The following is a 56359-nucleotide window of genomic DNA, read 5'->3' on the forward strand; positions in this document are numbered from 1 at the left end:
CAATCCCTCAGCGCGCCCGCCTAAAACTCAACCTCAGATGCCCCCAGTCTATCCTGAGCGTCCCCGCCGCCTCAGCAGCGCCCCAGCGCCTCAGCAGCGCCGGTGAAGGGGGTTCTAAGGTTTACCCCACAAAGCCGCAAGCGGAAAAAGCAAAAAAGTGGAGAAAAATTCAGACGCCACATTTTATCGTACAAAAACATAAGCTTAATGAAGTCGAGTACCGCGCAAACACCCTCAATCTCCGCCCCGACCATCCGGAATCACTGCCACCAGATCATTGTCCACACAGTTACCCACAGACTCGGTCAAAACTTACGCGGAATCGGCCTGCCTCAGCCGGGTCAGCAGGCCCGGTATCGGCAGACGCGCTAGCAGCAGCCCTATGATCGCGGCGAGATAGAGAAGCGGCTCTAGCTGGAATCCCTTCGCCAGCATCACATAATGGATACCGCCAAGCAGAACGGCCGGATAGACCAGTTTGTGCAACGTGCGCCAGCGCGGGCCAAGTTTGCGTACCGACCAGTTGTTCGATGTCACCGCCAAAGGTAGCAACAGAACGTACCCCGCCATGCCGACAGTGATATAGGGTCGCTTGAGGATATCAGCCCAAATCTGGCCAAGCAGCTGAAGGTCCAGCACCAGCCAGACCAGCAGGTGCAGCGCAACATAGGCAAAAGCCAGCACGCCGATCGCCCGGCGGAACTTCACGAGGTTCAAGCCAAGATGCTGGCGCAGAGGAGTCACTGCCAGGCCAAGAATTAGGAGCTGCAGGGCCAGTTCCCCCAGCTTATGTTCGAGCGCTGTGATCGGCTCGACCCCGAGCCCCCCTGTGAGCGCAAGATACAGGAACCAAGGGGCCGGAAGGGCCCCAGCCAGATAGACAGCCCAAATGGGGATCTTGCGTATGGCCTGGTTCACCGCCTGCATGGCTCAATAGTATTCCTTGAGGTTCATACCTTCATACAGGCTGGCGACCTCTTGTTCATAGCCATTGAACATGAGCGTCGGGATACGCTTGGCAAACAGACCGCCGCCGATCTGGCGCTCGGACGCCTGCGACCAGCGCGGATGGTCCACATTCGGGTTCACGTTACTATAGAAGCCATACTCACGGGGCGCAGACATGTTCCAACTGGTGGGCGGCTCATCCTCGGTCAGAGTGATCTTTACGATCGACTTGATCGACTTGAACCCGTATTTCCACGGCACCACCAACCGCAGCGGAGCGCCGTTCTGGTTCGGGATCGGACGGTCATAGATGCCTGTCGCCATGATGGTCAGCGGGTGCATCGCCTCATCCAGACGCAGACCCTCGCGGTAGGGCCATTCCAGAATCGGGAAGCGCGTGCCGGGCATCTCATCGGGACGGTAGGCGGTTTCAAAGGCCACGTATTTAGCGCCCTCTCGTACACCCGCCATATTCAACAGGTCGGCCAGTTCGAACCCATTCCACGGAATCACCATCGACCAGGCCTCGACACAGCGGAAGCGGTAGATGCGTTCTTCGACTGTCATCTCGGACATGATGTCCTTGAAGTCATAGGTGCCGGGGCGATCCACCAGACCGTCGATCTCAATGCTCCAGGGTTCGGTCACAAGTGTATGGGCATATTTGGCCGGGTCGTCCTTGCCGGTGCCGAACTCGTAGAAGTTATTGTAGCTGGTGATCTCTTCCCAGGTGTTCGGCTCCAGCGCTTCTTGCGCAGCAGCGGGGCGGGCCATCGCGGTCAGCCCGACACCTGCCAGCCCGGCCATAACCTGCCGCCGGTTCAAAAACGCCGCCCTTGGGGTGACGTCGGCATGTGTCAAAGTGTTGGTCCAGCGATGCGCCATTTGGGTCTCCGTAGTGAATCCGCCTCAGAGTGAGGTAGTCCGCTGATAGCACAGAGCCAAGGAAACAGGCGTCACGATTGAGCGAACAAACTGTAACGCAACTGCGTCAGCCCGCGACTAATGCGTTTTGGGCGGCTGGTTCTAACAGTCTCAATTAGGTATGCGGGAATCATCCAATAGTTGATCAGAGTTGATCCCGTGCTCGTATTTCAGGCCTTTCCTTTTTCGCTGTCCGTTTTGTGGCGCTATATCATTGTCTTTCCCGTCCTGCTGGTCGCGCTTGTCGTCTACGGGTTGATAGGAGGGATACTGAGCGCGCTGATCGGGCTGCTCATTCCGGGACTGTCGGTTTTGATTTCGTTTTTTGTAGGAGCATCCTCAGGCGTCATCCCGATGCTGGTCGGCAGCCGTTTGGGCCTGCAGGCCTGCGAGGTTTCTCCGAGTAACAGTTACCGCAAGTTTGTCTTTCCAGCGGTTATCTACGGCGCCGTCGAAGCCATTGGGATCAGTGTGGCCGCCGCCCTGATCGCCGCGCTCTCCATCGGTGCCGTCAGCGTAGGGGGCGGCGTTCCCGAGGATCCGGCCGCGTTCTTCGCGACCCTGACGACCGTGCATATCATGATGTTCTCGGGTGTTGTGATCCTGCTCTTTGCCGCGATCTGCGCGCTAAGGGCCGGGTTTCTGGTGCCGATTGCGGCGGCCTCGATCGGGCGGGACCCCAATGGCCGCCCTTATACGCCATTCAACCATTTCGGTGCTTTCTTCCTGCAGCTGTTTGCCGTGGTAGCGATCAGCTTTGTCGGTGCTATCTTTTTCTTTGCTCTGTTTATCGTTGGACTTACCGCAATCTACGGTCCGAGCACTCTGGTCGACGACATTCAATTGATCGGCGAGATGACGACCGGAGCGGCCCCGTTTTCAGTCACTGCGCCGATGATTGCAACGGTCGTGGCCTATGTCCTTTTGGCTAGCTGGGCCTTCAGCTATCAATGCGCCGGTGGGGTTCTGGCCTATCTGCGCCTCAGCGGTGATGCCGCGCGCGAGACCCCAAGCACTGAGACATTGATTCAACCTGCACAGCAGCCCACGACCAGCTCAGGTCCCAAAATGAGTTCGGAAGAGCTGCGTGCCCTGCGCAAAAGCCGTGAGTTCCGCTAGGACGCCCAGCGCGTCTTAACAGATAGTACCCTTTACACAGAAGGGGTCAGCGCGGCACTCTGCCTGACAGGTGGTACGGTCCGCGACACCGGTCGCCCGACCCTGCCACCCATAAGGGAGGATACCGAATGTGTGATATCTGCGTAATGAATGCCGTCAAAGACAAGATGCTGTCCCGGCGAAGCTTCTTCAAAGCCGCCGCAGCCACTGGCGTGGCAGCCGCCGCAACGGGCGCAAGCGCTCCGGCGGCATTGGCCGCAGGACATGGCGGGGTCGAGGATATGACCCACACCCTCAGCCCCGAGTTTCCGACATGGGGAGGAGAACCCGGCGTCTCCGCCGAACAGGCGTTCAACTTTGCGGATCACGGGTTCAACCTGTTCAACCTGTCGATCAACGAACATACCGGCACCCATATCGATGCGCCCCTGCATTTCTCGGCCGACGGAACCTCAGTCGATGAGATCCCTGTGACCGATCTGGTTGCACCGCTCTGCGTCGTGGATATCGCCGCCCGCGCCGCCGAAGACGCCGATACGCGCGTGACGCCTGATGACCTCAAGGCGTGGATCGCGGCGAACGGAGACATCCCCGACGGCGCCTGCGTCGCCATGCATTCCGGCTGGGGCGGAAAAACTGCGACCGACGAGTTTCGCAATTTCGACGGAGAAGCGCAGCACTATCCCGGATTCCACGTCGAGGCCGCCCAGATGCTGATGGAGGAAACCGGCGCGCGATCCTTGGCGGTCGACACGCTGTCGCTGGATCACGGCATGTCCGCCGATTTCGCCACCCACTACGCCTGGCTGCCCACCGGCCGGTTCGGGATCGAGTGTCTGGCCAATCTCGACCGCGTCCCAGCCGCAGGGGCCACCCTGGTGATAGGAGCGCCCAAACACAAAGGCGGCACCGGAGGCCCGGCGCGGATATTTGCGTTGATATAAAGAACGACCCGCCAAATTGGCGGGTCTTAATTTTTGTCGAGCCCGAATTTAACGAAAGCAACCGCGACGAGGCCGAAGTGTTTTACGTTCCGCAAAGCGCAATTCCCGGTTTAAGTCGAACCGCCCTTGGCGTTTGTGCTTTTTGCGCTCTTGTGAATCGCAACCCTACATACCGACACGTATTTTATGATCCTTTTGCCGAACAACTATTTCGTGACGGAGCTGTCGAAGGCGCCGAAGTCCTGGAACAGGCGACCGATTGGAATGCCGTTCTCAAGTTTGCAGATGATCGCGGCGTCGCTCGGCGGCTAGTCGCGTCGGTTCTGTGGCGCAAGACTTTCATGCAAAGCCGGACCCTTTCAGCAATCGCACATGGCGCACGGCAAATCGTCATTCTTGGCGCGGGGCTCGATACGCTGGGCCTTAGACTGTCCAACAGCCATCGCCACATACCAGTGTTTGAAGTCGACCGCCCCGAGACCATCGAAGCCAAGCGATATTTGGTTTGTTCCAATTTCGGTACACCGCCCAACATCCACTACACAGCGGTGGATTTTGCACGTGAGACAACGCTCGATAAGTTGCGATCCCTTGGCTATGACCACGAACAAGGCACGATCTTTGTCGCCGAGGTATCGCTGGAATACGTCCCGCCGCCAGAGGTTGCTGATGTTTATGCGATGATCCGCTCTAGCGGCGCAAAAGAAACACGTTTTTTGACGACATACGCCTCAACCGCGGCAGCCTCGCAGGCGCAACAGCAGGTCGACAGCATCGGTAATGCTGTAGCCGGGGTTGGTGAACCCTTTCGCTTCAACATTGCTCCTGATGAGGTTGATGCCTACGCGGCCGATCAAGGGTTTTCTGTACTGGAGCACATTTTTGGGCGCGCAGGGATCGAAGTTTATTTGGCTGAATTGGGGTTGGGTCCAGAGACAATGGATTTTCCATTGGACTCTCTAGACGGCTCCTCGTTTTCCCTCGTTCAATTGCAGCCCATCTAAAGGATTGTGGCCTCACAAGAAAAAAGGCCCGCAGCAAAGCGGGACTTTGTTTTCGCATCAATGCACTACGGCATCATCCGGGCGGGGCCGGTCGGAGGTGCCCAGCCTGTCGCCGATGATCAGGCCCTCAGCACCAGCGGTGACGGGGACGGTCTCGCCATCCTTGATCTCACCGGCCAGCAGTGCCTCGGCCAAGGGGTTCTGCAACGCGCGCTGGATCACGCGCTTCAGCGGGCGCGCACCGAAGACCGGATCATAGCCTTCGTCGGCAAGCCACTGTTTTGCGCCCTCGTCCAGAACCAGCTCGATCTTGCGAGCGGCCAGACGTTTTTGCAGACGCGCCATCTGGATATCGACGATGCCATCCATATCGGCCCGCTTGAGCCTGTCAAAGATGATCGTCTCGTCGAGGCGGTTCAGGAATTCCGGTCGGAAATGTGCCCGGACCGCATCCATCACATCCCGCCGCGCCTGCGCGCTGTCGGCCCCTTCGGGCAGTTGGCTGAGCGCCTGAGACCCAAGGTTTGACGTCAGGATGATCAACGTCTGCTTGAAATCAACAGTGCGGCCCTGACCATCGGTCAGCACGCCATCATCGAGGACCTGCAGCAACACGTTGAACACATCCGGGTGCGCCTTTTCGACCTCGTCAAATAGCACGACCTGATAGGGTCTGCGCCGCACGGCTTCGGTCAGCACACCGCCTTCGTCATACCCAACATAGCCCGGAGGGGCACCAATCAGACGCGCAACCGCGTGTTTCTCCATGAACTCGGACATGTCGATGCGCACCATCGCATTGTCGTCGTCGAACAGGAAGTTCGCTACGGCTTTGGTCAGTTCGGTTTTACCTACGCCGGTGGGCCCGAGGAACAAGAACGAGCCCAGCGGGCGGTTCTCGTCATTCAGGCCCGCGCGCGCGCGGCGCACGGCGTTGGACACGGCGGTCACGGCGGCATCCTGGCCGATCACACGGGAGTGCAGATCGTCTTCCATCCGCAGCAGTTTCTCGCGTTCCCCTTCCAGCATCTTGGCAGTCGGGATACCAGTCCAGCGTTCGACCACGGATGCGATCTGTTCCGGGCGCACCGTTTCCTCGGCCATCATGGCGTTGCTTTCGGCGTTTTCGGCCTCGGTCAGCTTTTTCTCAAGCTCGGGGATGATGCCGTAGGACAGCTCACCTGCCTTTGCCAGATTGCCTTCGCGTTTGGCGATTTCCAGATCAGCGCGCGCCTTGTCGAGCTGTTCTTTCAGATCACGCGCACCCGCGAGCTTGTCACGTTCGGCCTGCCACTGGGCGGTCATCTCAGCCGATTGCTCCTGCAGATCGGCCAGATCCTTTTGCAGGGTTTCCAGACGATCCTTCGAGGCCGCGTCATCCTCAAGCTTCAGCGCTTCTTCCTCGATCTGCATCTGCAGGATCTGGCGATCCAACTGATCGAGCTCTTCCGGCTTGGAGTCCACCTCCATCCGCAACCGCGATGCCGCCTCATCAACAAGGTCGATAGCTTTGTCGGGCAAGAAGCGGTCAGTGATATAGCGATGCGAGAGCGTCGCAGCCGAGACCAGCGCCGAGTCGGAAATGCGCACGCCATGGTGTAGCTCATACTTTTCCTTAATGCCGCGCAGAATGCTGATCGTATCCTCGACCGTCGGTTCGGTGACCATCACAGGCTGGAACCGGCGCGCAAGGGCCGCGTCTTTTTCGACGTATTTACGATACTCATCCAGCGTGGTCGCACCGATGCAATGCAGCTCACCCCGGGCCAGCGCAGGCTTGATCAGGTTGGCGGCATCCATTGCGCCGTCGGATTTGCCCGCGCCAACCAGTGTGTGCATCTCATCGATGAACAGGATGATCTCACCAGCGGCCTCGGTCACCTCGGTCAGAACCGCCTTGAGGCGTTCTTCGAATTCACCGCGGTATTTCGCACCGGCGATCAACGCACCCATGTCGAGCGCGAGCAGCTTCTTGTCCTTCAGCGATTCCGGCACGTCACCGTTGATGATGCGCAGGGCCATGCCCTCGGCAATTGCGGTCTTACCGACGCCGGGTTCCCCGATCAGAACCGGGTTGTTCTTGGTGCGGCGCGACAGAACCTGCATCGAGCGGCGAATTTCCTCATCCCGTCCGATGATCGGGTCAATCTTACCCTCAGCCGCGGCCTCGGTCAGATCGCGCGCGTATTTCTTCAGCGCGTCATAGCCCTCTTCCGCCGAAGCGGTGTCCGCGGTGCGGCCCTTACGGATATCATTGATGGCTTCGTTCAGTTTCTGAGCAGAAACGGCCCCGGCCTCCAAAGCCTCTTTGGCTTTGGATTTCACCATGCACAGTGCCATCAACACCCGTTCAACCGGCACAAAGCTGTCGCCCGCCTTGGTGGCGATCTTGGCGGCTTCGTCCAGAACCTTGGCGGTCTGGCCATCCATGTAAATCTGGCTTGCGTCGCCGCTAACCTTCGGGATTTTCCCCATCGCGGCATCAAGCGCCTCAACCACGCGGTTCGGCGCTCCGCCCGCGCGGGTTATCAGGTTGCTCGCCAGCCCCTGATCATCGTCCATCAATGCCTTAAGTATATGTGTGGGCTCGAGCCTCTGGTGCCCCTCGCGCATCGCAATGGTCTGCGCGGCCTGCACGAATCCACGTGCCCGCTCGGTGAACTTGTTCAAGTCCATAGCATTCTCCTTTTCTCAAGCGCCCCGTTTTGATGCGCCCGCTTGGCGGCACGCGTCGATTGAGGCCTCACATTCAATTTGGGTAATGTCGGCGTGTATTCAAGATTGTCTTGGCAGAATAACATGATGCATGCTGGGAACCTGAATGATCTCGGTCAATTGCGAAAAAAACCGTCTTAGGAGCGCGCCTCTATGATCTCAGCCACTGCGTTGCGCAGCTGCATTGCAGAACAATGGTCGCCCACTATTGGCGACCCAAGCGTGATCGGTTGGCTCACGGTTGCCGCATACGGTACTGCCGCGCTCCTGTGCCTGCGCGCAAGGCGCAATTCCCACGTCCGGTGGTTTTGGCTGATCCTTGCGCTGCTACTGTTTGCGCTGATGGTAAATAAACAGCTGGATCTGCAGTCCGCGCTTACGGCCAGCGCCCGCTGCCTATCGCAGATGCAAGGTTGGTACGAGGATCGCAGGTCGGTCCAGATCGGCTTTATCATTGTGGTCGTGTTCAGCGGCGTCTGGGTCTCACTTGTCAGCCTCTGGTTCCTTCGTAAAAACTTGCGAGAGGTCGGCATCGCCCTGATCGGCTTTGTCACCCTGATCTGCTTTGTGCTGATCCGCGCCGCCGGGTTTCACAACTTCGATGCCTTTCTGGGTGCCGAGATCATGTCGATCCGAATGAACTGGCTTCTGGAACTGTCCGGAATCGCCCTGATTGCGGCGAATGCAGCATGGGTGGGCAGACGCCGTCAGCCACGCGGAATGGAGTATACCGAATAGCCGCCGGTTTGCGCCACCGGCTCTAGCGTATATGTCTCGACCAAGGATTTTTCAGCGCTGCTGCCGGTCGGGCACGAGACAAGATCGGCGGTGTGATCCAGAAATTCGACGGTAAAGGCGTTCTCACCTGTAAGCTGGCACCAATCATCCTCGGATCGGTAGCCCCGGACCAGAGGAAGGTTGTCATTGGTCGGCGCGGGCGCCGCGCCTGTGTCAGATGTGCCTGAGGCGGGTTCATCGCAGGCACCCATCATCAGCGCAACTCCGAGCAAGGCAAGCTTTCTCATCTTCTGTCCCTTCATATGAGCTATTGGTCGATTTGAGCTACTGTAACACAGATCATCCTCTTTCGATTGGACGGACCTGCATGGACAGTTGCGCCCGAACCCGCTAGGAGGCAGTCGTTTGCCAGCAAGGAGACCCAACATGTCCGATGACCGCCTGATCGTAGCCCTTGACGTTCCTAACGCTCTGCAAGGTTTGGCGATGGCCGAACGGTTGGGTGATGCGGTGTCGTTCTACAAGATCGGGCTGGGAATGCTGACGGGCGGTGGTCTGGCTCTGGCCAATGAGCTGAAACAGGACCATGGCAAGCGCATCTTTTTGGACATGAAGCTGTTCGACATTGGCAACACGGTAGAAAACTCCGTGCGTGGTCTGGCGCAGTTCGATCTGGATTTCCTGACCGTCCATGGCGACCCGCATGTGGTGCGAGCGGCAAAAGAAGGCGCATCCGGCAAGGACCTGAAAATCCTTGCAGTCACCATCCTGACCTCGCTCAACCGCGATGATTTGGATGCCAGCCTGTTGAAGGCAGGCGACGTGCAGGATCTGGTGGTTGAGCGCGCGGCCAAAGCGCTGGAGGCCGGGGCCGATGGCGTGATCGCAAGCCCGCAAGAGGCCGCGCTGATCCGCGCCCTGCCCCAGGCCGAGGGTCGCTTGATCGTGACACCGGGCGTGCGCCCTGCCGGGGCTGCTCTGGGCGATCAAAAGCGCGTCGCAACGCCGGCCAGTGCGATCGGAGATGGGGCGGATCATATTGTTGTCGGGCGTCCTATCTATCAGGCGGAGGACCCGAAAGCCGCAGCCGAGGCCGTTCTGGCCGAGTTAAAATCATTGACACGCCACTGATCGCGGACGGGGATTCAGCGTCTCAGACGTCCGAAACAGCAGTGATTTCTTTACCTTAGGTCAACGGTGGGAATATTCCCCTGATTTCCCCCTGTGCCCGAAAGCACACAAACCCGGCACAAGTTTTAGGGAATAGCGCGGCCACCTATCTAAATATAGCGTTTTGAGCGATTCTGGAGCGGAGTTACTCCCCAACGAACTACCTCTTCCTGTGGTTCGTTACCTTCCCCCCGCCCCAAGCGGGGGGTTTTCTTGACAGTCCAACTCTCTGCTCAAACCGCCAGATTTCTGAAGACTGTCGAAGCCTCTGTTGCGTTCTCACGAAAGCCGATAGACACTATAGCTTCGAACACCCGGAGCCACCCTTTTCGGGTCGGGAAAAATAGCCATGCCCACGATCTGCCGCGAATGCCTGACCAGTTTCCCGGACGCGCCGCGATGCCCGTCCTGCGGTAGCCCGCGGCTGAAATCGCACCCTGAGCTGTTTGATCTGTCGATTGCACATATGGATTGTGACGCGTTCTATGCCTCGGTTGAAAAGCGCGACAATCCTGAATTGGCGGACAAGGCAGTGATTGTGGGGGGCGGGAGACGCGGGGTCGTTTCAACCGCTTGCTACGTGGCGCGCATCCGGGGCGTGCGCTCGGCCATGCCGATGTTCAAGGCGCTGCAACTGTGTCCGGACGCCGTGGTGATCAAACCGCGCATGTCGGTCTACGCCGAGGTATCCCGACAGATCCGCGCGATGATGGATGAGCTGACGCCCAAGGTCGAACCCCTGTCGCTGGACGAGGCTTTCCTTGATCTGTCCGGCACCGAACGCCTGCATGGCGCGCCGCCTGCGGTGATGCTGGCGCGTCTGGTCAAGCGCATGAAGGATGAGCTGGGGCTGACCGGCTCCATCGGTTTAAGCCACAACAAGTTTCTGGCCAAGGTCGCCTCGGACCTGGACAAGCCGCGTGGGTTTTCCGTGATCGGGAAGGCCGAGACGGCTGACTTCCTGCACGACAAACCCGTCAGACTGATCTGGGGTATCGGCCCGGCAGCGCAGGAATCGCTGGAGCGTGCCGGGATCCGTACCTTCTCGGACCTGCTGCGCTGGGATCAGGAGGCGCTGACCGCCCGGTTCGGATCGATGGGGTATCGCCTATGGCATCTGGCGCGCGGTCAGGACAAACGCCGGGTCTCGACCCATGAACCGATGAAGTCGATCAGCAACGAAACCACGTTTTTCGAAGACACCTCAAACCTCGAGATTCTGGATGGGCATCTGTGGCGCATGGCGCTGAAGGTCTCGGACCGGGCCAAGGCCAAGGATCTGGCGGGTCGGGTAGTGACGGTGAAGCTGAAAAAGGCCAATCACAAGATCATCACCCGCCGCGTTTCGCTGCGCGATGCCACTCAGATCGCGGATCGCATCTACAGAACCGCGCGCGGGCTGTTCGATCAGGTCGGAGATCAGGGTCCCTATCGCCTGTTGGGATGCGGGTTGTCCGATCTGTGCCCGGCGGAGCAGGCAGATATCTCGGGCGACTTGCTGGACCCCAATGCGACGCGCAGGTCTCAGGCCGAGCGCGCCACGGATGAGATTCGCAAACGGTTTGGAACCGATGCAATCGTGAAAGGCCGCGCGCTACGGTAACGCCTATTCCGCCGCCAGCCGCTGGGGTTCGGAACCGATCTCGGCAATCTCGGCGATCACTTGCCGCAGTATCTTGGAGAACGCCATGAAATTGGCATTGGGCGAGATCGTGTCTTCGTTCATGTAGATCGAGCGGTCGATCTCAACCTGAATCGCGTGTTGTTGACGACCGGGGCGGCCGTAGGTTTGGGTCACATAAGCCCCAGCAAAGGGCGCATTCCGCGCGACGACCAATCCGGCCGTGGAAAAGGCAGCCTCAATTCGGTCCACGATCTCGGTTGATGCCGATGCACCGAAACGATCGCCCAGCACGATCTCGGGGCGTGTGTTGCGCGCGGTGCTGGCCATGGCCACCGCCTCATGTGGCATCGAATGGCAATCGACCAGAATCGCCTGCCCGAATTTCGCATGTGACTCCGCCAGCAAAGCCTTGAGGCGGCTGTGATAGGGGCGCCAATAGGTGTCGATGCGCAGGCGCGCCTCATCCATGGTCAGTTTGCCACGATAAATCGCCCGCCCATTTGCCACCACGCGGGGAATCACCCCCAGCCCCGAGGCCACGCGCGGATTGTGCCCTTGCCGTTTGGCCCCCTGAATTAAGGCCGGGTCCAGCTCATCCGCGCTGCGGTTAAGGTCCAGATAAGCCCGTGGCATCGCCGCCTTGATCAACGGCGCCCCGAAATCCGAGGCCGAGGCAAAGAGCTGATCCACAAAGGCATCTTCCGAGGATCGAATCACATCAGACCCCAAAACCGAGCGCTTCAGAAACGCCTCTGGATAGTCACGGCCACTATGCGGCGATGAAAAAACAACGCATGAACTGCGGTTTTCGGGCATATCCAGAAAATAGGAAGGGTTCTTCATGGTCTCTCCGTGTTCAGGATTAACATAGACTGGAAAATAGTTCTTCCAAACCCCTTGAACCCCTTTGCGACTCCTTTTATAGACCCCGCTACCGGCGCGGGTATCCGCGCCCCATTTCGTTATGGGGCAGGACACGCAAAGGGACGTGGGCGGTTAGCTCAGCGGTAGAGCACTTCGTTGACATCGAAGGGGTCACAAGTTCGATCCTTGTACCGCCCACCATCTATTCACTGCCTCGGCTTGCCGGGGCACCCGACAAACCCAGGCGCTGGCCACGTCTTTGATGAAGGCGCCGCAGATTGGAGACAGACCCATGAAGGTCAAGAACTCGCTCCGCTCGCTCAAGAACCGGCACCGTGATTGCCGTATTGTGCGTCGCAAAGGCCGCGTCTACGTGATCAACAAGACGCAGCGCAAGTTCAAAGCTCGCCAGGGCTAAGTACTGCACATATCTCTTCGAAAGAACCGCGCCTTTGTGTGCGGTTTTTTTGTGCCTGTTGGCTTCGTTTAGCGTCGCTAACCAAAGCGCCCCATATGTCGCACGATTTTTGTCGGGTTTTGCTTGCAAACCAAATCCAATGCGTTAATTGAGTGTTTAACTCGGGTTTACCCCGGTGGAATACTCAATGTTGGGAGCAATCATGTTTAAATCCACGACCTGTATCGCGGCTGGCCTTGCGGCCATGGTCGCCACGTCCGCAGCAGCAGAAGGCGAGTTGAACATCTATTCGTCGCGCCACTACGACACCGACGAGCGCCTCTATTCGGATTTCGAAGATGCAACCGGCATCACCATCAACCGAATCGAAGGCAAGGCAGACGAGCTGATCGCGCGCATGGAAGCCGAGGGCGTGAACTCCCCTGCTGATATTCTGCTGACCGTCGACACCTCGCGGCTTGCGCGCGCGAAGAACGCGGGCGTACTGCAGACAATTGACAGCGCCGTATTGGAAGAGCGTATCCCGTCGAACCTTCAGGACAGCGACAACCAGTGGTTCGGTTTCTCGCAGCGGGCGCGCATCATTTTCTACAACAAAAACGCAGTCTCCGAGCCGCCGCAGACCTATGCTGATCTGGCAGACCCCAAATACAAGGGCCAGCTGTGCATCCGCTCGAGCACCAATGTCTACAACCAGACCCTGCTGGCCTCGATCATAGAAAACGCCGGATCCGAAGCCGCCAAAACCTGGGCCGAAGGCGTCGTGGCCAACATGGCGCGTGACCCGCAAGGAGGAGACACCGACCAGCTGCGCGGCGTCGTCTCGGGTGAGTGTGACCTTGCCGTATCCAACACCTACTACTTTGCCCGTGCGATCCGGAAAGACGTCGATGGCGTCTCGGCCGAGCGTGACGTGATCGGCTGGGTGTTCCCGGATCAGGACGGCAATGGCGCGCATGTGAACCTGTCGGGTGGCGGTGTTGCCGCAAATGCGCCGCACAAGGAAAACGCCATCAAGTTCCTGGAATACCTGGCAAGCGATCAGGCGCAGCAGTATTTCTCGGCCGGAAACGACGAATACCCAACGGTTGAGGGCGTCGCCGTTTCCGAGTCCGTGGCCGAACTGGGCGATTTCAAAGCAGACGATGTCGATCTGTCTGCCGTTGCCAAGAACCTGCCCGAAGCGCAGAAAACCTTTAACGAGGTTGGCTGGAAGTAAGACGCCTCCATACTTAGGAAGTATAAGGGGCGCGGTAAATTCCGCGCCCTTTTTCCTTTTGCAATATTATATTTTAAAGCTACTATTCTCACATGCGGAAATTTCTCTCATAATTGATCAATGCTGGATTCCCTCGCAAACCGCCTTGCCATTCGCCTGAAAGAGCTGCGCCAAAGCCGCGGCTGGTCATTGGATCAGCTGGCGGACAGTAGCGGTGTCAGCCGGGCAACCCTGTCGCGTATGGAAAAGGCTGGGGTCAGCCCGACGGCAGAAACACTCGGCCGACTTTGCGCCGCTTACGGTTTGCCAATGTCGCGTCTGCTGATGATGGTCGAGGACAGTTTCGACCCCAAGGTCCCGTTTGAACGACAACCCGAATGGAGAGATCCGGAAACAGGATTCACGCGCCGATCCGTCTCGCCCCCTTCAACCGGGTTGAGCGGTGAGGTGCTGGAATGTCACCTGCCGCCGGATACCGTGGTTCGGTACGAAACGCCTCCTAAGCCGGGGCAGGAACACCACCTGATCGTTCTGGATGGAAGCCTGACGCTCACCGTGGACGGCACGGCACACGCGCTCGGTGGAGGAGACTGCCTGCGATACCACCTATCCGGCCCGACACAATTTGAAACCGGCGCCACCCGAGGCGCGCGCTACATGCTGGTGCTGATATGATCACAAGACTGACCGATTCCACCTTCGACGCGGCACTGAATGACCTGACCGACATCCTGCATGGTTGCGTGCATGCGGGCGCGAGTATCGGGTTCATCTTGCCGTTCCACCACGCAGACGCCCAGCGCTATTGGGAGACTCGCGTTCGCCCTGAATTGCAAGCAGGGGCGTTGGACCTGTTTGTTGCAGAAAGCGGAGGACGTATCCTTGGGACGGTGCAATTGGTTCCGGCCTCCATGCCCAATCAACCGCACCGCGCCGATGTCGCCAAGCTTTTGGTCCATCCCGACGCCCGACGCCAGGGTCTGGGGCGCAGTTTGATGAACGCACTCTTTGCCCGCTCATCTGAGCTGGGCAGAACAATATTGGTGCTCGACACACGCAGCACCGACCCATCGCGGATTCTCTACCAAGGCCTTGGCTTTCAAACCGCAGGAGAGATTCCGAACTACTGCCGCAACCCGTTCGAACCCGCGCTGGAGCCGACAACCTTCATGTTCAAAGACCTCAACCAAGCGCCAAAGCCATAGACCGGAGACGCACTTTGAGTTGATCTGTCCAGGTCGTCAGGTTTTCGGACGGAAAGCAGGCGACCCTCGCGACGGATCAAACGGGACTATTTGAACAGAGGCCATGGGTGCCTCGTATCAAGGAATGAGCGAACCGTGCTTGTGTGACGCAATCACCCCGCAGTTCACTTTTCGATCTTGGTGATCTTAGTACCCTGAAGACCGGCGCCTGCCATAAGCCCTTCTTGCCCAAAGATGATTGGCACTATGTCGCCCTGCAGATCGTTTGTTCCCATCGACGCCGACCAGCCTTCGTCACCGCCAACGAGCGTGGGGCCACTGCCGACCTCCCACCCATCATTGTTCTGCATATAGGCAAGGGCGTCGGAGTTGAGGAAAAACAGAGCGTAAGAGAAATGCTGAATGCCCGCCTGAAAACCATAGGACGCACCGGCAATATTGTAGTACCCGGTCGTGACGCCGTTTTCACGCATCGCGCCTTCTCCAAACTGACCTCCAACCATCAGGCCGCCTTTGGTGATCCTGGGAAAAACCAAAATAGCGACTGCTTTGTTGGACAAATCCGCCGCCTCAGGGGAACTCGCGAGAAGTTGCGCCAGTGCTGTATCTACACTGGCGTCGATCTCAGACGCAGTCGCACCGTCCGCCGCATGTAGTACGGTCTCGCCTGCCGATTCAGCGACATCCCCAACCTTTTTGGCCGCATCAGAAACCCCTTCTGTCACTTTGTCCAAAAAGTTCTGTGCGTTTGCGGGCGAACTGCTTGAAAAGTGGAAAAAAACCACCATCGCGATGAAAGCCAAAGGCATAAAGCGCAGCATTTCTTCCTCCTCTCGATTGTTTCAGAACCGTAGCTGAGACCCTTCGAGGTGAAAACCCATTGGCTGGTAAGTAGTACGATCGCTGGCTTAAAACGGCTTTGATATTCGAATCCGCCAGCCTTCGACCGATTGTTTTCACAAGTGAATTTTCGCGGCCAGCCTAGTTCAGATACCGGTTGCGGAGGGTTTCAAAATCTGCGTCCGTCAGCCCAAGGCCCTCACGCAGGTAGTCGTCGACCGAGCCATAGCTAGCCTCAACGCTCTTGTAGAACTCATCAAGATAGGCCTCTCGCACCCCCAGCGATGGCCAGACTGCCTCCGGCGTCATATTTGTCCCTTCGGCCGCATTGACCTCGGCCGCGATCTGTTGGGCCTTGTTGTCCGCGTCCTTGAGCGTATTGCTCATCATGAAATCCGATTGGATCTCGTCTTTGGAAACACCAAGCGCTGTCAGGACGAGCGCGGTCGCGACACCGGTACGATCCTTGCCGCCCGAACAATGATACAGAACCGCCTCACCCTCGGGCTGGTCCAGCAACACGTCGAACAGATCTCGATACTCTTCGGTGTAGTCAATTGCGATATAGCCAAAAGCCCCTAAGAACAAACCATCTGTTTCTGCTTCGGTTGCCGTGCCGGTCTTGATGCTGGCCCGCATATCATCAATCATCTGGCTTTCATTCTCCATCACCGGGAAATTGTGGCGCGCGGGCCCCTCTCCTTCGGGCCATTGCGCGGGATGCGCCGTTGCCTCGGACGTTGTTCGCAAATCAACGATTGCGCTAACGCCCATGTCGTCCAGGAGCTGCATGCTGGGTGCGCTGATCTGATCGATCTCACCGGATCTGATGAGCTGTCCAGCCCGTACGGTGCGACCGTCCTGCGTTGTCAGGCCACCCAGTTCGCGTGTATTCAAGACACCCTCTAGTGGTATGGCACGATCTTCGGCCGCGAGAACAGGATGAAAGGTACCGGCGACAAACAGCAGGGTCGCAGCACCGATAGATCTGAAAAGACTCATGTCTCTCTCCATTGCTGTATCGAGCGGGACTGTGATCGACGCGCCCAGAAGAGCGCGCCGTTGAAGGCTATTCTTGCCAGCTCATGAACACCTCGCGGGCCTCTTGGCTTTCAGGGCGCAGGTTTTCGATGCCGCCATAGGGGATATCCTTGCCGATCTCGGAGTTTGGATATTTAGCGATCATTTTCTGATGGCGCTTGATCATATCTTGGAACGAGGCACCGGCCCAAAGAGAGTATCCAACCAGCGGGTGTTCTTCGCGGGGGTCGCGATAGACGTTATAGGTCGGCGCTGCAGCCCCGGGGGCGCCGGGCGCGGGCAGATGCATCTTGAACTCTTGCTTAACGACCGAACGCAGAACCGGCCCCTCATAAACATACACGTAGTCGCGGCGGCCATTGCCCTCACCCTCAAGAAGCAGGGCGGTCTGGTCGATACCGTCAATCACCCGGTCGCGCGGGATGAAATCCGTTGCACCTGCGATGCGGGCCATCGTCGTGTAGATATCCGAGACGTGAAAGATGTCACCGGCAGCACTGTCGGCTTCAATCACTCCGGGCCAGCGAATGAAGCCATCTGTGCGGACGCCGCCCTCAAGATGCTGGGTCTTGCCGCCGCGATAGATCAACTGGTTCAGGCCCGACGTCCCCTCGTAATGATACATCAACCCGTTATCCGCCATGATCATGACGATGGTGTTGTCGGCCTCGCCGGTCTCATCCAGTTTGGCCAGCACCTCTCCGATCCAGCCGTCGAGCAGTTGCAGCTTGTCGGCATGGAAGCCGCCGTTCCGCGACAGCGCCTGATCCGGGTAGGCGAAGTTCAGCGGGTAAAGCGGCCAGTATTGCAGAAAAAACGGCTCATCCTGCGCGGCGACTTGTTCAATCTGCTCCAATGCCTGCGCCTGATAGCGTTCGTTCATCTGTTCGTACTTGGCCTGCGTCCATTCTTCGCCCGCTTCCATGTCAACTTCGCGCGCGGTGCCGCCTGCCTGTGCCTCGACACCGGTGACCAGACCATAGGGCTTGAACCGTTCATCCAGCAGAAACTGGTTGTTCTGCCCCGAGGAGTGATATCCCAGCATGTTGTTGGCCTCCATGGCCTCGCGGGTCATCAGGCTGAGTTGAACCTGCTGGTGCAGCGGAAAAACCGCGTAGTCAAAGCCCTGATTGTGCGGATAGGCTTCTTCGATATCGCCCTGATGCCACTTCCCTACATGCGACGTGTTGTAACCGGCCTGTTTCAGGATCTCCGGCAGGGTAACCTCGCTTGCGGGCAGTCCCTCGCCGACCAGGGCAACCTTAACCTCTTCCACTCCGGCCCGGATCGGGTGCCGACCGGTCAGCATGGCCGTGCGTGTTGGCGTGCAGGAGGGCTCCGTATACATGCGCATCAGCGACATGCCTTCACTGGCGAAGTCGTTGATATTGGGGGTCTCGATCCCCATCACATAGTTCATCTTGCGCTCGCCCATCTGGCCGAAGCTGATGTCGTCGATAAGAATATACAGAAAGTTCGGAGGCTTGCCGTCATTGGCCTCGCGGATCTCGGCCAACCTGGCCTCAATCTCAGCATCCTGCGCGTCCCATTGATCCCCGAACTGGGCCCGCAGGAATTCGAACTCACCATCATGAACGATCGCCTCTTGCTGCGCGCTTGCAGGCATGACGCCCAGCATGGCAAACAAACAGGCTGCGACACTCGTCTTACGTAAGGCTCTAGTCACTCTCGGACCTCCTTTTGACACTCGTAGATTCCAACGCCTGAACGATCAGTTCGTGGCATTTCGCGGAAAGGGATTGATTTGACCGTTTTGCCAGCTCTGAAAGCTGGCAATGTTCTGAAGGCGTCAGGAACGTCACCACACGTTCGGATCGGGCATCCCCCTTCGGTAGCCGAGGGCGGCCCATTATCGTATCGCTTGAAGACTCCGGCTTCACTTGACATTCCACCTATCGAATTCGTTACATTACCGGTAAACTGTCAGGATTTGGGGGTGGACCACATCAAGAATTCGCCAAATATGCGAAACGCAGCACCGTCCGGTTGGGGCGGAGCGTCACCGGCGATGGCCCTATCTCTTGATCATCCAAACAGAATCGGAGAGCTCACGCCTTGGGAGATCGACTTTCGGCAGCTCGATCCCGGTCGGTTGTCCACAGCGATAACCGTGCGTTCAGGACAGGCTGTTTCTGCCCTCAACATCGCGATGAACCAGCGTGTCCACCAGCGTGGTGTCTCGCCTGACGGATGGAAGACGTTTGGAATCCCCACGCGCGGTGCAATCGAAAAGTGGCAGGCAAAAGACGTCACGGACAGCGCCTTTCTGGTCTTCGGTGATCGGGATGGCTTTGATGGCATCACGACCGCAGGGTTTTCAGGAAGCGTTGTTTCGTTTGCAACCGAAAGGCTAGAAAAGCTGGCCGAAACCTGCGGGTTTTACATCGAGAGCAACGAACCGGAAGCCCGCAAATTGGGCACCAATGCGGGGTTGGCCAGCATGGCGCGACTGCAGGGGGCTGTCGTCCGGTTGCTGAACGACGCAACTGCCATCTGGTATCAGGACACTGAAGAGGCGCTGATGCTTGAGGCCCTCAAGATCTTGACCGATACGAGCGCGTATTTTGAGAAAAGCCAAGCCGAAACCAGGCGGCGCGCCCTGAGCCGCGCAATTGATCTGATGCTTGCCAATCTGGAGGACCCGATCTCAATCGAAGAGATCTGCAAAGAATGCGCGGCCTCGTGGCGCACATTGGACCGCGCCTTCAAGGAACAATTCGGCCTTGGCCCGAAGTCTTATTACATGCGGCTCCGGCTAAACCGGGTTCGCGAGGACCTGCTGAACAGATCCTTCGATGGCTCAATAGCGGATGCTGCCAACCGCCACGGGTTTTGGCATATGGGCCAGTTTGCGAAAGACTACCGGCTATTCTTTGGTGAGTTGCCTTCGGATACAAAGTGAGGTGTCGGCTTTAGGATGGCATCAATTGCATTGATCATACCTGTAGTCCCCGTATTCCAGCCAGTTTGCCGAGCCTTCGCTAAAAATCAGAAACTCGGATCTGTCTTCCCCAAGCAGGGCAACGACAAATCCGGCGGGCGGCTCATAGTTTCCGAAGTAGCTATAGGCCGTCATGGCTCTGATCGACTCCCCATTGACCGTTACTCGCGCGTCCCATTCTCCCTCCGGGTTGTCCAAAATTACGGGTTCGATAACTCGCTCTACCGCTCCGCCACCACAATAGACGATACCTTCTGGGGGTTCGTAGGAGGCCCCCTGGCTAGCACCTGAATCGCAGGCGGAACGAAGGGAACGAATTGCCGCGCTGGAACCTTTCAAGTCAAAGATTCCGTAGCTGACATCTTGATCGATTATCGACAGACTAACTGAAGCATTGGCCGCAAGTTGGTCCAGTACAAATCCATAGTCCTGTTGACTATTGAAAATGACCTCGACGGGATAATTGTCGACGATCTGCACGTCCGCGTTTTCTGCGCCAACCTGAAATGCGCCAACTTCGGTGGTGCCGTTCTTCAAAAATCGAATGGAGAGCCCCTGCTTATCCACAATGTCCTGGCTGTCCTCATATCCGGCCGGAGCAAAGCGGATACGATTACACTGAAGTTCCAGCGTCATGTTACCGGTCTGAATAAAAGCATTTGGGTTGGGCCCGGAACTGAACGACCACTCCGCTGATGCTGTGGTCGCCATACCCATCAGTAGCATTCCAATGGAAATCGTTTTGAAACTCATTTTCTCTCTCCATGGTGTTGTGGTTCGTATTGTCATTCAGCCAGAGTTTCCGGCCCGTTACCCGGGCAACAAGGTTAGGAAACAGGTGCGCCGTATTCGTTTGCGCCTTCTTGGGAAGGTCGCGTCAGCCACCAGATCATCAGGATGGACAGAACCAATTGAAGAATTGAGACAACAACAATACCGGTAACGCCCAGGACGGCCGCAGGTCCTCGCAATGCATCGGGGTTTTCGGTCCCTTGCTCCAATACCGAGAAGAACGCCACCCCACCCAGCATAACAAAAAGCGTTGTAATGCTGAGCGCCATCGGCAATAGCAAGTACCAGCCAGGTCGACCTGTATCATGCAACCTCCGCCAACCGGCGGCCAGCATTGGTATGAGAACGGCCAGTTGGAAAACCGAGGACAAAACCCGAGATCCCTGCCCCGTTTCGGGGTCGGTCCCGAATAGGATCGTGTCCAGCACAGCCAAAGCAGCACTCACGAGAACCACAAACAAGAAGAACCACCAGTATTCTGAGCGTATAGCCCGACCGGAGAACTGGAAGTATTTCGAGAAACACGTTTTGACGGCTTCACCAAATCCCATTTTTCAATCCTTTCTTCGTTTCTGCGCGGCCTCAGAACGCCTCGCGGACCCAAAAGCACACCTTCGCCCTTCTGGGTTTTCCCGCCTTCTATTTTTGTTTGAACGCCAAAAACCTATCTTTCAAAAAGGTAGCGAAATTTACGCGCGGAAAAAATGTTGATTTATGAAAAATAAGATTCAAACATGCGAATTCGACTAAGCTTTATTTGACCCCCGTTGTTATCGGCCCCGGCAATCAACTCAATATCGTTCTCCCGACCAATCCGTTGGCGACAAGTCTTTGGGATAGGTAAGCACCGGATCGAGCTGTGCTCAATTGGCTGAATAGAAGCGGGCGCTTCAAAAAGGAGCATCCAATTTCACTAGATTCGATGGACCCTGATGGAGAAGAAAATGACCAAAAAGACAGTGATGATTGCAGGCACAACTTTGTTCGCGTTGCTTGCGGCATGTGACGAAACGAGTACGTCCAGCGCGTCTGCCGAACCCACACCCGCTCAGCAGGCATGTTTGCGAGATGTGGCCAAAACCACGAACAATTCGCAAGTCGTTGTGCTCTCATCCGCGTTTAGCGAAGCTGGAACACAAGTCACTGTCGGCGTTGGTGAGGATCGTGCTCCTTGGAATTGTATTGCTTACACGGATGGAGCGACAGCTGGTATCGAGTTCCTGGGCGACGAAGGCGCATTGTAGTCTGTTCGCTGTGTATCTCGAAAGCACCAGTCGAGATCAAAATTGAACGACGGTTAGCTCAGACATTCAAACCTCGTAATAGGATTGGGTTCTAACATGCTCAATCATGCTAAGGTTGTGGAAAATGCCCGTATCAAACTCGGTTGTATTTGCGATCATCTGCACTTTTGTGGCTATTGTATCGATCCCAAAATACAGCATGGCCCAAACTTGGGACATAGCATCCCAGCACTCTGTCAGTGGAGTAACGGTGTATGATACGGATGAGCTGTTAACGTTTGCAGGTCAGTTGGCATTTGATCGGTCAGGGCGCATCACAGCGGTGGATGTCGCATCAACGATCACGCAGATCTACCGAGAAGACGGTTACTTCTTGGCTGAGGCCTGGCCTGGTCCCGATGGGCAGAGCATTGTTGTTGATGAAGGGCGTATTCAAACCATCGAAATTGAAGGTGTAGATACGCGCACGTTCCAAACCTTGGAAAAGATCTTTCGCCCCCTCACCACCGCATATCCAATAACTCTCAAACGATTTGAGCGGGCGGTTATGCTGGCCGAGGACATACCCGACTTGGACGTGTCGACCGAACTTGATTACCCGGATCAGGGCGGTGCGCGGCTGAGGGTATTGGGAGAGCCCCTGCGCAAACAAGCCGGCAGTGCGACACTCGACAACCCTCCGCGAGAGCTTGGAGAGGCGCTCAGTTTTTATGTCGTACAAGAGTTTTATTCGACGCTGACCGTCGGGGATTTGCTTCGATTTGAGGGGTCAGGCAACTACAATTGGGACAAAGACGACGAACACTCATTGTGGGGCGCTGTTACCTATCGCACGCCGCTGAACAGCAATGGTCTGTACGGTGAGATTTTCTACGGAAACATAAACGCAAAACGTGACCTCTCGGGGGATTTTGCAAGAACAGATGTTGATGGCGAGAACTTCACCGTCGCGTTGGGGTATCCCGTGATCCGCGATGTGGCCCGCTATGGGTACCTTCTGCTGGATTATCGCATTTCCGAAGCGGACTCAGTCAGTGGTGGCGTTCCACTGTCCAGTGACGCAAGTGTCGTTGGCCTGACATATCTCTACGGCCAAAACTATCCAAAAGGACAAGCTCTGGAAGCGGGGCTAACCTTGTCTTTTGGTGACAATGACAACGACACGACAGACGCGAATTTTGACGACGGAGACTCTTCGTTCTGGCATCTGCGGGGCGGCATTGGATACGAAAGCCCGCTAACGAGCTTGTCGCCCAACACAGCTTGGCGCACTGAGATTTGGGGGCAGTACACCACCGACCGGCTGCCCTCGGTCGAGGAGTACTTTCTTGGTGATCGTTATGCTTTGCGTGGATATCGGTTCGACGAAGTGGATGGTGATTCCGGGATTTCCGCGATTTTCGAAGTGTCTCACTCCTACTTTCCAAGTTCCCAAAGCATTCATCGCTTAACGCCTTTTGTCTTTTTCGACGTGGGCTACATCTCGAACAATGACCCAGCGAGTTTTGAAGTTAATAATGCTACACTGGCCTCAACAGGTCTGGGTTTGGACATTGAGTTTAAGCAAAACCTATTCCTGTCCGGATATGTCGGTGTCCCTTTGAGAGACGGTCCCTTGACCGACTCTGGCGATCCTGGCGCGTATCTTGCTCTGACAACAAGTTGGTGAGGATGTTATGAAACGGAACCACATTGCTTTACTTTCCGCAGCTTGTTTGGTCGCGGAGCTGGTCGCCACGCAGGTCGTCGCCCGCGGCAATCATTACGGGTGGTGCCGTGGCGTAGGGAACCCACACCAATCGAGCCAAGGATGCGGGCAGGCCGGCGGGCAAGGGGCAGGCAATCAAATTTCCGGTCCAACGCAGCCGGTGGCAAATCAGTTGCCACCTCAGGGAACGCCGCAAACGCCCACCTCCGTTGCTGTGCCGGTCCTTGCGCCGGGCGCGGTCCCGAATGCAATTCCCGGTCGGGTTCCTATCGCGACGCCAATAGCGATTCCCGGTCAAGTTCCAACGCCGATCGTAGCGCCGACGCTCGCTCCGCCCTTGGTGCCAAATCCAACACCAAACCAGGTTCCGACAGCCGTTCCCAATCAGGTTCCACCATTGGCTAATGTGCCGCCGCAAGTTCCGACTGCGACTCCTAATCAAGTTCCGATAGCTGTCCCTGGTCAGGTTCCGCCTCAACCTAATGTGCCGCCCCTTGTGCCAACAGCGACACCCAACCAAATACCTGTCGCAGTTCCTGGTCAGATCCCGCCTCAGCCTACCGGTCAAACTGCTGTGCCACCGCTTGTCCCAACCGCGACTCCTAATCAGGTTCCCATTGCGGTTCCTGGCCAGGTTCCACAGTTGACGCCAAGACCCACGGCAACTCATGTAGCCGTCCCAGGACATCAGAATCCACAAGGTGTCGTGACAATCATGCGCCCAAGGCCAAGGCCAACAACCGGTACTGCTCAGCAACCTGGCGCAACACAAGTGACCCACCATTTAACCCATCAAAGCAATTCAAAGAAACACGATCACGTCGCAGCAACACCAGGACGGCATGACCCGCACGACCTACCAAGATTCCGCAACGCGGCGGCCAAGGAAAACTGGGAATGCGTTGCCAGCGGATTTGGACAGCGTCGTCATGATGCTGGGCGAGGCGTTTTGTTGAACAGCGGGGCGTTGCGGCATCTCGGAAACGTGGACGCCATGGCACGCGATGTACCAGCGCGGCATCCAAAACACTCTGGCTGCATTATTTCGGTCAAACGAAAGCAGCGTTGACCCGGTTTGGTGGGTTTTAGTGCGCTTGTAGCACTTGGCGCATCTTTAAGGTCATGTAGGTGCGGGCACAACGCTGCGCCTCTGAAACTGATTGCATTCAGACAATAAAGGAGCCCGCGCTTTTGCCCGGAGATACGGAAACTGAGATTCCAGGGAATTCGTTTCCGGCCATTGCCTTGGCGCATCCGTTCTCAGCGTCACTACCAACGGGCACAGCTGGATGATCTGCGGCGACCATCACATTGGTCACGCCACGACAGCCACGCTGACGGATCATGCGATCAACCTGCCCATGCACAGCAAAGGCATCCGCGACGACACGCTGAACCGTTCCTGGAGTGCTTGGGTACCGGAACGCATTGTCTGCATCACACTGTCCAGATCCCTCGGGAATTGCCGCGACCGGGCTTTTGCGCTGTTGGGAAAAAGCGGGCAAGCGACCGCGACTGAATGAACAGGCCCGTGACCGCAATCGTCCTCTCTGGCGCGCGCCGTGCACCAGATCATGGCCCATCGGTTGTGCAGACGGTCTTTCTGGAAGATACCCTCAAAACGCTCCGGCTCAAAGAGCTTGGTCAGATGCGCGAGCGGGTCGCCCTGGTACGCCAATGGATTGCGGTTACCAAATGCTCCGAATTTGGCGCTGACCAGCTTCCATTTTTTCGAAGCAATTCGGCATGTTTTCCCTCTCCCCCTAACAGAAGCGCGAGAAGCCGCTCCTACACGTGATCACGGCATCCATGTTGTTAAAGACGGTCGCGTAAAAGTTGCTCTGATTGGGAGCGGATGACATCACGAATCTGATCGGAGCGGTTTTTGAACCAGCGCTCCGCTGCGCTGCAGATTTCACAAAGCGGTCCTTCGGCAAGCCCTGCCCTATGCCCCATCTTCATAGCGCTTTCGTTCTGCATCCGTTGCATAGCGCCACTCCGCGCGAAGTAGGTCCATTCGCCGAGGAATACTGTCTTCAAGGACCTCCGCCTCAATGATCCGCTCTGTCCGAAAGTAACGAAAACCTTCTCGCATCTCGCACCATGCGGCGATGATGCGGCTGGTGTCTCGGTAACCCAGCAGTATGGGCCATATCACACGATGGGTCTTTTGGCCTGAGTGGTCTGAATATTTTAAGGCTATCTTTTTACGACACCGAATGGCCAGACGAATGGCCGCCGCGCCGAGTACTTCATCCGGCTGAGTGACGGGCGCGACGCTGACCGCCGGCTGAAGAAACGACGTCCGGTACTTGTCAGGTGCGACAGCTTCAAGCTTGGTGATCAGCTTCTCAGCCGCTAGCGCAAGCTCGGGTTCGCCTCGGGTCTGGACCCACAGCACACCAAGCGTAACGGCCTCGATCTCATCCGGGGTGAGCATCAGCGGTGGCATATGAAAGCCGGGCTCCAACACATAGCCGACCCCGGCCTCGCCATTTATTGGCACGCCCTGCCCCATCAGCGCAGCAATATCGCGATACACCGTGCGTTTGGTCACGCCCAGTTCCTCACCAATGGACTGGGCTGAGATCGGGCCTTTGGCGCGCCTCAGAATCTCGATGACTTCAAATAGCCTGTCGCCGCGCCTCATGTGATCTCCTTTCTAAGAAACAGATCATACTGACACCATGCTGACAACACGCTGTCAGCATAGGCGCGGTAAAAGCAGGAAAGGCTTCAACCAAGGAGATCAGAATATGAGACGTTTCATTGCCTTAACCCTCGCCGCTGTTCTGCCAACCACACTCGCAGCGGAGTCTTCCGAGCGGCGGGGAATTGCGACGATCATGGCCATGGGCGCCTATGTGCCGACCGACAACATGGAGGAATCGGAGGCCTTCTACCGCGCCCTGTTCGACAGTGAACCGACAATCGGGCTACCAGAATTTGTGGCGTTTGACGTGGCTGATGGCTGGTTCGCGATCGTGTCACGGGATAAGTACGCACCGGGGGCCGAGGCAGGTTCGGGCGCGGTTCCCTACCTGCAATCCGCCGATCTGGAAGTCTTGCACGCCCGTGCCATTGCCGCCGGAGCGACCACCCCGGAGATCATTGAAGAGCCGGGGATCCACCTGCTCAAGATCACCGATCCGAACGGCCAACTGATCGAGTTCTTCAGACTGACCCATCAGTGACGCTCTTAACACTCCGCACTATCTCAACGGACATCGCATCATGCAAATGAACTACTTCGTCGTCGGTGCCAACGACATGGCCGCCGCAACGCACTTTTATGACCAGCTTTTTGGTCAAACGGGTGTGGAGCGTGTCTCGCCCACCGACAGAATGACATACTGGCTCGGACCTGGCTTTGCCTTTGCAGTCGCCATCCCGTTCGACGAAAACCCGGCCACCTATGGAAACGGAACCATGGTCGGCTTCAGCGTCGGGTCGGCTGAAGAGGTCGAAAGGCTGTACGCATTGGCCTTCGAGCTTGGTGGCACAAGCGAAGGCGAACCGAACCAACGTGGACCGCGCTTTTCGGCCTATGTCAGGGATCTGGACAGCAACAAGATTTGCCTCTCCGCCTGAGCGCAGGTCGCAAGTGCAGTTTCCGATCGAAAGGAGAAGGTTTTTAAGCTCGTTCTTTTGGGCGCGAATGGGCGGACAGGTAAGCTTGCCCTCGATGCTGCGCTCGCAAAGAATTTAGTCGTTACAGCGATCATTCGTTCTGCAGACAAGGCACCCGATCTCAAGAAAGACTGCACGTGGATGTCGGTGAACCCTGTGACCCTATGTTCCTCGCACCAGTGTTTCGCGACCATGGCGCCGTTACTTCGACCTTGGGCGGTCAGCTGCCTTCGAAAGGCGCGACATCGGTGTATTAACGATCTGCGGTCGCCATCGTAGAAGCTGCGTCTCGGGTTAGCCGTTTGACCCGTATGGCCAGACTAGGTTTAGAATTAAGATTGCCACAAATAGGGTGACAAGCTTAAGCACTGTTGCTTTTCGTTTCGGCATGTTCGCAAAAAGTGGCGTCTGTTCGAGGCCCCAGAGGACAGCAAAGCAGATTGCTACGGTGACAATCATATGTGGTATGTCAAGGCTCACAGCGTTCCTTTCAAATAACTGAAATGATGTCTATTGGCGTCGTTTTGTGCGACGGCAAAGCAACGTTAGGATTACAAGATTGAGCGCCGGAGCCAGACTCGCAAGCCACGGGCGCCAAGTCTCCGGAAAACCATCTGTCAAAAGAACCCATGGCAATCCTATGGGCAGCAGGAAGATACCGGACAAAGGGTCTCGCTGCTGACCAAAAAGCCCGAAGGTGCCGACCAGAAACAGCGCGAGTGCAATGAGGTACAAGACCCCAACGGTTCGAACAACCCAACGACAGGCATTTGCCGATCCTGACACTGCTTAATCTCTTCGGTATGTGTAAGTGAAATTCACCGCGTGCCGCTGTCAGATTAGTTGCACGCCGGATAGTTCGCGCGATCCGCTTCCGACACGTCCACGGGGCATTCGGTGTTCCGGTTTGCTTCGGAAATATCCGCTTCCGTGGTGAAGGATTTCTCTTCTACACATCCTGCCAAAACGACGAGCAGTGTTGCGGCTGCAAGCATGTATTTCATGGAACTCCCTTTTAATCAGACAAAGTGTTCAGCCACGACCTAGAGCATTAGCAATCTGCGGCGGGCAGCATAGTGACATCCGAATAACGGCCATCGGCAGTCGCGATGCGTGCGCAGGCACCCGTGCTGCGGTTAAACCAGAAGGCAGTTAGACCGTCTGTCCGGATCAACTCATAGCCGAGGTTTTGTATGCCCATCTCGGCCTGACCGGCCCGCGCACCTTCAAATGCGGAAAGATCGGTGGAGCTTCCCACGGACGGTTGGTCAGTTGAAGGTGCCGTGGGGCTTGAAGTCTCAACGCAACCCGCCACTGCGCAGAGTGTCGCAAATGCACAAACCAGCATAAGCGGATTCTTCATGGATGCTCCAATTTGATACGGAGACTCTTCCGTAGTCATGTCATTCGATGCCAAAGATCACGTTGTAGGACTGTGCACCGTTGGAAGTGTTGTAGACCTCGATCACGTGATCTCCCGACTGCCAGAGCTGCCCACGATACTCTTGCGCCGCGTCCGTTTCATCGAGCAGCACAGACCCGTCCGGATTATAGATTACATAGGTCATTCCGGGTCCGTTCGCGGCGAGACGGAAATAAAGGAACTGACCGTCGCGCGCACCCAGGATATACCGCCGGCTCTCTTGTGGCAGGAGAGAGCCGGTCAGCTCCGCACCGGAAGTGCCACTTGCGAACTGCACGCGCTCCGTGCTTGGCGCGCCTGTGCCAGAAGAGCCCGCTATCGCACCACCGCCGTCATCTGCGGCTTGTGCAACGCTCAATTCGGCAACCTGACCATCGTTTGAGACAAGGCATCGCCAGGTTGTTTCGCCTCTATCTTGCAACATGACAAGCGAGTTTGCTTCAGAAAACTCGGTAGAGAGCACCGTACCACCTTGTCCATCTGGCCCACCTACAACGCGCAATTGATCGATACAGCCGTCAATTGCTTCCTGCCCAACATCCGCGGCAGCCGCAAGCGTTGGCAAAGCACAAATACATACAGTCAAAAACGTCAATCGCATTAGATAAAACTCCCAATGGAACCGCAGAAAAATTATAAATACTAAAGCAATGCAAACTGTCGCACGCAATAATGCAATAATAATGTGAACACCGCTCCTGACTCAAAGCAGACAAACAACTCACAAGTCACTCAGCGAATTTTGCGATTGTTCGTTGGTGTTGTGGGCGTCAAAAAAGATCGTTTTTGGCGCGCTTCCCGAATGCAGACGTTCTTGCGCAGTGCAGCACCCGGCAAAGTGGGCTCACAACCGACTTCAGAGTCAGCGCAGCATCTGTAGTGGTGTGTCGGGTTGGCTCATCTTGGGCGGCACAAAGCTGCCCTACGTAGCTGAGTCTGTATGCCGCGTCGCGGCCCATCAAAGGAGACGTTCACTGCGCTAATGTGGCCTAACGCTGCGTGCATTCGCACATCGCGGTCACAGGTCTCTTCAAAGACAAATCATCAAATACGTGCAGCTAATTGGCAAGTTGCGCAATTCTAGAATGCTGGGGCAAGAACCGACCTAGTCGGTTGGTCTGAATGTAAAGATATTCTGTCGCCTTTCATTAAAGATCATCCCGTTTTGAATGCGTATTCTTGATTAGTGATGCGTATCCCAGCATGATCCAAAGATGTCGGTCGAAATTGTAAAGTGGTTGAAAGATCTCGAACTGAGCCAGTACGCAGATGTTTTTGCGGCAAATGATATCGATGCGCGTGTTTTGCCACTTCTGTCAGACGACGACTTAAAAGAGCTCGGGGTGAGCCTTGGCCACCGCAAGATCATCCTCGCCGCAGTGCAAGAGCTAGTCGGACAACAACGTGCGACCTCGTCCCCACACGCCTATCGTGAACACCCGCCGGAAAACGCAAATGCGGCCATCTCAAACCATTCACAAAGTGACGATCCGCTCAAAACCAAGCATAGTGAGCCAGCCACTGCTGAGAAGCGCCACGTAACCGTTTTGTTCGCCGATCTGGTCGGCTCGACGGAACTCACCAATCGTTTCGACCCCGAAGATATGCGGGGCTTACTACAGAACTACCAAGACGCCGTTGCGGGCGCTGTAAGTCGATATGGTGGCTATGTTGCAAAATACTTGGGCGACGGTCTTCTCGTGTTTTTTGGCTGGCCGAGGGCCTACGAAGATCACGCAATTCGGGCGATCAAAGCCGGTCTTGAGGCCGTTCATCGCGTCAGCGAACTCAAAACCCCGGACGGAGAGCGCTTGTCAGTAAGGCTGGGTATTGCGAGTGGTGATGTCGTCGTCGGCGATAACATCGGTGAAAACACATATGAAGAAGGGGCCATGACCGGCCCAGTTGTCAATCTTGCGGCGCGAATTCAAGAATTTGCGGAACCAAACTCGGTCGTGTTGTCGGCAGAGGAAACTGAGACAGCTTTGCATCGGATATTTGAATACAAATCTCTTGGGAAGAAAGAACTAAAGGGTTTTGCTGAGCCTCGTACTCTGCTGAAAGTGGTGTCGGAACGCAGTGCGGAAAGCCGGTTTCGGGCCGCACATCGCGATGATGTCGACAGTGTTATGATCGGCCGGGACTACGAAAAGGGTATTCTGCTGCAATCATGGCAACGTGCCCAGAATGGTCATGGAGAGGTTGTGCTGCTGTCCGGTGAAGCCGGGATTGGGAAATCGCGACTTACAGAGGAATTCCTCGCAGATATCACCGCGAATGACCAGGCTGATATCATAAGGCTGAATTGTTCTCCTTATCTCAGCAGTAGCCCCTTTCATCCGGTTGCCCAACGGATATCTCAGGACGCAGGTGTCGAACCGGACTTCGATGACAATCTGATCCTTGAACATGTCAGGAAGATGCTGGAAAGACGGCCGGGACTGGACTGGGAACAAGTTCTACCTGTCTTCGCAGCTTTGGTCGCACCTCGTAGTGCGCTGGCCCAAAAGGTGCTCGAGATGTCGCCGCAGGAGCAGCGCGACATCACAATCCAAACTTTGATTCACACAGTGCAGGTGCGATCAGACGTGTGCCCGGTTGTTCTGTGTGTCGAAGATGCGCATTGGATCGATCCTTCCACACAAGCCTTGTTGGAGCGCTTTAAGTCGATTTCCAGCGACCTTCCTCTGATGATCCTGATTACCCACAGGCCTGGGTGGGAATTGGCCCGAGACGATGGGGACACGCACGTTCAGTCTCTTGTACTGCGCCGGTTCGATTCTGCGCATGTTTCACACCTCGTCGAAAATATCACAGGGAAGAAACCGGACGATGCCCTGATTGCTAAAATCATTGAAAAGACCGACGGTGTACCTTTGTTCGTGGAGGAATTGACGCGAACGATTGTGGAAGCAGGTGAGCAAGGGCAAATCCATATACCCTCGTCTCTGAAAGGCGCGTTGATGGCGCGTCTTGATGCGGTTTCGCCTAAGGCAAAACAGGTCGCGCTTACAGGATCTGTTATTGGCAGAGAGTTTGAGCCTAGCATTTTGAATGCGGCGATGCGCGTTGCAGATTCTGATATCAAAACTTGCCTCGAAGAACTTTCGCGAACAGGCATAGTCTTCGAAAGCGGGCACAATCGCGGGCACTTTGTATTCCGTCATGCCCTTATCCGCGATACCGCCTATCAGTCCATGCTGAGCTCAACTCGAAAACAACAGCATGCGGATGTGGCGCGTGCGTTGATGCAGACAAGGTCCGCCGAGATCGAGCGTCGTCCCGAACTGGTCGCCCGACACCTTTCAGAAGCTGAGGATTGGAGGGCTGCGTTCGAAAAATGGCAAATTGCGACAGAGATGGCGTTGGCGCGATCTGCCAGCCAAGAGGCGATGACAAACGCCAGAGAAACGCTGCAAGCTGCTGAAAAACTTGGATCAGACTCCAAAACAGAATTGATCAAAGGCAAAATACTGGTTGGCCGCAGCCACGACAGCCTGGGCCAATTACCTGAAGGGATTGCAGTTCTGAAAGACGCCTCCAACGCGGCGCGGGCGGTGAACGATGTGGAATTGGCTGCTGACGCGGCCAACCACTTCGCCGACTCATGCATGATGTCCAGCGAAAGGCATAATGAAGCAATCGATCTCTGCGATAATGCGCTGAAAGAATTACCCGATGATGACGAAGTCCGTCGGTGCAGACTGATGAGCCAACTTGCGCGCGCCCACATGTTCGTCGGTCAGTTCTCCGAAGGTGCGCGTTTCGGCCAACAATCAATGGAGCTGGCCGCAAAACTGGGAGACTATAAATCCCAGTTCTCGGTAATGATGATGCATTTTGGGGCCCCGTTCGTTGCGCGGAAGGGAAGAGAAGCCCGTCATTGGCGCGAAAATCTGGAGGCCATGCACGGTGTGGTCGAGCATCTTGGAAGTATCGACCAAGGGCGGGACCGAACTCTGAGCTTATTTGTAGGCGCCGAGATGGCCGACCGTGAGTTAATGGACCATTCTTTGGGTTTGCTGACCGAAATTTCGGAAAAGGACAATCATCTGCAACTCTATTGGGTTCAGAAACACGCACGCGCCATGGTTGCAATTATGGACGGCGATTTTGACCAAGCTGAGAAACACGCAACCGAGGCGGTGAAAATTGGCCGAAAGACCCACGGCGAACATGTTGAGGGCGTCTTTGGAGTTCAAATGTTCACGATCCGCCGCGAACAAAACCGACTGCACGAGGTCGCGCCTGTAATCAAGCAACTGATGACAGACAGCCCCGAAGACATTTCATGGAAGCCCGGTTTTGGTCTTATCGCTGCAGAACTTGGGTACAAAGAACCTGCCGAACGAATACTGAACGAAATGGCTGCCAATGGCTTCGATCTTCCACCCGACGCTATGTATTCAACGACATTGTCCTATTTGGCCGACATATGTGTCGCCATTGAGCATCAGGAACACGCCGACATGCTCTATGAAATGCTTGCTCCTTACGAAGACCTGACGATCACCGCTGGGGCCACAACAGTATGCACTGGCGCAGCTGCCCGACGCCTTGGAAGTCTGAGTACGGTTCTGAAAGACTGGGAGGCCGCTGAGAAGATGTTTGAGAAGGCCATAGAAATTGACACGCGCATGAAATGCCCACCTTGGGTCGCGCACAGCAAGGCGGCATTTGCAACTGCATTAAGGCGACGAGGGCGCCCGAATGATGTGGAACAGGCGTTTCAACTGGAAGGGGAAGCGTTGGCAATTTCACAGAAATTGGGTATGGTTTCCCTAAGATCAAAGCTCGAAGGAGTAGCGAGTTAAGGTAATTAATCTGGTTTGGGGGACTTTATGCCAAGGTACATAATTGAAAGAAATTTCGCTGAGCAGCTCAACGTCACAGACGATGACAAAATTCATATCAAAGAGATCAATGACGAAGTTGGCGTCGAGTGGATTTTTTCGTTTCTCAGTGCAGATAAGCGCAAAACGTACTGCTTATACGAAGCCCCGGATGAGGAAAGCCTGAGAAAGGCGGCCGAACGCCTGAACATTCCCGCCGATGTCATAACGCCTGTGGATCGGATTGATCCGGCAATTTTCGCCTAATCCGCATCGTATTTTCCTAATTCAATGAAACGCCATCGCGAGACAACGCGACGGAAATATCAATTACTTGAGGCAACCCTGCAAGAAGCCCGACCTGACAATAGGGAGGCCAATGCATGTTTTACCTAAAAACACTTGATGGTAGTACGGCAACTGTAAACCAAGGCGCTTTAGACGCTCTTGATTTATCGCTTCGCGGCGGAGTCTACCATAAGGGCACTGCGGAATACGAAGATGCTAGGACCACGTGGAATAGCATGTTCGAACGTTACCCCGGTTTCGTGATCCGCGCCTTGGGTGCAAGCGATGTGCAGAAGGCCGTGAACTTCGTACGCGACAATGGCCTCATAATGTCCATTCGGTCAGGTGGGCACCAGATAGCAGGACATGCAGTCGCAGATGAAACGGTCATGCTTGATCTGTCCCAGATGCGGTCGGTTCACGTCGACCCTGTCAGCAAAACTGCTGAGGTTGCGCCGGGAGCACTGCTAGGAGATGTGGATCGCGAAACTCAGGCACATGCACTTGCCGTTCCCGTTGGCATCAATTCGACTACGGGCATCGCAGGCCTCACACTAGGCGGCGGCTTTGGATGGACCACTCGGAAATTTGGTATGACGATCGACAATTTGCTCTCAGCGGAAGTCGTGACCGCAGACGGAGCCATTGTAACCGCCTCGACCACAAGCCACCCGGAGCTTTTCTGGGCCATTCGAGGAGGGGGTGGAAACTTTGGTGTAGTGACTTCTTTCGAGTTTCAACTGCATGAGCTAGGACCCGACGTCCTTTCCGGCCTCATTGTTCATCCGATAGAAAAGGCGCCAGAGCTATTGGCCGAATTCGCCACCATTGCAGACAATTCCCCGGAGGAACTGACCGTCTGGAGCGTGATGCGGAAAGCGCCTCCTCTACCCTTTCTGCCAGCTGAGTGGCATGGACGAGAGGTGTTGATCTTCGCTGCCTGCTATAGCGGGTCCATGGACGAAGGTGAAAAAGCTATTGCGGCACTACGCGCGCTTGGCGAACCAATTGCCGACGTGATCTCTCCCCACAAGTTTGTAGACTGGCAGGCCGCTTTTGACCCGCTTCTAACACCAGGTGCTAGGAACTATTGGAAGAGCCATGATTTAGATGAACTTTCTTCGGACGCCATCTCAAGTTTACTGAAAGCGATTGCAAATCTTCCTGACCCGGCGTGCGAAGTTTTTATTGCCCATGTGGGCGGAGCGATGGCGCGCGTCGACGCCGGTTCAACGGCCTATCCCCAAAGATCTGCTCACTTCATCATGAATGTTCACACGCGTTGGGAGGATCCCGGCAAGGATGCCGAGTGTATTGATTGGGCGCGAAAACTTTACGTCCAGATGCAACCGCACGCGAGCGGAAGTGCGTATGTCAACTTCATGCCAGAAGACGAAGCAGACCACATGGCCGGGGCATATGGCGATAACGGTGGCAAGCTTTCTAGGATCAAGGGCACATATGACCCGGCCAATTTGTTCAGGGTAAACCACAATATCTTGCCCGCGTGATAGAATTCAAAACCGCATAAACTGGTCCAGATTAATGTTGAGCGTTGCGCCTTAACATCACGTGGCTATTCTCGTTGACGAATTGTCAGGTCAAGTGAAGCATCCAGTGGACAATCGAACTAGTGACCCCGCTCCTACCTGGTTGCGGATTCCGTCAATACGATCTTTAAATTCAAATCGTGTAAGCGTTATTTCTAAATCAAAGTTGCAGTTTGATTAGCAGAATTCAGCCTCAAAAAAATGGATGCAAGGCGACTAGCAACTATTTAGGACTAGTTCACCGATCTTCTTGCCGAGCATCAAGACCACTATTTGGTACAGTCTTGTTACAGGAACAGAAACCTCGATCAGCATTGGCACCGAGATGATCAGGCCCGTTCCTCCACCGTTTTCTTAAAGGCCGACGGCGACATCCCAGACCATTTTCGGAAGGCCCTCGAAAACGCGGTGGAGTCTGCGTAACCAAGCCGCAGTGCGGTCTCACCAACGGACTTCCCAACCGGACCCAGCAGCTTCCTTGCTTCTTCCAGTTTGACACCAGATATGACCTGAGATGCTGATAGCCCATAAGTGGCCAGCCGATTGTTCAAAGTCTCCCGGTGGAAACCGCATAGGCGCGCCAGTTCGTCTACACCAAATCCCTGCTCGCCAAGATGAATCCGGATCAGGCCCTGAAGCCCGGCTAAGAAATCTTGAGGCGCATGCTGATCGAGGTTAGCGCTTGTCAGGTCTGACGGGTTTGCCAATGTTTCCGTGAGCAACTTATGGCTCAGCCAGGGTGAGGGAAACCGGATCGAAAAACCCTGTGGGCCGCACTTGATGGCTTGAACACCATGAAAGTGCTTAGGTAGCACGTCAGGTTCGCTTACCCGTAAAATGATTTGGCTTGGGTCCCACCTGAAATCCAGAACTCGGTGCAGTAGTGATATCCAAATGCTCGCCAGAAATGCGTCGGTCTGTCCGGGCGAAACCGAAATGTTGAAATTCCGCTTGGCACTGAAATAAGCATGCTCGCCTTCCACAAGCAGCGATTGCGTGACCGCATTGGATTCTTTCGAGACGGCTTGAGTGTATCGCGTAAAGAAGTCGCCTAGCGTCAACGCCTCGGCCAACATGTCACCAAGGGGCAGAAACCGAACAAGGTCAATTGATTGACCAACTTGCGCGCAGAAGTCTGATGATGTTGCGTCAGCAGCGGCTTGATGGATTTTATAAATCGTCTCGTGTGGCACGAAATTCTGGCGATCCATCACCTGAGCTTCGCTCACGCCCAGAGGGTCCAGAACAAAAGCCGGTTCAACACCGGCGTCACGCAAAGCAGCTAACACGGGTGCAGCAACCGATGCCCGAACCAACGGCAAGGCCTTCTTGGTGTTTTGGTCAAATGCGTCCATGCCGCCCTCAAATATCATGAAGGTAACGACAGAAAGACAGAAAGCACACAAAAAGGTGCCAAAAGCATGCAGAATGCCAAGTCAATTTGGCGCAGCCTGCCATACTGTCAGGCAAAATCCGGCAATCACTCTAAAATCATATTCAGAAACATACATCTGTGATTCGTATTTGGAGGGCCTCAATGACACCGAAATTCAAACACCTGGTGGCCACGACAGCCTTTTCTGCAAGCCTGACAATCGCGGGCCAAGGTTTGGCGCAGGAAGAGAGCTTTCCGATCCTATTTTCCAACGTGCACGTTTTTAACGGTGTCGATGAACAGCGACTTGAGAACGCACACGTTCTGGTCGTAGACAACCTGATCGCAGAAGTATCGGCGGAACCACTGGCCGTCGCCAATGCCCAGATCATTGACGGCGGTGGTCGCACGCTGATGCCGGGCTTGATCGACGCACATGTGCATATGACGGTCACCGAACCGGTGGCGGACCTGCGCGATAACTTCGACTGGATGTACTGGGGTGCAGTTTCGACGATTGAAGCTGAGAAAATGCTTCTGCGAGGGTTCACAACCGTACGGGATGCGGGCGGCCCGGCAATTGGTCTTCAAAAAGCGATTGATCGGGGCAAGGCCGTTGGCCCGCGCATCTACGCCTCTGGTCCAGTAATCTCTCAAACCTCGGGGCACGGAGAGCATCGCGTCTACACCGAGCCCCATCCCAACTTCATGGGGGCGCAGCCATCCTTCTTTAACCAGCATCTGGAGTTTCTGGCCGATGGCGTGCCGGAAACACTGCGCGCGACCCGCGAAGCCCTGCGCCTTGGCGCTGTCCAGATCAAGGTGATGGCTGGCGGTGGGGTATCCTCTCAGGTTGATCCCCTACACACCGTTCAGGGTCTGCCGGAAGAGCTTGAGGCGTCTGTCCGGGCCGCTGCCGATTGGGGAACCTATGTCATGGTCCACGCCTATACGGACGAATCCATCGTGCGCTCGATTGAGGCAGGTGTGATCAGCATTGAACATGGACAACTGATGACAGAAGTCGGTGCGCAAGCGATCAAGGACGCGAATGCGTGGATCGTTCCGTTCTATTCTCTTTTAGGACTGGACGAACAAACCGTTATTTCCGCTCTTGGACCAGGGGCCGCCGAAAAGTTCCTCAGCGTGCAAGCGGGTGCACGAAATCAGATGCAGTTGATCAAAGACTTCGGGATCGAGAACGTGGCTTTCTCAACTGACATTATCGGCGATCCCGTCGCGCTGACCAAGCAAAACGATGAGTTCAAATACCGGCTGGAGGCATGGACTTCACACGAAATCCTGCAACAGGCCACGTCAAAGTCGGCCGCCCTTCTGGCACTGTCAGGAAAACTCAACCCCTACACAGCAGGCCCGCTGGGCGTGATCGAACAAGGCGCATACGCCGATCTGCTGCTTGTTGAAGGAAACCCGGTCGCGGATGCCGAAATCCTGGTCGACTACACCAACAACATCGACCTGATCATGAAAGATGGCGTGATCTACAAGAATACACTCGATTGAGTGTCGCGCGGGGTGAATTTACCTCGACATCCCGCGCTCCCTTAACTTGGAAAATGGGAGTACTGACACGTGAAAATACTGGCCTCACTGACAGCAATCGCTGGACTTGTTTCCATGGCAGCAAGCGGTGCCTTGGCGCAGGACGCGCTTCCACAAACCTTGTTCACCAACGTGCATATCTTTGACGGAATTAGTGAAGAGCGGATCGAAAACGCGAATATTCTGGTTGAAGGCAATCTCATAAAGACAGTCTCGACCGACGGTATTGATGCGCCTGACGCGACGCTTGTTGACGGAGGTGGGCGCACGCTGATGCCGGGCTTGATTGACAGTCACGTGCACTTTTATGCCACAGGGCTCGTGCAATCCTTCTCGGGCCTTCAGGCCGCCAAATGGGATCAGATCGGGGCCACCGCGGCTGAAAATGCCCGCGACTACCTCTACGATGGTTACACCACGGTGCGGGATACCGGCGGAATGGGATCAGGTCTGCGTGAACTGATCGACAAGGGGATTGTAGACGGCCCGCGCATCTATGCGTCAGGTGCGGCCATCGGCCCGACATCCGGGCATGGTGACTGGCGAAACCCCGAGCAGCGAACCTTCAACATGGGATCGGACGACGTCGCCAATACGTTCAACCTGTCCTATATTGCTGATGGTGCCGAGGAAATCCGGAAGGCATCGCGGCTTAACTTCGCGCACGGGGCGAGTTTCCTGAAACTGATGGCCGGTGGCGGTGTGTCATCCGAGCTCGATCCGCTCTGGTCCGTTGCTTACAACGTTGATGAGATTTCGACAGCGGTCGAGGCTGCGTCGTTCTTTGATACATATGTGACTGTCCACGCCTATACCGACGAAACGGTCACAATGGCTCTGAACGCGGGCGTCAAGTCACTGGAGCACGCTCAGATGGTGAGCGAAGAGACCGTCAAACGTATTGCGGATGAAGGTATCTTCTGGGCCCTGAATGTAGCTGGAATGGATCCAGCGCTGCTTGATCACCCCAATTTCTCCATGCCGACAGTTAAGCCGAAACTGGAAGAATATTTGGTCGGGTCAGAAAACGTCATTGAGTACATCAAGAAGTACAAGCCCAAGATCGTGCATAACGTCGACACCGTGCTATCCACCATTGGATTTGGCCGCGCACACCGGGACTTTGAAAAGTACTATTTCGCTGAATTGCTGGGAAACCATGCTTTCCTGGTTGCAGCGACCTCGACTGGTGGTGAACTCGCTCAACTGACAGGGCGTCGGAACCCTTATCCCAACAAACTGGGCGTGATCGAAGAAGGGGCCTATGCAGACATCCTGATTGTCGATGGAAATCCGCTGGAGGACCTGTCGGTTCTTGGAGCAAATCCAAAGTGGTTTGATGCAGCACCGCGGGATCGGGGGTTCGAGACCATTCGCGTGATCATGAAAGATGGCGTCTTCTACAAGAATACACTCGAATGAGCGGAGTATGCGGGAATTTGACACCTGCGCCTTGCATCGTCAATCCTGAACAGGGGAGCGATCAATGAACAAAGTAATCGCAGTAGCTCTTTGCGTATTTGGGATCGGCGTTACTGAAGCAGCAGCGGAACAAACCCAAAGCCGATACTATCTGGGGATCGGGGAACCAAACCCCGATGCCTGGCAAATCATGATCGACAACCCGACCGACCGGGAAAAGGACATGGGCGCTGCACTCGCCGCAATGGGCGGTGAGATGATCAGCTATTTCTGGGGTCTGGCCGATGGCAAGAACTACATCACCGTCCGTTTCCCAGACGATCCGGGCATGGTGCAGGCCATGTATGTTTCGCGTCTGAGCCAAGGGGTTCTGAAAGACTACAGGTTCATCGAACTGATGACGAGCGCGGACATGGTTGAAACCCTGAAGCGCGTGCCGGAATTTTCAACTCCGGTTGAATGAAGTTAGGAAGCAAAGGAATAGTCTATGAAGATCGTGTACGGAATTCTCGCAGCCTTATCAGTTGTGTTTTTCATCCTTGGAGGCAGCGATGCTTATGCCAAAGACAACAAGGGTAAGAAGCCGAACAAGGGGGGCAAGGACCGTGATGTCAGCATTCAGATCGAAGACAAACCCGGCAAAGGCCCAAAGGCTGTGCCACCTGGTCAGATCAAGCGCTACACGCGCGGTGCCAAGCTCCCGTCTGATCTGGAGTTCGAAGAAATCGGGGACCTTTCCAAATGGAAGCTGAAGGAGCCGGGCAACGGAAACCGCTACATTCAGGTCGATGGCGAAGTCCTCGAAGTTACGAATGACCTCTCTACGGTTGTGGATGCTGTCGGCATCGTCGGTGATCTTCTCAACTAGACGAAAGTACGATGTTTCAGGGCAAGAATTACCTCGTTTGCCCTGGTGCTGGCCGGGGCGATCTTTCTGTGAACCCCGGCCCAATTTCAAAACCCGGACACCAGGCCCAGCGATGGAAAAAGCCCTTCTTGTACTTTTTGCGCTTGCTACCCTTTCGTCAGCACGCGTCCGACTCTCGCAGGAAACCGTTGGAACTGAGTGATGACACGTAGGAGCCAGTGGCAATGGGAGCTGTTTTGCGGACAATTGAGGAGCATATGACAATGCGTCTTTCCTTTGCAGTAATAGCCGCGTGCTTTTTGGCTTTGCCGGCTCATTCGGAGGGCACTCGTGTTGAGTGGCCAGACCTGATCGATGAATCCGCTCAAGACTACGAAGATCCTTTCGTTGAATTGACTGACAAACAGCTTAACGCGCTTCGGAAATTGGTCCGGTTGCGCGCACGGCAAGAAAAAGGCGGGGCCACACCAGAACAGCTGGACCAGATTCAAGTGGATATTGAGGCAACCGAAGCAACCCTTGCTGAGGAAGGCATTGATGCGAACTGGCTGATTTCCCAACGCTGGGTTGTGATGGAAAGACGTGAAAAGGCGGGCACAGCCGCCAACGTCGACATCGATGGCGTGACCGTTTCATTGGGCGGATTTGTGATCCCGGCACCCCGCGACGAAGATGGCTCCCAAATGGCGTATATCGTGCCGGAACGAGGAATGTGTAGCCACGTACCACCTCCGCCACCAAACCAGATGGTGCGTTTGCGCCTGAGTGAATCCTGGTCACCATCGACAGTTTACGAGCCCATCGTTGTAACCGGTCAAATTTGGATCGACCCGACGCAGAAGGAAATGCTGGTTGTTGATGGTCCCGTCCTCATGAAGGCTGCGTTTACTTTAGAGGTCGATGACGTTCAGACTTTTGGACCAATCCAGTCTTCCAAAGAGGCGACGACCAATAGGGCAAGTGTGCTGATGGGAAGAATAAAAGCGACTGGCGGGGCTATCAAAGACGAATAGTGACACGGCCCAACTGACCCGAATAAGGTTCAGAAAGGGCATTCAGTTTAGTGGGCCGAATATCTGCTTGTGAGCGACTGAACGGCGAAGGCGGCGATAGGGGAGCGCATGAGGGTTTGGCTTTTTAGGATAATTGGGCTTGTTGCACTTCTCGCTTTCGCAGCAGTTGCGTTTGTTTGGTTGTTGTTTGCTGCTCCGATGTTCTCGGACATGCGGCGCGACCTTGTGGAAAGAGTTCTTTCGGAACAAATTGGTCGGCCACTTCTTGTCAATGATGATGTAAGCGTCGCGCTTGGCCGCACGAGTTACATTTACGTCGGTGGTGTGGTCATCCCGAGCTTGACAATGCCGGATTCAGCTCTTGTGGAATTGAACCTGCTGGAGCTGGAGCTGGATATTGCCGCTTTGGGCAACAGGCGCCTGCACTTTGACAATCTCGTCGTGGAAGGCCTCCAAGCAAATCTTCTGACGGCCGAAGACGGCACCACAAGCTGGCGAACAAACAGGCCAACACGCAGGCCCGAATCTGAGGAAACAGTATCAACGGAAGATCAAGAAGACGTCGCGAGCGCTGATAGTACCAATGAGAGCGGTGCGGAAGGCGGTGGGATCCTGAACTTTCTGAGCGACAAGAACGTAAGTTTCACATCAATCGGGTTAAACATTGACGACAAGGTCTCGGGCTTCTCATTTGTATTTGACCTTCAGTCACTCGCGCTCGAACAAGTAGACAATGGACAAAGAACAAAGGTCTCTGGTTCCGGCTCCGTCAACGGTCAGGTTTTCGAAATCGAAGGCGACTACCCACACGCCGCACCGTTTACGACGCGCGCCAGTTTTGGCGAAATGACCGTAAGCTACGATGGCGAGCCCTTCTCGGCAGACGAAGGGGGCGGTTATCGGGCAGTCTTGGAAATGGACACAGGTGAGTTCGGTGATTTTCTGGACGTCATCGGGCTGGAACGCGTTCTGGAAGGCAATGGTCAGCTGCAAGCAGAACTCGTATCTCAGGACGCTCTGAAGATCGAGGCGTTTACAACAACTGTAAGCCTGGAGGATGGGCAAAAACTCGAAGCTGAGGGTTCAATAGATGACCTCTACACCGCTCAGGGCGTTGATCTGCTTTTCAACGCGCGGCTTCATCCTGAAGGACAGCCGCCGCCAGCAGCAAAAAGTATCCAGGAACTTAAATTCACTGGCTTTGAAATGCATATGGTCGGATCCTTGGCTTCCTTCGAATTTGAGAAGTTGCTGTTCCAAACCAATGCATTCGACCAAGGGCTGGACGTAATCGGCCCAGCCTCAATCGAAAGTATTCGCCGCATGCCAGACGGACGGCTTGCCATGCTGGGCATTGCGCTACAAGCGGGTCCCATTGAAGAGCCTGTCCTGAAAGCCGAAGGTGCAATCCTCGATCTGCTTCAGCTTCAGGACGTGACTTTCGATGGGGAGCTAAACGGGCCCGCCAAGTTGATTTTGCCCAACCTCGATGAAGAATACGTTGACCAGTTCGGGGGCATCAAAGCCGATTTCAACATATCCAACGCGGGCGGGCCGGTTTCACTCAACAGGTTTAACGCGACCACCTACGGCACCGATCTTTGGGCGCTCGATCTCGCACTATCTGTCAACGAGCTAAGAGGCCTTGCCGGTCTCGATTTCGACGTGGAATTGGACATCGACGACAGCGCCGAGTTTCTGACCGCAGTGAACCTGCAACCTGTCGAAGTCGGATCACTAGCTATCGATGCTGAAACCTCCAAACAGGGCGAGGACTTTGATGCCGCAATCCAGTTCGAAGCAGGGTCTTCGCATCTTCTTGCGGCTTTGGACGCAAAATTTCCCGAGGGTGCTTCTGTTGTTCGGGGCAACATCACGAGCGAAAGGCTCGATCTCAACGACCTGAAGAACCTAACTGCCGTGCTGGACCAACTGAAGAGCTTGGTAGGCGAGACCACAAAGGAACCTGAAGCCGAAGTTCAGCCTTTGGTTTTACCGAAGGAGACAGGCGTCCAGCCCTTGGTATTGCCAAAGGAAAAAGGGAAACCTGCCGATCTTCTGAATGTGCAGCGCGTGCTGCGAGAAGCTGACGTTGAGGTACAGATCGAATTCAAAGAGATTGTAGGGCAGCAAGGAGTAACGTCTGTTTCAAGCCAATTGTCTGCCAAAGACGGAACCGTGGATTTCGGCCCTCTTCAGATGGCTTATGGTGGCGGAAAATTCAGCCTGCGGGCGGTCATGGACCTGATTGACTCACCTGATTGGCTTTCGTTATCGGGATCGACCTCGGGATGGGAATTCGGTGAGATCCTTGATGAGTTGGGCATTGGTATTGAGGCCTATGGGCGTTTGAGCGGTGAGTTCAACGTTTCTGGCAGTACCGCCTCGGGCAAGGCCTTCGTCAACTCCATGCGCGGCAAAGCGTCTTTGTCGATGTCGCAGGGATATATCAGTACCAGCCTATTGGAGCTGGCGGGGCTGGGCATATTCCCCTGGCTCTTTTCAGAAGAGTTCCGACAAGGCTATACCGAAATCACTTGCGTGGTCGCCCCGGTTGATATCCAGGCCGGACGGGTCAGTTCAAACTCCATCGTCATCGAAACAGGATCGGTTCAACTGGTGGCCAGGGGGCAAGTGGACTGGCTGAACGATAGCATCGCATTAAGAGCGGAGCCTCGTCGCGTCGGCAAACCCCTATCCCGGAGTGCTTGGCCATTTGATGTAACGGGTCAGCTTTCGTCGCCAAAGTTCAAGCTGGATGTGGGTGGGTCTAGAAGTAAGGCTCCAGAAGGCGCTGACGCTATGCCTGTCAACAGGCAACCCTGTGTGCCGGACATCAATCAATTGCAGTAGTTGGATGCGACCTAGTTCTTCAGTGGTTCCGGCTGTTCGGCCTGACACGCCAGAACGGCCTCAATGGCTTTTGCGGACCCGCTGAGGTCGAGTTCAACCTCGGCACCACTTTCACCAATAATCGTAACGTTTTGACGTTTTCCAAACTCGGTCACAAACGCCGGGTTATCGAAAAAGGCGTAGCCACCGGGAACTCCATTCTTGTAGACACCAACCGCTTCGCCTTCGAATTTTGCATCACCAAAGTCGAACTTTACGATGCCGGTCGCGCCGTCCTCAATCTGCACCCAGGCCGGATTGTAGGCGGCAAAAAAACCACCAGCCTGATTGGGTGCCGCACCAATTTCAACGGTCATTTCGTCTTCAAAGGGCTTCCAAGCGAGACAGCCGTTTCCCTTTTCGGGATCAATTAAGATTGTCCAGTCACCGGATTCACCCCACCGCTCCATACCAGCAGCCCACACCACGCCAGCGGAGATCAATGCCATTGCTGTCAGCGCCAACCTGTTCATTTAAAGCTCCACAAATGGTCCGTGTATCTAAAGCTGCATTCAGATTATCTTGCGGGACAAATCAAATACAACCATTCAATTTATGGAATGCTGAGCCAAAGCTAGTACGCCTTTGCCCTGAACACGAAATCATCTTCAACCGCCGCCAGAGAAAAAATGACGCTCTACTCACCTAGAATTTGCCAGAGTTATTCAAAGCCTCTTTCGGGCCGATCTGTTCCTGAAAATCCCAATGTTCGACGATCTTTCCACTCTTGATCTGGGACAAGTAAAAAACGGCCCAGTCGCGCTCGTCTCGCTCTACATGGCTAAAAGCGACCACGAAATTTCCTTGACCGAGTGGTCGGTGAACTTTGACGTATTGCGCGGTTTTTCTGCCACTTGTCACTTCTCCAAGAAGCTTGGAAAAAGCTTCCAATCCATCGGCTACGCCGGTTGAGTGTAGCGTTTAGCGATCCGAAGGATTGCCGCCGCGCGTTCAGTGCTGCCGTTCTCTGCAAAGTACGTAAAGGCCGCTAGCAGCCCTAGGCAGACCTTGAAAACACGAAATTCCAAAGGATTTACAACAAGATAGAGCATCATTTTGCTTGATCGGAGAGGCTGATAACACGGAAAATCTGCACCGGGTTACCGATGCCCTTCAGTTCCCGTTCTCCCATTTCTTCGGTCTCTACATATTCTTCTATGTCTAGAAGCGCCCGTTGGTTCAAAAGGATCTGCCCGTCGCTGGCAAAGTCGCAAAGCCTGGATGCGGTGTTCACGACCCCACCTATTGCAGTGTAGTCGGCGCGGCCATGAAACCCGATAAGCCCAAGCGTCGCATAACCACTACTGATCCCAATACCCAAACCCATCGCATGTCCGAGTTTCTGCCAGGGTGCTCGTATTCCTTCGAAGGCTTCGTTTATTGCCTTAGCCAGCCGCACGGCTTGCAGAACGGGCTGATCGCACGGAACCGGGTCATTGAAGAAGACCATCAATCCGTCTCCGGCTCGGTATCCAATTGTTCCTTTGTGTTTGGCAACTAAATGGCCAACTTCATCGTGGAAATGCTGGAGAAGGGTAATGACATCCTCCGGCTCAATCGCCTCGGAAATGGCGGTGAAATTCCGGATGTCGCAGAATAGGCAAGCGATGTATTGACGATGAGTATTCAAAAGCTCGTCAGCGTTTTCTTCGACGACAAGCTCCGCAACTTGCGGCGCAAGGAATTGTTTGAGACGCCCCAGCCTGTCAATCTCGCCTTCCTGGCGCTTTACCTTCTCAGTCAGTCTTTCGTTCAACGCTTCTATTTCATGTGTCTGGTTGCGAACTGTGTGGTTCAAAGCATCGAGTATAAAGTTCTGGTTTAGCAAAGCCGCGATCACCAAAAGCACATAGGCCAAAGCTTCGACGCGTTCATCATAGCCGAAGTACAGTGTGACAATCAGGATGACGGCAGCAATCCCACCGAGGACGAGTGGAAGCTCCTTGGCATGCCGTTTCCGGTCTCTCCACAAGAAACTAACCGCCAACAATGCAAACACCCACATGAGCACCGCTTGCGCATGTGGGTTTATAGAAAGCGCTTCGTAGCCAACCAAATAGGTCAGTAAAATCCCGGAATAGCACGTGGCCAAAGAAGCCAAAGCAGCCAAGACAGCTCCGATCCCGATTGGCATCGAGATTCTGAACTCCTCCGTTGCCACGCCGATACCGTCGGCCACAGCACGCCGCGAAGGCTCCGCAGCGGAGTTATTTCTGTGTTCGGGATCAGGCATGGTCCTCGTTCGCACTTGGTCGCTGGTAGAGTACGTTTGATTTGAGATTGCGTCAAAATCACATGCCAGCATGCGAAAGCTGAGGGTTTCACCAAAACAACAACGCCCAGCGAAACAATCTCATGCTTCACAGAACAGACTTGCAATCACCCGTCTCGGCGTTGTCACCTAGTCTACGGGGATGGAGGAAGCTGATGACACAATGGAAGTTGGTGGTCTGTATTTTATGCACGCTGACCTTTGTTGCTTGCGCCCCCAAAACTCGCACATATGAAAAGACGGTATCGGCTTCGCTGCCGGCAGACTCGCGCACAGCTCTCAGTCGGGCGGCCAATCGGCTTGGCGATCCCAAAGACGGTCGGTCGGGCGTCAAACTGATCAGTGACGGCGAAGAAGCTCTTGTCTCGCGGCTGTTGCTCGCTGCGGCGGCCGAGAGAACGATAGACGCGCAATACTACCTTCTACACGACGACCCAACGGGCCACCTATTCGCTGCCAGTCTTTTGCAGGCAGCCGATCGGGGTGTTCGTGTCCGATTGTTGCTGGATGACATGGATACGTCCAGCTATGATGCGATGACCGCCGCGTTGGACAATCACAAAAATATTGAAATTCGGCTGTTCAATCCATTCTGGCGGGAACAAAGCCTTCTGATCGCAGGTTTGACCGATTTCAAACGCATCAATCGCAGAATGCATAACAAGTCCATGACGGCAGACAATGTGTTCACGATTGTGGGTGGGAGGAACATCGGCGCCGAGTACTTTCTCGCGCGAGAAGAAATGAACTACGCTGATTTGGATGTTCTGGCCGCAGGCCCCGTTGTACGCGAGGTGTCGCAAAGCTTTGACTCATACTGGAACAGCGAATTCGCCGTTCCGGCTCGGGTAGTCGTTGGAGAACCCCAGGAATTTGACCTTGTTGATGCGCGAGTCAGGTTGAACGAACTGGTCGAGGAAGCGAAGCAGACGCAGTATGGCGCGGCCCTCAGAAAGTCGGCACAAGAGAACTTCGCAGATGGAGCCCTGTCATTGGATTGGCTGCCTGCGAAGCTCTATGCTGATCCTCCGTCAAAAGCCGCTGGTCTCGAGAACTCAGGTCCCGTTCTGGCATCTCAGTTGCTTCCATACTTTGAGAATGCCAGCAGCGAGGTGAACATCGTCTCCGCCTATTTCGTGCCGCGCAACAACGGTGTGAAATGGCTGACCGAACTGGAAAGCCGCGGCGTCGACGTAAAGGTTGTAACCAATTCACTTGCCTCTAACGACGTCGCACCCGTCTACGCCCACTACGCCAAAAAACGCCGTGCACTTCTGCGCGGTGGAGTAGAGCTCTATGAACTGCGACCGGACGCCTATCAGGTCCAACGCCGCGGTATTAACTGGGCTCAATCCAGGTCAGGCCTGCATTCCAAGGCATTTGCAGTCGATGACCGATACTTGTTCGTAGGATCGTTCAACTGGGATCCGCGATCTGTCAACATCAACACCGAGATGGGAATTCTGATTGACTCGCCAGTATTGGCGACACAGACCATGGGTGCCTTGGACGACGCGCTACCCGCATACACATATAACGTAACGCTCGAGAAAGCTGGTCAGCTTAAATGGACGACAAGAGGCGATGATGGCAACGTTCTTGAGTACCAATCCGAGCCGACAGGATCGGCCTGGGATCACATAGTTGCCGGATTTTTAAGTATTTTACCAATTGGGTCTCAGCTGTAGGTTTTTGGCAAATACCCGACGCTACCAGAGAACTCCGGCCTGCAAAAACGGTTGGATTGGGTTCAAAACGTCCGTTGCTCTTTTCCAGCCGGTCGTTTGGTTCATCCGCCCACCAGAATTTGCATCTTCGCTTTCAGCGCATTGCAGACCTTCGCGAGAATCCAAGCAGAAAAGCCGCATGGAACCCAAGGGACCTTATAGAGGCCCTTTGTGGGGTTGAGCGCCGCAAAGAACCATGGCCGCAATGACTACGACAAAAACTGATTAAATTCGTCGCTAAGGCAGGCAATCGCGCAGCGCAAGACTACAGGCAAACTACGCAAACTTATGGGGTGCGCGTAGTGTTATGCGCAAACCTAAGCATCATGTAAGCGCGCTCATAACGGTGCGTTCCTGCAATTGATTGCATTCATTAAACTCAAGCTTGCTTGCGAATAACTTTTCACGATTTTCCCAATTGTTTGCCCACTCCACCTATCGGCGTCCGATTACATCCTTCTGAAAGTCTCTTTGAGTTCTGTGACTTGTTCAGCATCCAGTATGCGGGTTGGCAGACCGCGCAAAGCCACTAGCAGCTTGGCCGTTTCTTCCAGCTCTTCTGCTGCACAGACAGCAGAGAAGAGGTCCTTTCCCGACACGACCGGGCCATGATTAGCCAACAGAACCGCACTGTACTTGCCGCCCAGTTCGCGGATCAAATCACCGGATTTCGGGTCACCCGGCTTAACGTATGGAACCAGTTTGACCGTGCCAACGCGCATCACCACGTATGGTGTCAGCGGTGGAATACAGTCGTCTGGATCGGTGTCTTCCAGACACGACAGTGCAGTGGCCCAGGTCGAATGCAGATGCACCACGGCGTCAGCCTCAGGTCTTGTCTCATAGAAGGCTTGATGTAGAAAGACTTCCTTGGTCGGCTTGTCGCCCGAGACGTGGCTGCCATCCAAATCAATCTTGGCGATGCGCTCGGGGTCGATATCTCCCAAGGTCGAATTCGTTGGCGTCATGAGAATGCCGTCATGTAAACGCGCGGAGACATTGCCCGCAGTGCCAACGGAAAAGCCACGCGCAAAAAGCGAGGCGCACAGTTCCGACATCTGCTGTCGCAGTGCCTGTTCTTCAGAACTCATTTGCCTGCCTCCATCATTTTCAGCGCTTTCGAGAAGAAATCTGGAGCGCCAAAGTTTCCAGACTTCAAAGCCAGTGCAATGGGTTCAGATTTTCCAACGCTCAAGACTGGCACGCCCGGATCAATCTCTGGCCCAATTGACATGGCTGGAGACCCCACTGCCTCAGATACGGCCTGGGCAACTGCTCCCGACGTCTCTCCGCCTGCCACCACAAAGCGCCTGTACCCCGTCTCGGTGAGTTGTCGTGCTGTATCTGCAAAGAGATTGTCCAGCTTTTCCGCCACGGCTTCTTGGCCAAATTGACCTTGTATCGCGCGCACATCATCCGGGCTTCCCGATGAATACGCGAGTGGCGCCTGACCCGGATGCGTTTCAAAGAAATCCAGAAGCGTTTGCGTGCTCACATCCCCGGACATGACGCCCGGAACGCTGATGGCGAAGGTCGGATGGGATTGCGCATGAATATTGATCTGCCCGCGTGTCGCACCTGAACATGACCCTGCAAGGATCGCGGCAGGCCCGGCGATACCGGCAAACACACTGCCAGAACTTTTGGGTGAAGTCCCTCTCAAGAAGTTTCTTGGCAGCCCCAGCGCTATCCCGGATCCCCCGGTAATGAGCTTGGCATCCTTTAGAGCCTCGCCCCATGCCAGCAAATCCTCGTCCGAAATCGCATCACCGATCACAAACCGTTCGTCGACGTTTTGCAAAGCTGTCGCAATCGCCTCTGATCCTTGCTTCACGGCGTCGATCGCCACCAACTCGACCGGTTCTTTGGTTTGATGCTGCAACCATCGCCTAATGTTGGCATCCGTCATCGGAGTAAGTGGGTGGTTTTCCATTCCGGACTCGTTCAACGGCTTGTCGAACACAAAAAGATGGCCGTGATAAACAGTGCGACCCGTGGTCGGAAAGGCCGGGCAGAAGATCACTTTTTGCGCGCCCAGTTCGTTGGCCAGCGCTTCCACAACAGGACCGATATTTCCTTCTTTAGTGGAATCGAAGGTCGAGCAGTACTTGAAGATGAACTGCTGGCATCCTTGGTCCGCGAGCCACCGCAAAGCACTCAGACTGTCTGCAACGGCTTCCTCGACCGGTGCGGTACGGCTTTTGAGCGAGATCACACCCACTTCAATCTCTTCGTCGGCTGGGGTATTCGGGATACCCGGGAACTGAGCCGTTCGTAATCCACCTTCCGGCTCGACACCCTTTGCCAAGGTGTTCGCAATATCACTCGCACCGGTGAAGTCGTCCGCTATGACGCCGATCTTCATAATTTGATGTCCCCGGTTGGCCCAGGATCCAGCCTATGAATATGCGGTGCCGCTCCAACTGGAAAGATCTCACGCACAAGTGGATCATGGCCGGGCACGATAAGTCGAGGATGCGAGGCCAACATCTCGAGTGTCTCGAAACCATCCATCATGTCTTGCAGGTCGACGACGATGGGAAAGGCTTTGCGCGCCATAAAATTCTCGTAATAATGCGAGGCATCAGAGGCGAGTACCATCCACCCGGCTGCCGTTCTTACGCGAACACATTGCAACCCGCGCGAATGCCCTCCGATGCAGTGCACCGTTACCCCATCTGCAATCTCGGCTTCTCCATCATAGAACACCACCTTGCCTGAATAGAGACGCTTTACGACCTCGCAGACGTGGCCAGCCGTGAAAGGAGCACGCAGGTGATCGTGGCACATGCAGGGACCCGTCGCGAAGGCCATTTCCGCCGACTGCATGTGCAACTTTGCGTTAGGGAACATGTGCAGCCCCCCTGCGTGATCGTAGTGAAGATGGGTCACGATGACCTCAGTCACCGCTTCCGGCGCAATGCCTAGGGGCCGCAACGCCTCGCGAGGGTCCATCGCGATGGGACGACCACGCGCGGCAGCCTCATCGGAATCGTAGCCAGTATCCACGAGGATGATTTTGTCGCCGCGTTTGAGCACCCAAACAAAATAATCCATCGCATGAGGGGCGTCGTGATTATCATCGATGATGAAACTATCAGCGCGTGTCCGGGCATTTCGATCCGCGTATTTCACCGCATGGATTTCCCAATCGTTCATCGGATGACCTCGGAATACTGGTGAACCACCTTGGTGGCGATCATATCAGCCACTGCCGTATCGAAGGACTGAAAATGCGCACTTTCTAGGTGGGCAGAAAACGCCACGCTGTCATCATAAAGTTCATAGAGGAAAACTTTCTCGGGATCGTCGCCGAGGCAAACGTCAAACTGCTGGCATCCGGGTTCTTCACGCAAAGAGGTTGAAGCGTTTTTGACCATCAACGGCAAAAAGGTGTCTCTCGTACCGGGCTTGAGAGTGAAGGTGACAGTAACTACAAGCATCAGACAGAAAGTCCTTTCAGACGTGAGAAAGCGCGCTTTGCGACGGGCAGTTGGCTGAGGATCAGACCAATGTTGAGCACCAGAAGAATGGCCGCACCGGGTCGTGAAAAGAAGACCGAAAGATCCCCGTCTGACAAGAACAGCGACCGGCGGAAGGTTTCATCAAACAGGCCGCCTAGGATAACCCCGATAACCAACGGCGCGATTGGGTACTTCATAAGGTTCATGAAGTAGGCAACGGCACCGACGCCGAGCATCAGGTAGAGATCATTTATGCCACCGCCGACGCTGAAAGACCCGATTGTTGTCAGAACCATCACGACGGGTAAGAAGATGGTCTGCGGGATGGCGAGTATCTTGATAAAGACCCGTGCCGTGAAAAGCCCCATCAGGAACATCGTAAGGGATGCCAGCACCAGGATCGCAACCACGCGCAGAATGATCTCGGGATCAATCGTCGGCCCGGGGATCACATTGTTAATCTTGAAAGCACCCATCAAAGCGGCCGCAGGTGGTGAACCGGGAATACCCAACACTAAAAGCGGGATCAGCGCGCCACCAATACAAGCGTTGTTTGCGGTCTCTGAGCACAACAGACCTTCCAAGGAGCCTTTTCCGTACTTGTCGCCCTCGGCGGATACGGTCTTACCAACACCGTAGCTGACCCAACCGGCTACGTCTTCGCCTACTCCAGGAAGTGCTCCGACCCCTGTCCCGATAACTCCTGATCGGCCAATGGTGGGTAGGTAGCGTCGAATAGATCGAAGGTTTGGAAGGATACGACCTTTCAGGGCCAGAGCCTTCCCGGCCTCGACGTGCCTCAAACCGTCGATGATTTGGGGAATGGCAAAAGCCCCCATCAAAACTGGCACAACTTGAAACCCGCTCATCAAGTATGACCAGCCGAAGGTATAGCGTGGCTCAGACAACAGAGGGTCGAGCCCCACCATGGACATCGCGAGCCCGATCAGACCGGCGATCCATCCCTTGATCACCAGGTCTTCGCTCATCAAAGTGCCAGAAAGCAGAATGCCGAAAAGGGCCAATAGTGCTTTCTCCGGGCTTGCAATGTTCTTTGAAACCAAAAGCAGCGCCCAGACAAAAATCAAAAGCGTGATGGTCCCGATAACTGTGCCAATAAAACTGGCTGTTGTGGTCAGCCCGAGCGCTTCACCCCCTCGACCCGCTTTGGCCAAAGGGTAGCCGTCCATGGCCGTGGCCGCGCTGGCTGCCGTGCCCGGTATATTCAATAGAATTGAGGGGTAAGAGCCGCCGTAAATCGCGCCAACATAGGCGCCGAGCAACGCGATGAGTGAATAGTCCAGCGGGATTTTGTTGCCGAAGAAACCTGTCAGGATCGTCACCGCCAGGGTTGCCGTAAGGCCGGGCAATGCACCGAACGTGATGCCCAGGAATACGGATGCGATCAAATACAGATAGGTCAGCGGGTCCACTGCCAGGCCCACGAAGGCGGCCCCAAATCCAGCCAGTTGCGAAAGGATAAAGTCCATCCAGTCAATCTTTCCAAAGCGGACGAAGCGTCACGTAGTAGTGGTATTCGATTTGCTTGAAGATCAGCCCGCCGCGCGCGGGCACGTTCTGCCGGAAAACAAAGGCCATCGCGCAAACAAGGATTAGCGGGGCAAGTATTGCCACCAAAGGAACGTACCGCAAAACACGTTCGGAAGCCGCTTTGGTCAACACTGCAAATGTTAGCGAGACCCATAGGGCCAGCGTAAACCAATCATCACCGTGTGCGTTCCAGTCCGCCTGCGCGGGAAAAACAGCAAACGCAAATAATCCTGCAGAGACAACCGCGATACAGGCAACCAAAGCACGCCGAGCATGGCCACCGTAGTAGCCGTACGTCAAAGCTGTAATCAGCAACCCAGAACACAGAATGAAGTCCACTCTGGGAACGAGCCCGACGACATATGCAAGAAGGATCAAGCCTATTGTTGAAGCTCGATAGGCTTCCGACTTGTCCCACCCGATCCCCAACGCACTGAGCGCGTTTTCGGCCCCACCAGAGCGGATCGAAATTGCCAGCAAAACGAAGGACAACGCAAGCAACCCTCCGAAGATGAACAGCGGTACAATTGCAGCCGAGTTGTACCAATCCGAACCACTTACACCTGCGCGGTTTTCACCCCAAACGGGAATGTCCAACGTCTTCCAAAGAAAAAAGACGGACATTGTTACCAGAACAATTGCTGCCCAAAAGTCGCGCGTTCGCATGACCAGTGTTTCGTCAGGTTTGTCCATTGCCTGCCTCCTGAGGGAAAGGGCGCGATCCAGCGCGCCCTTTCAAAAGTGATCGGATTAGGGCTTCTCAATACCCAGCGAGGCCGGATCGACAGTGGCAGCACCCAAATCTTGCAAGGTGTAGGCAAAGGTAGCTTCGAGGTTCGCAAACAGCTCTTGAGCCTCTTCACCGTGCTGACCACCGACGTCGTAATTGTTTGCCGCAGCCCATTCAGCGACAGTGTCAGACGCAATAGCCTGCTCGAACGCATCGCCCAAGGCAGCCTTAACGTCTTCCCCAGCCGAGTTGTGAACAGCAAACCCGATGGCCTGTTTAAGCGGCAGATACTGATCAAGACCGTCATAGATGCCGAAGGCAGACGGCACGGTTGCCCCTGCGATCTGCGCGCCATCGGGCGTCAACATAGCAAGCGGTTTAAGTTGACCGCCTTCGATCAACGGAGCCTGTTCAGCCATTGACGTCACAACCAACGCAACTTCACCCGCTATCGCTGCCTCCTGCCCGGGCGCGGAGCCTTTGTATGGAACAAACTTGAATTCTGCACCGGACCCTTTTTCGATGGCCAGAAGGTTCAAGTGGTGGATCGAACCTGCGCCCGAAGCCGCGGCTGGAATAGTGCCCGGAGCAGCTTTCGCGGCGTCGACCAGTTCTTCCAGAGTATTGTAAGGGCTGTCCGCCGGAACCGAGATCAGATCAGGTGATCCGCCAACAATGAACGGATACCAAAAGTCAAATTTCTTATCCCAACCACCCTGCACAGCAGCGGTGACGTTCGATTCAGACAGACCGACCAGTGTATAGCCATCGTCTGGCTGGTTCATGACGTAGACCATACCATTGGAGCCTGCGACACCACCTGTTTGATTGATCACATTGATCGAGACCGGAAGGTGTTTTTCCATCTCTGCCATGATCATACGGTTGATCGTGTCCGTGCCGCCACCGGCCCCCCAGACCACAGCTGTGGTGATATCACGATAGGGGTAATCCTGTGCAGCAGCTGCGCCTGCAATACCGGTCGCCATCACAGCTGCGGCCGCCAACCGCCCTAGCATTAGTTTCATTTCCAAGTCCTCCCAAACAACTTCGCGTTTATTATTGCATTTATTTGCGTATACATTAAAGAATGCGTTGTCAACGGACTGTAGTGAAAGCTGCGATCGCGCTATGAATGCGAAACAGGAAGAAAGCGGGGCAAAATGAAAAAGACTTACGATATTGCAGTGTTCCACGGGGACGGGATCGGCCCGGAAATTATGGGCCCCACGCTTGAAATCCTGCGCCAGCTCTCGCTCAGCAATCCCAGCTACGACCTGGCGTTTACAGACGCGCCGGCAGGCGCAGGCCACTACGCCAAAACTGGAGAATCGTTTCCCGCCGGATCACTCGAGACTGCCCGCAATGCTGATGCGATTCTGCTATCTGCAATGGGCTTGCCGGATGTTCGATACCCGGACGGAACTGAGATTTCACCGCAGATCGATCTGCGAAAGCAACTGGGACTTTTCGCTGGTGTGCGACCTGTAAAGGTAAGCAGCGGACAAATGACCCCATTGGCTCTGCCTCCCGGAAAAGAGATCGACTTTGTCTTGATACGCGAAAGCACAGAAGGGCTGTTCTTCACCCAAGGCGCTGGCGAAGTTTCCGAAGACGAAGCACGAGAAACTCTCCTGATCACGCGTGAGGTGTCCGAAAAACTGTTCCGTTTCGCGTTTGAGCTCGCACAGAACCGCAAAAGAACCGGGCGCGGCCGGGGGCGAGTTACATGTGTCGACAAGGCCAATGTATTTCGCGCCTTTGCGTTCTTCAGATCAATGTTTGATGCAGAAGCCGCCCACCATCCCGAATTGCAGGCAGACCATGCTTATGTTGATGCCACCGCTCTGTGGTTGGTTCAAAAACCTTGGGAATTTGATGTTTTGGTCACCGAGAACATGTTCGGAGACATCCTCTCTGACCTTGGTGCGGGCCTCATGGGGGGTCTTGGACTGGCTCCGTCAGCGGATATCGGGTTGAAACACGCTGTATTCCAACCCTGCCATGGTTCCGCACCGGACATTGCGGGACAGGGTATCGCCAACCCTTTTGCAATGATCCTGTCCGCAGCAATGATGCTGGAATGGTTGGGGCTGACCCATGGCAACCCAGCCCTGTCCAAAGACGGCGAACGATTGCGTGAAGCCGTGGAAAAGGTGACTGCAAAGGGACAGAACCTGACATTTGATCTAGGTGGCACCGCCGGAACGCAGGATGCAGCCGCATCGGTGTTGGAAGCATTGCAGGCATGAATACCCAAGAAGGCATCAGAGTCGCGTG

At 55.3% G+C, this 56359-nt stretch carries 54 protein-coding genes and 1 tRNA gene (1 of these 55 cut by a window edge); 30 read left to right on the forward strand and 25 right to left on the reverse strand.

Annotated elements, in window-relative coordinates; translation table 11 throughout:
• Nucleotides 1-312 precede the first annotated feature (312 nt).
• A complete protein-coding gene (gene msrQ / locus ACR0NO_RS16340; RefSeq protein ID WP_480724722.1) occupies nucleotides 313-927 on the reverse strand; it encodes a protein-methionine-sulfoxide reductase heme-binding subunit MsrQ in 615 nt (204 codons plus the stop codon).
• A 3-nt stretch (nucleotides 928-930) separates the two neighbouring features.
• Nucleotides 931-1833, reverse strand: a complete 903-nt coding sequence (gene msrP / locus ACR0NO_RS16345; RefSeq protein ID WP_480724723.1) for a protein-methionine-sulfoxide reductase catalytic subunit MsrP — start codon at nucleotides 1831-1833, stop codon at nucleotides 931-933.
• A 198-nt stretch (nucleotides 1834-2031) separates the two neighbouring features.
• Between msrP and ACR0NO_RS16350 the strand changes: the two genes are divergently transcribed.
• The 3 genes from ACR0NO_RS16350 (at nucleotide 2032) to ACR0NO_RS16360 (ending at nucleotide 4939) form a co-directional block, all read left to right on the forward strand.
• Nucleotides 2032-2991, forward strand: a complete 960-nt coding sequence (locus tag ACR0NO_RS16350; protein WP_480724724.1) for a hypothetical protein — start codon at nucleotides 2032-2034, stop codon at nucleotides 2989-2991.
• Between the two features lie 128 nt (nucleotides 2992-3119).
• Nucleotides 3120-3935, forward strand: a complete 816-nt coding sequence (locus ACR0NO_RS16355) for a cyclase family protein (protein WP_170380122.1) — start codon at nucleotides 3120-3122, stop codon at nucleotides 3933-3935.
• A complete protein-coding gene (locus ACR0NO_RS16360; RefSeq protein WP_480724725.1) occupies nucleotides 3824-4939 on the forward strand; it encodes a class I SAM-dependent methyltransferase in 1116 nt (371 codons plus the stop codon). Before ACR0NO_RS16355 ends, ACR0NO_RS16360 begins: the two co-directional genes overlap by 112 nt.
• A gap of 57 nt (nucleotides 4940-4996) precedes the next feature.
• Here ACR0NO_RS16360 and clpB read toward each other — a convergent pair whose 3' ends face one another.
• Nucleotides 4997-7615: an ATP-dependent chaperone ClpB gene (gene clpB / locus ACR0NO_RS16365; protein WP_480724726.1), complete on the reverse strand. Its 2619-nt coding sequence runs from the start codon at nucleotides 7613-7615 to the stop codon at nucleotides 4997-4999.
• A gap of 192 nt (nucleotides 7616-7807) precedes the next feature.
• Here clpB and ACR0NO_RS16370 point away from each other — a divergent pair, with 192 nt between their 5' ends.
• Complete coding sequence (locus ACR0NO_RS16370) at nucleotides 7808-8392, forward strand: isopropylmalate isomerase (protein WP_480724727.1); 585 nt, start codon at nucleotides 7808-7810, stop codon at nucleotides 8390-8392.
• Here the strand turns inward: ACR0NO_RS16370 and ACR0NO_RS16375 are convergent.
• Nucleotides 8362-8679: a hypothetical protein gene (locus ACR0NO_RS16375; protein ID WP_480724728.1), complete on the reverse strand. Its 318-nt coding sequence runs from the start codon at nucleotides 8677-8679 to the stop codon at nucleotides 8362-8364. The two genes, ACR0NO_RS16370 and ACR0NO_RS16375, sit on opposite strands and share 31 nt — an antisense overlap.
• Nucleotides 8680-8818: 139 nt before the next feature.
• Here ACR0NO_RS16375 and pyrF point away from each other — a divergent pair, with 139 nt between their 5' ends.
• Both pyrF and ACR0NO_RS16385 read left to right on the forward strand, forming a co-directional pair.
• On the forward strand, nucleotides 8819-9523 hold the full coding sequence (gene pyrF, locus ACR0NO_RS16380; protein WP_480724729.1) for an orotidine-5'-phosphate decarboxylase: 705 nt from the start codon (nucleotides 8819-8821) through the stop codon (nucleotides 9521-9523).
• A 388-nt stretch (nucleotides 9524-9911) separates the two neighbouring features.
• Nucleotides 9912-11165 carry a DNA polymerase IV gene (locus ACR0NO_RS16385; protein ID WP_480724730.1) on the forward strand — a complete coding sequence of 418 codons (1254 nt, stop codon included), beginning with the start codon at nucleotides 9912-9914 and terminating at the stop codon, nucleotides 11163-11165.
• A gap of 3 nt (nucleotides 11166-11168) precedes the next feature.
• On the opposite strand, the gene ACR0NO_RS16390 is transcribed toward ACR0NO_RS16385, so the two are convergent.
• Nucleotides 11169-12029 (reverse strand): N-formylglutamate amidohydrolase, encoded by an 861-nt coding sequence (locus ACR0NO_RS16390; protein ID WP_170550009.1) that lies wholly within the window; start codon nucleotides 12027-12029, stop codon nucleotides 11169-11171.
• 147 nt (nucleotides 12030-12176) lie between these two features.
• Here ACR0NO_RS16390 and ACR0NO_RS16395 point away from each other — a divergent pair.
• From ACR0NO_RS16395 to ACR0NO_RS16415, 5 genes are all read left to right on the forward strand, one after another.
• A tRNA-Val gene (locus ACR0NO_RS16395) sits at nucleotides 12177-12251 on the forward strand.
• A gap of 91 nt (nucleotides 12252-12342) precedes the next feature.
• Complete coding sequence (gene ykgO / locus ACR0NO_RS16400; RefSeq protein ID WP_008755722.1) at nucleotides 12343-12468, forward strand: type B 50S ribosomal protein L36; 126 nt, start codon at nucleotides 12343-12345, stop codon at nucleotides 12466-12468.
• A gap of 202 nt (nucleotides 12469-12670) precedes the next feature.
• Nucleotides 12671-13687 (forward strand): Fe(3+) ABC transporter substrate-binding protein, encoded by a 1017-nt coding sequence (locus tag ACR0NO_RS16405; protein WP_480724731.1) that lies wholly within the window; start codon nucleotides 12671-12673, stop codon nucleotides 13685-13687.
• Between the two features lie 120 nt (nucleotides 13688-13807).
• Nucleotides 13808-14362: a helix-turn-helix domain-containing protein gene (locus tag ACR0NO_RS16410; protein WP_480724732.1), complete on the forward strand. Its 555-nt coding sequence runs from the start codon at nucleotides 13808-13810 to the stop codon at nucleotides 14360-14362.
• Nucleotides 14359-14892 (forward strand): N-acetyltransferase family protein, encoded by a 534-nt coding sequence (locus tag ACR0NO_RS16415; protein ID WP_480724733.1) that lies wholly within the window; start codon nucleotides 14359-14361, stop codon nucleotides 14890-14892. The genes ACR0NO_RS16410 and ACR0NO_RS16415 overlap by 4 nt, the downstream gene beginning before the upstream one ends.
• Nucleotides 14893-15056: 164 nt before the next feature.
• On the opposite strand, the gene ACR0NO_RS16420 is transcribed toward ACR0NO_RS16415, so the two are convergent.
• From ACR0NO_RS16420 to ACR0NO_RS16430, 3 genes are all read right to left on the reverse strand, one after another.
• The gene (locus ACR0NO_RS16420) at nucleotides 15057-15713 is read right to left on the reverse strand and encodes a lipid-binding SYLF domain-containing protein (RefSeq protein WP_480724734.1); all 657 of its coding nucleotides are present in this window, start codon (nucleotides 15711-15713) and stop codon (nucleotides 15057-15059) included.
• 160 nt (nucleotides 15714-15873) lie between these two features.
• Entirely contained in the window at nucleotides 15874-16734 is an 861-nt protein-coding gene (locus tag ACR0NO_RS16425; protein ID WP_480724735.1) for a tyrosine-protein phosphatase, read from the reverse strand.
• 67 nt (nucleotides 16735-16801) lie between these two features.
• Nucleotides 16802-18460, reverse strand: a complete 1659-nt coding sequence (locus ACR0NO_RS16430; RefSeq protein ID WP_480724736.1) for a sulfatase-like hydrolase/transferase — start codon at nucleotides 18458-18460, stop codon at nucleotides 16802-16804.
• A 297-nt stretch (nucleotides 18461-18757) separates the two neighbouring features.
• Between ACR0NO_RS16430 and ACR0NO_RS16435 the strand changes: the two genes are divergently transcribed.
• Complete coding sequence (locus ACR0NO_RS16435) at nucleotides 18758-19696, forward strand: helix-turn-helix domain-containing protein (protein ID WP_480724737.1); 939 nt, start codon at nucleotides 18758-18760, stop codon at nucleotides 19694-19696.
• Nucleotides 19697-19717: 21 nt separating this feature from the next.
• Here the strand turns inward: ACR0NO_RS16435 and ACR0NO_RS16440 are convergent, their stop codons facing one another.
• Entirely contained in the window at nucleotides 19718-20488 is a 771-nt protein-coding gene (locus tag ACR0NO_RS16440) for a hypothetical protein (RefSeq protein WP_480724738.1), read from the reverse strand.
• A 74-nt stretch (nucleotides 20489-20562) separates the two neighbouring features.
• Nucleotides 20563-21078 carry a DUF805 domain-containing protein gene (locus ACR0NO_RS16445; RefSeq protein ID WP_170722184.1) on the reverse strand — a complete coding sequence of 172 codons (516 nt, stop codon included), beginning with the start codon at nucleotides 21076-21078 and terminating at the stop codon, nucleotides 20563-20565.
• A 393-nt stretch (nucleotides 21079-21471) separates the two neighbouring features.
• Between ACR0NO_RS16445 and ACR0NO_RS16450 the strand changes: the two genes are divergently transcribed.
• Nucleotides 21472-21771 (forward strand): hypothetical protein, encoded by a 300-nt coding sequence (locus tag ACR0NO_RS16450; RefSeq protein WP_170471152.1) that lies wholly within the window; start codon nucleotides 21472-21474, stop codon nucleotides 21769-21771.
• Between the two features lie 199 nt (nucleotides 21772-21970).
• Nucleotides 21971-23440 carry a ShlB/FhaC/HecB family hemolysin secretion/activation protein gene (locus ACR0NO_RS16455; protein WP_480724739.1) on the forward strand — a complete coding sequence of 490 codons (1470 nt, stop codon included), beginning with the start codon at nucleotides 21971-21973 and terminating at the stop codon, nucleotides 23438-23440.
• Nucleotides 23441-24645: 1205 nt separating this feature from the next.
• Here ACR0NO_RS16455 and ACR0NO_RS16460 read toward each other — a convergent pair.
• Complete coding sequence (locus ACR0NO_RS16460; protein ID WP_480724740.1) at nucleotides 24646-24984, reverse strand: hypothetical protein; 339 nt, start codon at nucleotides 24982-24984, stop codon at nucleotides 24646-24648.
• Nucleotides 24985-25424: 440 nt separating this feature from the next.
• Entirely contained in the window at nucleotides 25425-26129 is a 705-nt protein-coding gene (locus ACR0NO_RS16465; protein ID WP_480724741.1) for a helix-turn-helix transcriptional regulator, read from the reverse strand.
• A 106-nt stretch (nucleotides 26130-26235) separates the two neighbouring features.
• On the opposite strand from ACR0NO_RS16465, the gene ACR0NO_RS16470 reads away from it, so the two are divergent.
• Genes ACR0NO_RS16470 through ACR0NO_RS16480 form a run of 3 tightly spaced genes read left to right on the forward strand, consistent with a single transcriptional unit; the run spans nucleotide 26236 to nucleotide 27388 of the window.
• The gene (locus ACR0NO_RS16470; protein WP_480724742.1) at nucleotides 26236-26673 is read left to right on the forward strand and encodes a VOC family protein; all 438 of its coding nucleotides are present in this window, start codon (nucleotides 26236-26238) and stop codon (nucleotides 26671-26673) included.
• Nucleotides 26674-26713: 40 nt separating this feature from the next.
• A complete protein-coding gene (locus ACR0NO_RS16475; RefSeq protein ID WP_480724743.1) occupies nucleotides 26714-27070 on the forward strand; it encodes a VOC family protein in 357 nt (118 codons plus the stop codon).
• Between the two features lie 57 nt (nucleotides 27071-27127).
• Nucleotides 27128-27388: an NAD(P)H-binding protein gene (locus tag ACR0NO_RS16480; RefSeq protein WP_480724744.1), complete on the forward strand. Its 261-nt coding sequence runs from the start codon at nucleotides 27128-27130 to the stop codon at nucleotides 27386-27388.
• Nucleotides 27389-27948: 560 nt separating this feature from the next.
• Here ACR0NO_RS16480 and ACR0NO_RS16485 read toward each other — a convergent pair.
• The 3 genes from ACR0NO_RS16485 to ACR0NO_RS16495 are packed head-to-tail and all read right to left on the reverse strand — an operon-like array spanning nucleotide 27949 to nucleotide 29133.
• Complete coding sequence (locus tag ACR0NO_RS16485) at nucleotides 27949-28113, reverse strand: hypothetical protein (RefSeq protein ID WP_475217501.1); 165 nt, start codon at nucleotides 28111-28113, stop codon at nucleotides 27949-27951.
• Nucleotides 28114-28160: 47 nt separating this feature from the next.
• Nucleotides 28161-28472: a hypothetical protein gene (locus tag ACR0NO_RS16490; protein ID WP_480724745.1), complete on the reverse strand. Its 312-nt coding sequence runs from the start codon at nucleotides 28470-28472 to the stop codon at nucleotides 28161-28163.
• A gap of 40 nt (nucleotides 28473-28512) precedes the next feature.
• Nucleotides 28513-29133 (reverse strand): hypothetical protein, encoded by a 621-nt coding sequence (locus tag ACR0NO_RS16495; protein WP_480724746.1) that lies wholly within the window; start codon nucleotides 29131-29133, stop codon nucleotides 28513-28515.
• A gap of 613 nt (nucleotides 29134-29746) precedes the next feature.
• On the opposite strand from ACR0NO_RS16495, the gene ACR0NO_RS16500 reads away from it, so the two are divergent.
• The 3 genes from ACR0NO_RS16500 to ACR0NO_RS16510 all read left to right on the forward strand — a co-directional run bounded on the left by ACR0NO_RS16500 (nucleotide 29747) and on the right by ACR0NO_RS16510 (nucleotide 35163).
• Complete coding sequence (locus ACR0NO_RS16500) at nucleotides 29747-33346, forward strand: adenylate/guanylate cyclase domain-containing protein (RefSeq protein WP_480724747.1); 3600 nt, start codon at nucleotides 29747-29749, stop codon at nucleotides 33344-33346.
• 15 nt (nucleotides 33347-33361) lie between these two features.
• Entirely contained in the window at nucleotides 33362-33631 is a 270-nt protein-coding gene (locus tag ACR0NO_RS16505) for a DUF4242 domain-containing protein (RefSeq protein WP_480724748.1), read from the forward strand.
• 116 nt (nucleotides 33632-33747) lie between these two features.
• Nucleotides 33748-35163, forward strand: a complete 1416-nt coding sequence (locus ACR0NO_RS16510; RefSeq protein WP_480724749.1) for an FAD-binding oxidoreductase — start codon at nucleotides 33748-33750, stop codon at nucleotides 35161-35163.
• Between the two features lie 368 nt (nucleotides 35164-35531).
• On the opposite strand, the gene ACR0NO_RS16515 is transcribed toward ACR0NO_RS16510, so the two are convergent.
• A complete protein-coding gene (locus tag ACR0NO_RS16515; protein ID WP_480724750.1) occupies nucleotides 35532-36557 on the reverse strand; it encodes a helix-turn-helix domain-containing protein in 1026 nt (341 codons plus the stop codon).
• A gap of 182 nt (nucleotides 36558-36739) precedes the next feature.
• Between ACR0NO_RS16515 and ACR0NO_RS16520 the strand changes: the two genes are divergently transcribed.
• The 6 genes from ACR0NO_RS16520 to ACR0NO_RS16545 all read left to right on the forward strand — a co-directional run bounded on the left by ACR0NO_RS16520 (nucleotide 36740) and on the right by ACR0NO_RS16545 (nucleotide 44296).
• Entirely contained in the window at nucleotides 36740-38101 is a 1362-nt protein-coding gene (locus ACR0NO_RS16520) for a metal-dependent hydrolase family protein (RefSeq protein ID WP_480724751.1), read from the forward strand.
• 114 nt (nucleotides 38102-38215) lie between these two features.
• Entirely contained in the window at nucleotides 38216-39562 is a 1347-nt protein-coding gene (locus ACR0NO_RS16525) for a metal-dependent hydrolase family protein (protein WP_480724752.1), read from the forward strand.
• A gap of 64 nt (nucleotides 39563-39626) precedes the next feature.
• Entirely contained in the window at nucleotides 39627-40025 is a 399-nt protein-coding gene (locus ACR0NO_RS16530; RefSeq protein ID WP_480724753.1) for a hypothetical protein, read from the forward strand.
• 24 nt (nucleotides 40026-40049) lie between these two features.
• Nucleotides 40050-40430 (forward strand): hypothetical protein, encoded by a 381-nt coding sequence (locus tag ACR0NO_RS16535; protein ID WP_170463054.1) that lies wholly within the window; start codon nucleotides 40050-40052, stop codon nucleotides 40428-40430.
• Between the two features lie 224 nt (nucleotides 40431-40654).
• Nucleotides 40655-41443 carry a DUF3299 domain-containing protein gene (locus ACR0NO_RS16540; RefSeq protein WP_480724754.1) on the forward strand — a complete coding sequence of 263 codons (789 nt, stop codon included), beginning with the start codon at nucleotides 40655-40657 and terminating at the stop codon, nucleotides 41441-41443.
• Between the two features lie 108 nt (nucleotides 41444-41551).
• A complete protein-coding gene (locus tag ACR0NO_RS16545) occupies nucleotides 41552-44296 on the forward strand; it encodes an AsmA family protein (protein WP_480724755.1) in 2745 nt (914 codons plus the stop codon).
• 11 nt (nucleotides 44297-44307) lie between these two features.
• On the opposite strand, the gene ACR0NO_RS16550 is transcribed toward ACR0NO_RS16545, so the two are convergent.
• Entirely contained in the window at nucleotides 44308-44808 is a 501-nt protein-coding gene (locus ACR0NO_RS16550; protein ID WP_480724756.1) for a hypothetical protein, read from the reverse strand.
• Between the two features lie 232 nt (nucleotides 44809-45040).
• On the opposite strand from ACR0NO_RS16550, the gene ACR0NO_RS16555 reads away from it, so the two are divergent.
• Nucleotides 45041-45247 carry a hypothetical protein gene (locus tag ACR0NO_RS16555; protein ID WP_480724757.1) on the forward strand — a complete coding sequence of 69 codons (207 nt, stop codon included), beginning with the start codon at nucleotides 45041-45043 and terminating at the stop codon, nucleotides 45245-45247.
• Between the two features lie 139 nt (nucleotides 45248-45386).
• On the opposite strand, the gene ACR0NO_RS16560 is transcribed toward ACR0NO_RS16555, so the two are convergent.
• Entirely contained in the window at nucleotides 45387-46568 is a 1182-nt protein-coding gene (locus tag ACR0NO_RS16560) for an adenylate/guanylate cyclase domain-containing protein (protein ID WP_480724758.1), read from the reverse strand.
• Nucleotides 46569-46762: 194 nt separating this feature from the next.
• Between ACR0NO_RS16560 and ACR0NO_RS16565 the strand changes: the two genes are divergently transcribed.
• On the forward strand, nucleotides 46763-48295 hold the full coding sequence (locus tag ACR0NO_RS16565) for a phospholipase D family protein (protein ID WP_480724759.1): 1533 nt from the start codon (nucleotides 46763-46765) through the stop codon (nucleotides 48293-48295).
• A 488-nt stretch (nucleotides 48296-48783) separates the two neighbouring features.
• Here the strand turns inward: ACR0NO_RS16565 and otnC are convergent, their stop codons facing one another.
• The 7 genes from otnC to ACR0NO_RS16600 are packed head-to-tail and all read right to left on the reverse strand — an operon-like array spanning nucleotide 48784 to nucleotide 55107.
• On the reverse strand, nucleotides 48784-49425 hold the full coding sequence (gene otnC, locus ACR0NO_RS16570; RefSeq protein ID WP_480724760.1) for a 3-oxo-tetronate 4-phosphate decarboxylase: 642 nt from the start codon (nucleotides 49423-49425) through the stop codon (nucleotides 48784-48786).
• Complete coding sequence (otnK, locus tag ACR0NO_RS16575; RefSeq protein WP_480724761.1) at nucleotides 49422-50699, reverse strand: 3-oxo-tetronate kinase; 1278 nt, start codon at nucleotides 50697-50699, stop codon at nucleotides 49422-49424. Before otnK ends, otnC begins: the two co-directional genes overlap by 4 nt.
• Nucleotides 50696-51493, reverse strand: a complete 798-nt coding sequence (locus ACR0NO_RS16580; RefSeq protein ID WP_480724762.1) for an N-acyl homoserine lactonase family protein — start codon at nucleotides 51491-51493, stop codon at nucleotides 50696-50698. Before ACR0NO_RS16580 ends, otnK begins: the two co-directional genes overlap by 4 nt.
• Nucleotides 51490-51777 (reverse strand): putative quinol monooxygenase, encoded by a 288-nt coding sequence (locus ACR0NO_RS16585; RefSeq protein ID WP_480724763.1) that lies wholly within the window; start codon nucleotides 51775-51777, stop codon nucleotides 51490-51492. The genes ACR0NO_RS16580 and ACR0NO_RS16585 overlap by 4 nt, the downstream gene beginning before the upstream one ends.
• Nucleotides 51777-53288, reverse strand: coding sequence for a tripartite tricarboxylate transporter permease (locus ACR0NO_RS16590; RefSeq protein WP_480724764.1), 1512 nt, complete (start codon nucleotides 53286-53288; stop codon nucleotides 51777-51779). Before ACR0NO_RS16590 ends, ACR0NO_RS16585 begins: the two co-directional genes overlap by 1 nt.
• Nucleotides 53289-53292: 4 nt before the next feature.
• Nucleotides 53293-54042, reverse strand: coding sequence for a hypothetical protein (locus tag ACR0NO_RS16595; RefSeq protein ID WP_480724765.1), 750 nt, complete (start codon nucleotides 54040-54042; stop codon nucleotides 53293-53295).
• Nucleotides 54043-54099: 57 nt separating this feature from the next.
• Nucleotides 54100-55107 (reverse strand): Bug family tripartite tricarboxylate transporter substrate binding protein, encoded by a 1008-nt coding sequence (locus ACR0NO_RS16600; protein ID WP_480724766.1) that lies wholly within the window; start codon nucleotides 55105-55107, stop codon nucleotides 54100-54102.
• 135 nt (nucleotides 55108-55242) lie between these two features.
• Between ACR0NO_RS16600 and ACR0NO_RS16605 the strand changes: the two genes are divergently transcribed.
• Nucleotides 55243-56331, forward strand: coding sequence for an isocitrate/isopropylmalate dehydrogenase family protein (locus tag ACR0NO_RS16605; protein WP_480724767.1), 1089 nt, complete (start codon nucleotides 55243-55245; stop codon nucleotides 56329-56331).
• Nucleotides 56328-56359 carry the 5' end (the start) of a Gfo/Idh/MocA family protein gene (locus ACR0NO_RS16610; RefSeq protein WP_480724768.1) on the forward strand. Its footprint extends 1000 nt past the window's final position, so the window shows 32 of its 1032 coding nt (coding positions 1-32); its start codon is at nucleotides 56328-56330; the stop codon falls past the right edge of the window. The genes ACR0NO_RS16605 and ACR0NO_RS16610 overlap by 4 nt, the downstream gene beginning before the upstream one ends.

This window comes from Ruegeria sp. CL3, from assembly GCF_056536505.1.

Excerpts from the sequence above, each read along its gene's own strand:
- ACR0NO_RS16545 (WP_480724755.1), top strand. The coding sequence starts at position 41,552 with ATGAGGGTTTGGCTTTTTAGGATAATTGGGCTTGTTGCACTTCTCGCT.
- ACR0NO_RS16450 (WP_170471152.1), top strand. The coding sequence starts at position 21,472 with ATGACCAAAAAGACAGTGATGATTGCAGGCACAACTTTGTTCGCGTTG.
- ACR0NO_RS16355 (WP_170380122.1), top strand. The coding sequence starts at position 3,120 with ATGTGTGATATCTGCGTAATGAATGCCGTCAAAGACAAGATGCTGTCC.
- ACR0NO_RS16590 (WP_480724764.1), bottom strand. The coding sequence starts at position 53,288 with ATGGACTTTATCCTTTCGCAACTGGCTGGATTTGGGGCCGCCTTCGTG.
- ACR0NO_RS16445 (WP_170722184.1), bottom strand. The coding sequence starts at position 21,078 with ATGGGATTTGGTGAAGCCGTCAAAACGTGTTTCTCGAAATACTTCCAG.
- ACR0NO_RS16580 (WP_480724762.1), bottom strand. The coding sequence starts at position 51,493 with ATGAACGATTGGGAAATCCATGCGGTGAAATACGCGGATCGAAATGCC.
- ACR0NO_RS16510 (WP_480724749.1), top strand. The coding sequence starts at position 33,748 with ATGTTTTACCTAAAAACACTTGATGGTAGTACGGCAACTGTAAACCAA.
- ACR0NO_RS16375 (WP_480724728.1), bottom strand. The coding sequence starts at position 8,679 with ATGAGAAAGCTTGCCTTGCTCGGAGTTGCGCTGATGATGGGTGCCTGC.
- ACR0NO_RS16600 (WP_480724766.1), bottom strand. The coding sequence starts at position 55,107 with ATGAAACTAATGCTAGGGCGGTTGGCGGCCGCAGCTGTGATGGCGACC.
- ACR0NO_RS16515 (WP_480724750.1), bottom strand. The coding sequence starts at position 36,557 with ATGGACGCATTTGACCAAAACACCAAGAAGGCCTTGCCGTTGGTTCGG.
- ACR0NO_RS16475 (WP_480724743.1), top strand. The coding sequence starts at position 26,714 with ATGCAAATGAACTACTTCGTCGTCGGTGCCAACGACATGGCCGCCGCA.
- ykgO (WP_008755722.1), top strand. The coding sequence starts at position 12,343 with ATGAAGGTCAAGAACTCGCTCCGCTCGCTCAAGAACCGGCACCGTGAT.
- ACR0NO_RS16435 (WP_480724737.1), top strand. The coding sequence starts at position 18,758 with ATGCGAAACGCAGCACCGTCCGGTTGGGGCGGAGCGTCACCGGCGATG.
- pyrF (WP_480724729.1), top strand. The coding sequence starts at position 8,819 with ATGTCCGATGACCGCCTGATCGTAGCCCTTGACGTTCCTAACGCTCTG.
- ACR0NO_RS16410 (WP_480724732.1), top strand. The coding sequence starts at position 13,808 with ATGCTGGATTCCCTCGCAAACCGCCTTGCCATTCGCCTGAAAGAGCTG.
- msrP (WP_480724723.1), bottom strand. The coding sequence starts at position 1,833 with ATGGCGCATCGCTGGACCAACACTTTGACACATGCCGACGTCACCCCA.
- ACR0NO_RS16595 (WP_480724765.1), bottom strand. The coding sequence starts at position 54,042 with ATGGACAAACCTGACGAAACACTGGTCATGCGAACGCGCGACTTTTGG.
- otnK (WP_480724761.1), bottom strand. The coding sequence starts at position 50,699 with ATGAAGATCGGCGTCATAGCGGACGACTTCACCGGTGCGAGTGATATT.
- ACR0NO_RS16500 (WP_480724747.1), top strand. The coding sequence starts at position 29,747 with ATGTCGGTCGAAATTGTAAAGTGGTTGAAAGATCTCGAACTGAGCCAG.
- ACR0NO_RS16370 (WP_480724727.1), top strand. The coding sequence starts at position 7,808 with ATGATCTCAGCCACTGCGTTGCGCAGCTGCATTGCAGAACAATGGTCG.
- ACR0NO_RS16415 (WP_480724733.1), top strand. The coding sequence starts at position 14,359 with ATGATCACAAGACTGACCGATTCCACCTTCGACGCGGCACTGAATGAC.
- ACR0NO_RS16525 (WP_480724752.1), top strand. The coding sequence starts at position 38,216 with ATGGCAGCAAGCGGTGCCTTGGCGCAGGACGCGCTTCCACAAACCTTG.
- ACR0NO_RS16465 (WP_480724741.1), bottom strand. The coding sequence starts at position 26,129 with ATGAGGCGCGGCGACAGGCTATTTGAAGTCATCGAGATTCTGAGGCGC.
- clpB (WP_480724726.1), bottom strand. The coding sequence starts at position 7,615 with ATGGACTTGAACAAGTTCACCGAGCGGGCACGTGGATTCGTGCAGGCC.
- ACR0NO_RS16550 (WP_480724756.1), bottom strand. The coding sequence starts at position 44,808 with ATGAACAGGTTGGCGCTGACAGCAATGGCATTGATCTCCGCTGGCGTG.
- ACR0NO_RS16405 (WP_480724731.1), top strand. The coding sequence starts at position 12,671 with ATGTTTAAATCCACGACCTGTATCGCGGCTGGCCTTGCGGCCATGGTC.
- ACR0NO_RS16555 (WP_480724757.1), top strand. The coding sequence starts at position 45,041 with ATGTTCGACGATCTTTCCACTCTTGATCTGGGACAAGTAAAAAACGGC.
- ACR0NO_RS16530 (WP_480724753.1), top strand. The coding sequence starts at position 39,627 with ATGAACAAAGTAATCGCAGTAGCTCTTTGCGTATTTGGGATCGGCGTT.
- ACR0NO_RS16490 (WP_480724745.1), bottom strand. The coding sequence starts at position 28,472 with ATGAAGAATCCGCTTATGCTGGTTTGTGCATTTGCGACACTCTGCGCA.
- ACR0NO_RS16535 (WP_170463054.1), top strand. The coding sequence starts at position 40,050 with ATGAAGATCGTGTACGGAATTCTCGCAGCCTTATCAGTTGTGTTTTTC.
- otnC (WP_480724760.1), bottom strand. The coding sequence starts at position 49,425 with ATGAGTTCTGAAGAACAGGCACTGCGACAGCAGATGTCGGAACTGTGC.
- ACR0NO_RS16560 (WP_480724758.1), bottom strand. The coding sequence starts at position 46,568 with ATGCCTGATCCCGAACACAGAAATAACTCCGCTGCGGAGCCTTCGCGG.
- ACR0NO_RS16605 (WP_480724767.1), top strand. The coding sequence starts at position 55,243 with ATGAAAAAGACTTACGATATTGCAGTGTTCCACGGGGACGGGATCGGC.
- ACR0NO_RS16390 (WP_170550009.1), bottom strand. The coding sequence starts at position 12,029 with ATGAAGAACCCTTCCTATTTTCTGGATATGCCCGAAAACCGCAGTTCA.
- ACR0NO_RS16470 (WP_480724742.1), top strand. The coding sequence starts at position 26,236 with ATGAGACGTTTCATTGCCTTAACCCTCGCCGCTGTTCTGCCAACCACA.
- ACR0NO_RS16440 (WP_480724738.1), bottom strand. The coding sequence starts at position 20,488 with ATGAGTTTCAAAACGATTTCCATTGGAATGCTACTGATGGGTATGGCG.
- ACR0NO_RS16540 (WP_480724754.1), top strand. The coding sequence starts at position 40,655 with ATGGGAGCTGTTTTGCGGACAATTGAGGAGCATATGACAATGCGTCTT.
- msrQ (WP_480724722.1), bottom strand. The coding sequence starts at position 927 with ATGCAGGCGGTGAACCAGGCCATACGCAAGATCCCCATTTGGGCTGTC.
- ACR0NO_RS16455 (WP_480724739.1), top strand. The coding sequence starts at position 21,971 with ATGGCCCAAACTTGGGACATAGCATCCCAGCACTCTGTCAGTGGAGTA.
- ACR0NO_RS16565 (WP_480724759.1), top strand. The coding sequence starts at position 46,763 with ATGACACAATGGAAGTTGGTGGTCTGTATTTTATGCACGCTGACCTTT.
- ACR0NO_RS16495 (WP_480724746.1), bottom strand. The coding sequence starts at position 29,133 with ATGCGATTGACGTTTTTGACTGTATGTATTTGTGCTTTGCCAACGCTT.
- ACR0NO_RS16385 (WP_480724730.1), top strand. The coding sequence starts at position 9,912 with ATGCCCACGATCTGCCGCGAATGCCTGACCAGTTTCCCGGACGCGCCG.
- ACR0NO_RS16420 (WP_480724734.1), bottom strand. The coding sequence starts at position 15,713 with ATGCTGCGCTTTATGCCTTTGGCTTTCATCGCGATGGTGGTTTTTTTC.
- ACR0NO_RS16425 (WP_480724735.1), bottom strand. The coding sequence starts at position 16,734 with ATGAGTCTTTTCAGATCTATCGGTGCTGCGACCCTGCTGTTTGTCGCC.
- ACR0NO_RS16520 (WP_480724751.1), top strand. The coding sequence starts at position 36,740 with ATGACACCGAAATTCAAACACCTGGTGGCCACGACAGCCTTTTCTGCA.
- ACR0NO_RS16485 (WP_475217501.1), bottom strand. The coding sequence starts at position 28,113 with ATGAAATACATGCTTGCAGCCGCAACACTGCTCGTCGTTTTGGCAGGA.
- ACR0NO_RS16585 (WP_480724763.1), bottom strand. The coding sequence starts at position 51,777 with ATGCTTGTAGTTACTGTCACCTTCACTCTCAAGCCCGGTACGAGAGAC.